Annotated in this window: 55 protein-coding genes and 2 tRNA genes (1 of these 57 only partly in view); 43 read left to right on the top strand and 14 right to left on the bottom strand. The window is 64.0% G+C overall.

All coding sequences use genetic code 11. From position 1 onward, the window contains the following. On the top strand, positions 1 to 6 hold the 3' end of the coding sequence (locus H6A16_RS08040) for a flavodoxin family protein (RefSeq protein WP_204617970.1). The gene continues 531 nt to the left of window position 1, outside the view; 6 of the gene's 537 nt are visible here — the last part of the coding sequence; its start codon lies off the left edge, out of view; it ends in the stop codon at positions 4 to 6. Between the two features lie 61 nt (positions 7 to 67). On the opposite strand, the gene H6A16_RS08035 is transcribed toward H6A16_RS08040, so the two are convergent. Beyond that, positions 68 to 619, bottom strand: coding sequence for a flavodoxin domain-containing protein (locus tag H6A16_RS08035; RefSeq protein ID WP_204617968.1), 552 nt, complete (start codon positions 617 to 619; stop codon positions 68 to 70). A 108-nt stretch (positions 620 to 727) separates the two neighbouring features. Further along, positions 728 to 1,609, bottom strand: coding sequence for a LysR substrate-binding domain-containing protein (locus tag H6A16_RS08030; RefSeq protein ID WP_204617967.1), 882 nt, complete (start codon positions 1,607 to 1,609; stop codon positions 728 to 730). Between the two features lie 117 nt (positions 1,610 to 1,726). On the opposite strand from H6A16_RS08030, the gene H6A16_RS08025 reads away from it, so the two are divergent. The 5 genes from H6A16_RS08025 (at position 1,727) to H6A16_RS08005 (ending at position 5,419) form a co-directional block, all read left to right on the top strand. Beyond that, positions 1,727 to 2,089 (top strand): cyclophilin-like fold protein, encoded by a 363-nt coding sequence (locus H6A16_RS08025; RefSeq protein ID WP_204617964.1) that lies wholly within the window; start codon positions 1,727 to 1,729, stop codon positions 2,087 to 2,089. Between the two features lie 29 nt (positions 2,090 to 2,118). Continuing rightward, positions 2,119 to 3,135 (top strand): aldo/keto reductase, encoded by a 1,017-nt coding sequence (locus H6A16_RS08020; RefSeq protein WP_204617962.1) that lies wholly within the window; start codon positions 2,119 to 2,121, stop codon positions 3,133 to 3,135. Between the two features lie 96 nt (positions 3,136 to 3,231). Further along, positions 3,232 to 3,942, top strand: coding sequence for a carboxymuconolactone decarboxylase family protein (locus H6A16_RS08015; RefSeq protein WP_204617960.1), 711 nt, complete (start codon positions 3,232 to 3,234; stop codon positions 3,940 to 3,942). 19 nt (positions 3,943 to 3,961) lie between these two features. Next, positions 3,962 to 4,927, top strand: a complete 966-nt coding sequence (locus tag H6A16_RS08010) for an AEC family transporter (RefSeq protein ID WP_204617958.1) — start codon at positions 3,962 to 3,964, stop codon at positions 4,925 to 4,927. 72 nt (positions 4,928 to 4,999) lie between these two features. Then, positions 5,000 to 5,419: a cupin domain-containing protein gene (locus H6A16_RS08005; protein ID WP_204617956.1), complete on the top strand. Its 420-nt coding sequence runs from the start codon at positions 5,000 to 5,002 to the stop codon at positions 5,417 to 5,419. A gap of 103 nt (positions 5,420 to 5,522) precedes the next feature. Here H6A16_RS08005 and H6A16_RS08000 read toward each other — a convergent pair whose 3' ends face one another. Further along, the gene (locus H6A16_RS08000; protein WP_204617953.1) at positions 5,523 to 6,656 is read right to left on the bottom strand and encodes a PDDEXK nuclease domain-containing protein; all 1,134 of its coding nucleotides are present in this window, start codon (positions 6,654 to 6,656) and stop codon (positions 5,523 to 5,525) included. 159 nt (positions 6,657 to 6,815) lie between these two features. Here H6A16_RS08000 and H6A16_RS07995 point away from each other — a divergent pair, with 159 nt between their 5' ends. The 8 genes from H6A16_RS07995 (at position 6,816) to H6A16_RS07960 (ending at position 14,767) form a co-directional block, all read left to right on the top strand. Then, a complete protein-coding gene (locus H6A16_RS07995) occupies positions 6,816 to 7,100 on the top strand; it encodes a cysteine-rich small domain-containing protein (RefSeq protein WP_204560903.1) in 285 nt (94 codons plus the stop codon). Positions 7,101 to 7,218: 118 nt separating this feature from the next. Then, the gene (locus tag H6A16_RS07990; protein ID WP_239458287.1) at positions 7,219 to 7,746 is read left to right on the top strand and encodes a MarR family winged helix-turn-helix transcriptional regulator; all 528 of its coding nucleotides are present in this window, start codon (positions 7,219 to 7,221) and stop codon (positions 7,744 to 7,746) included. Positions 7,747 to 7,749: 3 nt separating this feature from the next. Continuing rightward, positions 7,750 to 9,156, top strand: a complete 1,407-nt coding sequence (locus H6A16_RS07985) for a DHA2 family efflux MFS transporter permease subunit (protein ID WP_204617951.1) — start codon at positions 7,750 to 7,752, stop codon at positions 9,154 to 9,156. 215 nt (positions 9,157 to 9,371) lie between these two features. Then, the gene (locus H6A16_RS07980; protein ID WP_204617948.1) at positions 9,372 to 11,780 is read left to right on the top strand and encodes an Ig-like domain-containing protein; all 2,409 of its coding nucleotides are present in this window, start codon (positions 9,372 to 9,374) and stop codon (positions 11,778 to 11,780) included. A gap of 201 nt (positions 11,781 to 11,981) precedes the next feature. Then, a complete protein-coding gene (locus tag H6A16_RS07975) occupies positions 11,982 to 12,251 on the top strand; it encodes a hypothetical protein (protein ID WP_204617946.1) in 270 nt (89 codons plus the stop codon). Further along, on the top strand, positions 12,244 to 12,918 hold the full coding sequence (locus tag H6A16_RS07970) for an amino acid ABC transporter permease (RefSeq protein WP_204617944.1): 675 nt from the start codon (positions 12,244 to 12,246) through the stop codon (positions 12,916 to 12,918). The genes H6A16_RS07975 and H6A16_RS07970 overlap by 8 nt, the downstream gene beginning before the upstream one ends. A gap of 3 nt (positions 12,919 to 12,921) precedes the next feature. Continuing rightward, on the top strand, positions 12,922 to 13,671 hold the full coding sequence (locus H6A16_RS07965) for an amino acid ABC transporter ATP-binding protein (RefSeq protein ID WP_239458286.1): 750 nt from the start codon (positions 12,922 to 12,924) through the stop codon (positions 13,669 to 13,671). A 262-nt stretch (positions 13,672 to 13,933) separates the two neighbouring features. Then, positions 13,934 to 14,767, top strand: coding sequence for a transporter substrate-binding domain-containing protein (locus tag H6A16_RS07960; RefSeq protein WP_204617941.1), 834 nt, complete (start codon positions 13,934 to 13,936; stop codon positions 14,765 to 14,767). Positions 14,768 to 14,853: 86 nt separating this feature from the next. On the opposite strand, the gene H6A16_RS07955 is transcribed toward H6A16_RS07960, so the two are convergent. The 3 genes from H6A16_RS07955 to H6A16_RS07945 all read right to left on the bottom strand — a co-directional run bounded on the left by H6A16_RS07955 (position 14,854) and on the right by H6A16_RS07945 (position 16,888). After that, a complete protein-coding gene (locus H6A16_RS07955; RefSeq protein WP_204617939.1) occupies positions 14,854 to 15,762 on the bottom strand; it encodes an anti-sigma-I factor RsgI family protein in 909 nt (302 codons plus the stop codon). Beyond that, positions 15,759 to 16,247, bottom strand: a complete 489-nt coding sequence (locus tag H6A16_RS07950) for an RNA polymerase sigma factor (RefSeq protein WP_204617937.1) — start codon at positions 16,245 to 16,247, stop codon at positions 15,759 to 15,761. The genes H6A16_RS07955 and H6A16_RS07950 overlap by 4 nt, the downstream gene beginning before the upstream one ends. Positions 16,248 to 16,459: 212 nt before the next feature. Then, a complete protein-coding gene (locus tag H6A16_RS07945) occupies positions 16,460 to 16,888 on the bottom strand; it encodes a hypothetical protein (protein WP_204617935.1) in 429 nt (142 codons plus the stop codon). Positions 16,889 to 17,145: 257 nt separating this feature from the next. On the opposite strand from H6A16_RS07945, the gene H6A16_RS07940 reads away from it, so the two are divergent. From H6A16_RS07940 to clpB, 3 genes are all read left to right on the top strand, one after another. Continuing rightward, a complete protein-coding gene (locus tag H6A16_RS07940) occupies positions 17,146 to 18,135 on the top strand; it encodes an alpha/beta hydrolase (protein ID WP_204617933.1) in 990 nt (329 codons plus the stop codon). 201 nt (positions 18,136 to 18,336) lie between these two features. Continuing rightward, on the top strand, positions 18,337 to 18,684 hold the full coding sequence (locus H6A16_RS07935) for a cyclophilin-like fold protein (RefSeq protein ID WP_204617931.1): 348 nt from the start codon (positions 18,337 to 18,339) through the stop codon (positions 18,682 to 18,684). A gap of 200 nt (positions 18,685 to 18,884) precedes the next feature. Further along, positions 18,885 to 21,509 carry an ATP-dependent chaperone ClpB gene (gene clpB, locus H6A16_RS07930; protein ID WP_204617929.1) on the top strand — a complete coding sequence of 875 codons (2,625 nt, stop codon included), beginning with the start codon at positions 18,885 to 18,887 and terminating at the stop codon, positions 21,507 to 21,509. Positions 21,510 to 21,702: 193 nt separating this feature from the next. Here clpB and H6A16_RS11015 read toward each other — a convergent pair whose 3' ends face one another. Continuing rightward, positions 21,703 to 22,461: a MurR/RpiR family transcriptional regulator gene (locus H6A16_RS11015; RefSeq protein ID WP_204617927.1), complete on the bottom strand. Its 759-nt coding sequence runs from the start codon at positions 22,459 to 22,461 to the stop codon at positions 21,703 to 21,705. Positions 22,462 to 22,771: 310 nt separating this feature from the next. Between H6A16_RS11015 and H6A16_RS07920 the strand changes: the two genes are divergently transcribed. Together H6A16_RS07920 and H6A16_RS07915 are read left to right on the top strand one after the other, a co-directional pair. Beyond that, complete coding sequence (locus H6A16_RS07920) at positions 22,772 to 24,097, top strand: 6-phospho-alpha-glucosidase (protein WP_204617925.1); 1,326 nt, start codon at positions 22,772 to 22,774, stop codon at positions 24,095 to 24,097. A gap of 62 nt (positions 24,098 to 24,159) precedes the next feature. After that, positions 24,160 to 25,725: a PTS transporter subunit EIIC gene (locus H6A16_RS07915; protein WP_204617923.1), complete on the top strand. Its 1,566-nt coding sequence runs from the start codon at positions 24,160 to 24,162 to the stop codon at positions 25,723 to 25,725. A 436-nt stretch (positions 25,726 to 26,161) separates the two neighbouring features. On the opposite strand, the gene H6A16_RS07910 is transcribed toward H6A16_RS07915, so the two are convergent. Then, on the bottom strand, positions 26,162 to 27,289 hold the full coding sequence (locus H6A16_RS07910) for an ATP-binding protein (RefSeq protein WP_239458285.1): 1,128 nt from the start codon (positions 27,287 to 27,289) through the stop codon (positions 26,162 to 26,164). A 161-nt stretch (positions 27,290 to 27,450) separates the two neighbouring features. On the opposite strand from H6A16_RS07910, the gene H6A16_RS07905 reads away from it, so the two are divergent. Together H6A16_RS07905 and H6A16_RS07900 are read left to right on the top strand one after the other, a co-directional pair. Further along, positions 27,451 to 27,621, top strand: coding sequence for a hypothetical protein (locus H6A16_RS07905; RefSeq protein ID WP_204617921.1), 171 nt, complete (start codon positions 27,451 to 27,453; stop codon positions 27,619 to 27,621). Between the two features lie 95 nt (positions 27,622 to 27,716). Beyond that, positions 27,717 to 28,133 (top strand): hypothetical protein, encoded by a 417-nt coding sequence (locus H6A16_RS07900; RefSeq protein ID WP_204617919.1) that lies wholly within the window; start codon positions 27,717 to 27,719, stop codon positions 28,131 to 28,133. A 153-nt stretch (positions 28,134 to 28,286) separates the two neighbouring features. On the opposite strand, the gene H6A16_RS07895 is transcribed toward H6A16_RS07900, so the two are convergent. The 5 genes from H6A16_RS07895 to H6A16_RS07875 form a co-directional block, all read right to left on the bottom strand. Further along, the gene (locus tag H6A16_RS07895; protein WP_204617917.1) at positions 28,287 to 30,167 is read right to left on the bottom strand and encodes an S-layer homology domain-containing protein; all 1,881 of its coding nucleotides are present in this window, start codon (positions 30,165 to 30,167) and stop codon (positions 28,287 to 28,289) included. 321 nt (positions 30,168 to 30,488) lie between these two features. Further along, positions 30,489 to 30,564: transfer RNA gene (locus H6A16_RS07890), tRNA-Arg, on the bottom strand. A 388-nt stretch (positions 30,565 to 30,952) separates the two neighbouring features. Beyond that, positions 30,953 to 31,276, bottom strand: a complete 324-nt coding sequence (locus H6A16_RS07885) for a hypothetical protein (RefSeq protein WP_204617915.1) — start codon at positions 31,274 to 31,276, stop codon at positions 30,953 to 30,955. A gap of 112 nt (positions 31,277 to 31,388) precedes the next feature. Further along, the gene (locus tag H6A16_RS07880) at positions 31,389 to 32,459 is read right to left on the bottom strand and encodes an FAD:protein FMN transferase (protein ID WP_342589738.1); all 1,071 of its coding nucleotides are present in this window, start codon (positions 32,457 to 32,459) and stop codon (positions 31,389 to 31,391) included. Next, positions 32,452 to 32,991 carry a Gx transporter family protein gene (locus tag H6A16_RS07875; protein ID WP_204617913.1) on the bottom strand — a complete coding sequence of 180 codons (540 nt, stop codon included), beginning with the start codon at positions 32,989 to 32,991 and terminating at the stop codon, positions 32,452 to 32,454. Before H6A16_RS07875 ends, H6A16_RS07880 begins: the two co-directional genes overlap by 8 nt. Before the next feature lie 91 nt (positions 32,992 to 33,082). On the opposite strand from H6A16_RS07875, the gene H6A16_RS07870 reads away from it, so the two are divergent. The 13 genes from H6A16_RS07870 to H6A16_RS07810 all read left to right on the top strand — a co-directional run bounded on the left by H6A16_RS07870 (position 33,083) and on the right by H6A16_RS07810 (position 47,556). Continuing rightward, positions 33,083 to 34,099, top strand: a complete 1,017-nt coding sequence (locus H6A16_RS07870) for a substrate-binding domain-containing protein (RefSeq protein WP_204617911.1) — start codon at positions 33,083 to 33,085, stop codon at positions 34,097 to 34,099. Positions 34,100 to 34,924: 825 nt separating this feature from the next. Beyond that, the gene (locus tag H6A16_RS07865) at positions 34,925 to 37,432 is read left to right on the top strand and encodes a phosphoketolase family protein (RefSeq protein WP_204617909.1); all 2,508 of its coding nucleotides are present in this window, start codon (positions 34,925 to 34,927) and stop codon (positions 37,430 to 37,432) included. A 563-nt stretch (positions 37,433 to 37,995) separates the two neighbouring features. Beyond that, a complete protein-coding gene (gene hisG / locus H6A16_RS07860) occupies positions 37,996 to 39,708 on the top strand; it encodes an ATP phosphoribosyltransferase (RefSeq protein WP_204617907.1) in 1,713 nt (570 codons plus the stop codon). Between the two features lie 166 nt (positions 39,709 to 39,874). Next, positions 39,875 to 41,287, top strand: coding sequence for a histidinol dehydrogenase (hisD, locus tag H6A16_RS07855; RefSeq protein ID WP_204617904.1), 1,413 nt, complete (start codon positions 39,875 to 39,877; stop codon positions 41,285 to 41,287). 88 nt (positions 41,288 to 41,375) lie between these two features. Continuing rightward, positions 41,376 to 42,467, top strand: a complete 1,092-nt coding sequence (gene hisC / locus H6A16_RS07850; protein ID WP_204617902.1) for a histidinol-phosphate transaminase — start codon at positions 41,376 to 41,378, stop codon at positions 42,465 to 42,467. Between the two features lie 16 nt (positions 42,468 to 42,483). Further along, positions 42,484 to 43,071 (top strand): imidazoleglycerol-phosphate dehydratase HisB, encoded by a 588-nt coding sequence (gene hisB, locus H6A16_RS07845; RefSeq protein WP_204617899.1) that lies wholly within the window; start codon positions 42,484 to 42,486, stop codon positions 43,069 to 43,071. A gap of 114 nt (positions 43,072 to 43,185) precedes the next feature. Next, positions 43,186 to 43,929: a glutamine amidotransferase-related protein gene (locus H6A16_RS07840; protein ID WP_204617896.1), complete on the top strand. Its 744-nt coding sequence runs from the start codon at positions 43,186 to 43,188 to the stop codon at positions 43,927 to 43,929. Then, positions 43,926 to 44,672, top strand: a complete 747-nt coding sequence (locus H6A16_RS07835) for a HisA/HisF-related TIM barrel protein (protein WP_204617894.1) — start codon at positions 43,926 to 43,928, stop codon at positions 44,670 to 44,672. Before H6A16_RS07840 ends, H6A16_RS07835 begins: the two co-directional genes overlap by 4 nt. Beyond that, positions 44,666 to 45,448 carry an imidazole glycerol phosphate synthase subunit HisF gene (hisF, locus tag H6A16_RS07830; protein WP_239458284.1) on the top strand — a complete coding sequence of 261 codons (783 nt, stop codon included), beginning with the start codon at positions 44,666 to 44,668 and terminating at the stop codon, positions 45,446 to 45,448. The genes H6A16_RS07835 and hisF overlap by 7 nt, the downstream gene beginning before the upstream one ends. Before the next feature lie 236 nt (positions 45,449 to 45,684). After that, positions 45,685 to 46,005, top strand: a complete 321-nt coding sequence (gene hisI, locus H6A16_RS07825) for a phosphoribosyl-AMP cyclohydrolase (RefSeq protein ID WP_204617891.1) — start codon at positions 45,685 to 45,687, stop codon at positions 46,003 to 46,005. A gap of 39 nt (positions 46,006 to 46,044) precedes the next feature. Then, a complete protein-coding gene (gene hisE / locus H6A16_RS07820; RefSeq protein ID WP_204617889.1) occupies positions 46,045 to 46,362 on the top strand; it encodes a phosphoribosyl-ATP diphosphatase in 318 nt (105 codons plus the stop codon). Positions 46,363 to 46,505: 143 nt separating this feature from the next. Beyond that, on the top strand, positions 46,506 to 47,144 hold the full coding sequence (locus H6A16_RS07815; protein ID WP_204617887.1) for a helix-turn-helix transcriptional regulator: 639 nt from the start codon (positions 46,506 to 46,508) through the stop codon (positions 47,142 to 47,144). Positions 47,145 to 47,196: 52 nt separating this feature from the next. Then, positions 47,197 to 47,556, top strand: a complete 360-nt coding sequence (locus H6A16_RS07810) for an arsenate reductase family protein (RefSeq protein ID WP_204617885.1) — start codon at positions 47,197 to 47,199, stop codon at positions 47,554 to 47,556. Positions 47,557 to 47,860: 304 nt separating this feature from the next. Here H6A16_RS07810 and H6A16_RS07805 read toward each other — a convergent pair whose 3' ends face one another. Continuing rightward, on the bottom strand, positions 47,861 to 48,289 hold the full coding sequence (locus tag H6A16_RS07805) for a hypothetical protein (protein ID WP_204617883.1): 429 nt from the start codon (positions 48,287 to 48,289) through the stop codon (positions 47,861 to 47,863). A gap of 243 nt (positions 48,290 to 48,532) precedes the next feature. Here H6A16_RS07805 and larB point away from each other — a divergent pair, with 243 nt between their 5' ends. The 9 genes from larB (at position 48,533) to H6A16_RS07760 (ending at position 56,370) form a co-directional block, all read left to right on the top strand. Next, positions 48,533 to 49,297 carry a nickel pincer cofactor biosynthesis protein LarB gene (larB, locus tag H6A16_RS07800; RefSeq protein ID WP_204617881.1) on the top strand — a complete coding sequence of 255 codons (765 nt, stop codon included), beginning with the start codon at positions 48,533 to 48,535 and terminating at the stop codon, positions 49,295 to 49,297. 4 nt (positions 49,298 to 49,301) lie between these two features. Then, positions 49,302 to 50,732 (top strand): LarC family nickel insertion protein, encoded by a 1,431-nt coding sequence (locus tag H6A16_RS07795; protein WP_239458283.1) that lies wholly within the window; start codon positions 49,302 to 49,304, stop codon positions 50,730 to 50,732. Positions 50,733 to 50,828: 96 nt separating this feature from the next. Beyond that, positions 50,829 to 51,197, top strand: coding sequence for a hypothetical protein (locus H6A16_RS07790; protein WP_204617879.1), 369 nt, complete (start codon positions 50,829 to 50,831; stop codon positions 51,195 to 51,197). A gap of 60 nt (positions 51,198 to 51,257) precedes the next feature. Beyond that, on the top strand, positions 51,258 to 51,827 hold the full coding sequence (gene yfcE / locus H6A16_RS07785) for a phosphodiesterase (RefSeq protein WP_204617877.1): 570 nt from the start codon (positions 51,258 to 51,260) through the stop codon (positions 51,825 to 51,827). A 3-nt stretch (positions 51,828 to 51,830) separates the two neighbouring features. Further along, a complete protein-coding gene (gene mazG, locus H6A16_RS07780; protein WP_204617875.1) occupies positions 51,831 to 52,742 on the top strand; it encodes a nucleoside triphosphate pyrophosphohydrolase in 912 nt (303 codons plus the stop codon). A 149-nt stretch (positions 52,743 to 52,891) separates the two neighbouring features. Continuing rightward, entirely contained in the window at positions 52,892 to 54,181 is a 1,290-nt protein-coding gene (gene eno / locus H6A16_RS07775; protein WP_204617873.1) for a phosphopyruvate hydratase, read from the top strand. Positions 54,182 to 54,727: 546 nt separating this feature from the next. Next, complete coding sequence (locus H6A16_RS07770) at positions 54,728 to 55,294, top strand: hypothetical protein (protein ID WP_342589737.1); 567 nt, start codon at positions 54,728 to 54,730, stop codon at positions 55,292 to 55,294. Positions 55,295 to 55,303: 9 nt separating this feature from the next. Further along, positions 55,304 to 56,269 carry a hypothetical protein gene (locus tag H6A16_RS07765; protein WP_204617869.1) on the top strand — a complete coding sequence of 322 codons (966 nt, stop codon included), beginning with the start codon at positions 55,304 to 55,306 and terminating at the stop codon, positions 56,267 to 56,269. 16 nt (positions 56,270 to 56,285) lie between these two features. Further along, a tRNA-Leu gene (locus H6A16_RS07760) sits at positions 56,286 to 56,370 on the top strand. Positions 56,371 to 56,463: the final 93 nt, after the last annotated feature.

Here is a 56,463-nt window from a genome sequence, read left to right as displayed (position 1 = left end):
CTGTAGCAGGGAGCGACAAGTTGGGGCCGGGTTCAATCTTGTCGTTTCGACGTTAAGGCAGTCCGCCCTAGTCGATCCATCTGCGTGCGCGCAGTTCGTCAAGTAGCGGCTCCAGGTAGCTGCGGTCGCAGGCGTCGAAGCCGCGCCGCATTCCTTCAAGTGCCGCGGAATCGCGCTTCGAGCCCTTGCGAGCAGCGCTTTCGAGCATGCGGAAGTACACGCGCATGGCAATCTTGTCGAGTGCATTCAGCTGGTCGAAGAAGAACCTGCCACGGCAATAGCACCATGGAAGATCGGGGTATTGCTCTGCGGGAAACGAGCGGCGAAACGCCTCTTCGTGCTCGGCTGCGGGCCAGTCCTTGCTAGGCATGGGCGTTGCACCGACGGCTATGACCGCATAGTGCTTTTCGGGGTGTTTCGCCATGTACGCCTTGAACTCCTTGGAGCCCTTGAGGGAGGCGGCGTGGAACCAGCCGCTGAGGATGACGAGATCGGCCTCGTGGGCGGCCTCGTCGATGTTTTCCACCGGAGCGATCGCGCACGTGAGTGATTCGGCCAGCCATTGCGCATACATTCTGGCCGAACCGGTCTGTGAGCGAAAGACGACGACAGCACTCATGGGTCTCCTTTCCTGCGCTTAGTGTACCGGGGCAGCCTTCGATGCGCGGAAAGGCTTACAGAGCTCTGATGCGACAAGTTGGGGCCGGGTTCAATCTTGCCGGCTCAGTTAGGCTTGGAGCTGTTCCAGGAAGAGCTGGACGGCGCGCGAGCGCGGGGCGTTGCGTTTCCAGACGACGTCGATGATCGAGACCGCGGGCGGATAGAGCAGGCGGAACTCCAAGCCCGTGTTGCCTCCTGTTGCGGTAAGGCCTTCGAGCGAGATCATCCTGCCGGCGCCCTCCTGCACGAGCATCGCTGCGTTGAAGGAGAGGTTATATGTCGCGATGACGTCAAGTTCGCCTCCGTGCTCGCCGAACCACATGCCTAGGGGGCCGATCGGCCCCTCATCGCTCCACGAGCGCTCGGGCATGATGAGCGGGGCGTCGGCGAGGTCGGCGGGACCGATGAGCTCCTGTGCCGCCAGCGGGTCGTTCTCCCTCATGATGACGCCCCAGGCATCGGTGGGCTGCAGGCGCAGGTGTTCGTACCGGTCGTTGTCGGGATGCGACATGAGGACCACAAGGTCGTCGAGCCCGTGTTCGAGCCGCTCGACCAGATCGGTCGCGATGGCGCTGTGCAGATGGAAGCGCACGTGGGGATGGCGCCCGCGAAACCGGGCGACCTGTCGGGCGATTTGCCGCATGGCAACGCTCTCGCCGGCGCCGATGTGTATATCGCCCGCAACGATGCCTTCGTCGTGCGAGAAGTCGGCAGCGGTCTGGTCGGCGAGCCCAACGATCTCCTGGGCGCGCCGCCGCAGATAAAGCCCCTGTTCGGTGGGAGTGACGCTGCGGCTATGGCGCTCGAACAGCTCGCAGCCCAGCTCGCGCTCAAGCTGGGCGATCTGCCGCGACAAAGCGGGTTGGGTCACGTGCAGCGCTTCGGCGGCGCGCGACATGGTTCCGTATTCGCAAACGGCGAGGTAGTAGCGTAAGGCGCGAAGCTCCACAGCCTCCTCCAAAGCATTATAAAACCTTATATCACGATATACAGTATAAGTAATTGTATTCCTCTTCTCGCGGGCAGAAACTAAAGCTAGGCAATTACGGGGGAGGAGGAACGGCGCATGCGGCCCATCGTGATGCATTTTGGCGATGTGGCGATTTCCGCCCAGCTCAACGATAGCGCGGCTGCCCATGCGCTCTTCACGCGGCTGCCTATGGTCATCCCCATGAGCGCCTCGTCTGTTGGCATCTGCGGGGCCGCTCCGCTCGAGCTGCCTGTCGATTTCGCCCGCATTCATCGTGGCTGGACAAACGGCGACGTCAACTACAACCCCGCCAGTGGCTGGCTCGCAGTGTTTTTCGACGACGAGGAGAACTCACAGCGCTACGGCGATCAGTTCACCATCGGGCATATCGAGAGCTCGCTTACCCAGCTTCGCGCGCTTGCCGGCAGTTACGACGTTGTCATAGAGGCGGGGCGGTAGAGACGAGCTCGCGCAAAGGAGGAAACGCCATGCAGTACACGACGCTTGGCCATTCCGGCATCAAGATCTCGAAGCTCTGTTTGGGCGGTATGAGCTTCGGCAGGCCGTCGCCCGACTTCCACCAGTGGACCATCGGGCCCGACGACACGCGCGCGGTCATCAAACGCGCGCTCGACTTGGGCATCAACTTCATCGACACGGCGAATTGCTATGCGTTCGGTACGAGCGAGGAGTACATCGGTGCCGCCCTGCGCGACCTGGGTGTCGCTCGCGATCAGGTGGTGCTCGCCAGCAAGGTGTACTTCAACGAGGGCAAGCTCTCGCGCGAGGCCATCAACCGCGAGATTGACGGCACACTCAAGCGCCTGGGGACCGACTACCTCGACCTCTACATCATCCATCGCTTCGATTATGGCACGCCGATCGAGGAGACCATGGAGGCCCTCGATGGCCTTGTGCGCACTGGCAAGGTCCGTGCCCTCGGCGCGAGCGAAATGTACGCCTACCAGCTGCACAACATGCAGGTCGTGGCGCAGCAGAACGGCTGGACGCCGTTCACGAGCATGCAGTGCCACTACAACCTGCTCTACCGCGAGGATGAGCGCGAGATGATTCCCGTGTGTCGCCAGTTCGATATGGCGCTCACGCCGTATTCGCCGATGGCGTCCGGCCACCTGTGCCGGCCCACTTGGGATTCCGAGTCCTGCCGCTCTACGACCGACGCCACGATGCGCAACAAGTACGATGCGGCGCGCGACAACGACATGCGGATTGTGGGCCGCGTGGCCGAGGTCGCCGAGCGCCACGGCGTGCCGATGGCGCAGATCGCGCTTGCCTGGCACTGGGCCCGCGGTGTGGAGTCGCCCATCGTGGGCTGCTCGCGCCTCGAGCGCGTGGACGATGCCGTGGCGGCGCTCGACGTGGAGCTGGCGGCCGACGAGGTCGCCTACTTGGAGGAGCCCTACGTCGCCCACGAGCTCGTAGGACCCCTTGCCCGCCCGGGCGAGAAGGCCCTCGCCGGCACGACCGATCCCAACGTGAAGTAGCGACAAGATGGTGCCAGGTACAAACTTGTCGCTTCTGGCTGACAAGATTTGCAAGTTTGGGGACAGGCCCCAAACTTTCACGGAAGGAGTTTGAAGATGAAAGAGTTTGAGAAGACCGATCCGGAGTTCGCTGAGCGCTTTGCGTACTTCGCGGGCGAGCAGGTGCCGACCGACCCCGCGGCTGAGCTTCCGATGCGCGAGCGCTACCTGGCGATCCTCGCCGCCTTGCTGGGCTGCCAAGGCGTCGACGAGTTCCGCGTGATGGCGTCCGAGGCGCTCGACGCCGGCGTGACGCCCGTCGAGCTTAAGGAGGTCGTCTATCAAGCGACCGCGTACCTGGGCATCGGTCGCGTGCGCCCGTTTATCGCTGCGGCAAACGAGGTCCTGACCTCCCGCGGCGTCGAGCTGCCCCTGCCCGGGCAGCAGACGACTACGCTCGAGACGCGCCAAGCGGCGGGTAATCGGAAGCAGATCGAGTACTTCGGCGAGGGCATGCGCGAGAGCTGGGCGAACGGCCCGGCGGAGCGCGAGCACATCAACCGCTGGCTCGCTGCCAACTGCTTCGGTGACTACTACACCCGCAGCGGCCTTTCTGACCTCGATCGCGAGATGATCACCTTCTGCTACATCGCGGCCCAGGGCGGCTGCGAGCCGCAAGCCACGGCGCATGCCGGCGCGAACCTCAACTTGGGTCGCGACCGCGATTTCCTGTACCGCGTGGTCTCGCAGATGCTGCCCTACATCGGCTACCCGCGCAGTCTGAACGCCCTGACCTGCATCGATAACGCCGCGGCGGCGCGCGCGTAGGCAGGAAGGGACGGTCGCCGTGGTCGATATCGCAAGCGTGCTGGGCAGCATGTTCTCGCTTATCATCGTCACGATCTTGGGCTACATCGCCGCGCAGGCGGGCTACCTTACCGCCGACATCCGCCCCAAGATCTCGAATCTCATCTTCAACATCACCCTGCCGTGCACCGTGTTGGCCTCGGTGGGGGAGGTCGACCCGTCAACGGGCGGCGACGCCATCACCTGGTCGATCATCCTCGGCGTGGCGATATTCTTCGTGATGCTCGTTGCCGCGGCCGTCGCCGTGGCGGTGCTGCGCGTGCCGGCGGAGCATCGCGGCCTCTACCTGTTCCAAGGCGTGCTCACCAACACGGGCTTCATCGGCTTCGCGGTGCTCGATTCCGTTTTCGGCGGTGCGTCGGTGTTCCTGGGGTCGATCTTCATCGCGATCTCGAACGTGTTTCTGTACAGCCTCGGCATCGCCGCGTTGACGAGCGGCGCTACGGGCGATGCCGCGGCGCGCCGCACCCCGTTGGCAGAAACCGCGCGCACCGTTCTCAAGAACATGCTCAACGTGCCGCTCGTCGTGAGTCTCATCGCGATGGTCGTGTTCTTCGCGAACATCCCCGTTCCGATGCCCATCATGCAGGCGGCGAATATGACCGGCGGCATCACCGCGCCGCTCGCGATGATGCTCGTGGGTCTCTCCATCGCCGATGCCGACCTGAGAAGCGTGCTTACCGAGGGGCGCCTGTGGGGTTTCACGCTCATTCGCTTCCTCATTGCGCCGCTCATCGCCTATCTCGTGCTCGCGCCTATCGTGCCGAGCGACCTCGCCCTCGGCGTCTTCATCGTGCTGCTCGCCATGCCGACCGGCTCGATGGCCGGTCCTATCGCGGCGACCTACGGACAGAACGGCGATATCCCGGCGCGCGGGACCATCGTGTCGACGCTCGCGTCGTTTGCCATCGTGCCCATCCTCATGCTGGTCATGACGATGGCATAGCACGAATCAGCTAATAAACCATGCGAGCTGGGACTCCAGTGCCGCCGGCTCGCCAAGCCAAAGGAGGAAACCATGGCAACCAACGACTTCACCCCCATGTTCGGCATGGGCAACCCCAACGACGCCTATGCGCAGTACTTCATCGGCAACTCGTATCTCAACCCGCTGACCAATCCGGCGGAGGCCGGCATCGGCATGTCCAACGTCACCTTCGAGCCCGGCTGCCGCAACAACTGGCACATCCACCACGCCAGCAAGGGCGGCGGCCAGATCCTCGTCTGCACCGACGGTCGCGGCTGGTACCAGGAGTGGGGAAAGGACCCGCAGGAGCTTACGCCCGGCACTGTCGTGGTGATTCCCGCCGGCGTCAAGCACTGGCATGGCGCCGCGTGCGACTCGTGGTTCAGCCACATCGCCTTTGAGGCGCCCGGCGAGGACACCTCCAACGAGTGGCTCGAGCCGGTCGACGACAGTCAGTACCCGCAAGCGTAGCGGCGCGGCGCGCTTGAGCCCGAACTGGGTTTTCGCCAACGTGCTGTTGGGGCGCCGAGCTTCTTCTCGCAGAGGCTGAGGCTCGGCGGCTTTTGCGCCTTGCTTAGGTGTCTCCTTCCAGCAACGCTTTGAGGGCATCGATTGGGGGCAGGGCATCCAGAAGCTCGTGCGACATGTCCTTGGAGGTTTTGTATGTGGCGACGCCCATCGGCATGGTGTAGTCCCGGATCATATAGTCGACGAACGCAGTATTCATATCTTTGCAGAGCACGAGGCCGATTGAAGGGTTTTCGTGCTCGCGACGTTCAAAGTCGTCAAGTACCCTCAGGTATCCGGAAAGTTGCCCGAGGTAGGCTGTTTTAAACGGGCCGTTTTTGAGCTCGACCGCTACGAGACAATTGAGGTCGCGATTGAAAAACAGCAAGTCGACGTATTGGCCAACGCCAAACGCGTCGAGGTGGAATTGGTTGCCCACGAACGAGAAGCCCTTGCCGAACGTCATGATGAATTGCTTGATGTTTTGAACGATGCCCTGCTCCAATACGCGCTCGTCGACATCCTCGGTGTCGCGTACGCCCAGTTCCTCAACGTTGATGAAGTCAAGCAGATATTCGTCTTTGAAGGTGGCGATGGCGCGGAGCGCCTGTTGGCTTTTGGACAGGGCTGAAAGAAAGTTGTTGGGCGCCGCGCCTTGGCGGTGGAAATCATCCGCTCTGATAGAGCGCTTGAGGGCGGTCACGCTCAGGTGTTCGGCAGCGCATTTGTGAACGTAAAACAAGCGCTCTTCAAGGGTCTTTGCGTGCGTGATGATCCAACGGTGGTGGGTAAACCCGATTGAAAAGAAGTCATCGAAAGAGCATCCGCTTGAATTCGGAAGTTGCAAATTCCAGATTATGGGAGTCCGCTCGTTTGGTAATTCGGAATTCGCAAGTTCCAAATTGGGAGTGGGGATGAGGTAGGGGCTCCATTCTCGGTAGAAGGTTCGCATAAGCCTTAGATTTCTTCCAGAAAAACCGCGGAGACCGGGTAGATCTTTCTGGAGCATTTCGCTGATGGTGTCAATGGCACCACTGCCCCACGCTTGTATTTCGCTTTGATGAGACAGGTAGCCCCCGACGGCAAAGTAGAGCTGTAGCTGCTGAGCATTGACGCTCTTGGCTGCAGCATATTGCGCTTGGAGAATTGCGCCCTTGATGGCCTCGACTGCTTCTCGATAGTTCATACCGTCACGTACCATTGCAGCCTCCTACCGCTGTTGCCTGCAGGTCTTCCGTTGAATAGAAGCCTATCATCGCGCGTGGACAAAAACGTTTGAGTGCTCACATCGCATCTTGCCGGGCTATCTGCTTTGGTACGATGTCGGCAATGGTGGATCATTCGAACCTGCGAGGTACGTATGGGGCGTCAGGGCGGCGAGCACTACAAGTTCTTCAACCACACGGCATGCGAGTTCTACCCCTGCCACGATATGCCGGCAGAAGACCTCAACTGCCTGTTCTGCTATTGCCCGCTGTACTGCCTGGGCCCCGATTGCGGCGGCAACTTCCGCTACGTGGGCGAGGCGGGCGACATCAAGGATTGCTCCGCCTGCACCGTGCCGCATCGCCGGGAGAACTACGATTACATCATGCGCCAGTTCGAGCGCGTGAAGGATATCGCCGCCCGTAGCACAGGCGATTGACCCGCCTCATATCCTCAAGATGTCCCTTGAAATACGAAAGCACGTGCCTATAATTACTCAAGGTAATTATCAATGGCAACTAAAATCGAGCACAGAGCAGATCGCAGGGGGCATCGCCATGAAAGAGCGTTCATTCAAGGTCCTTATGGATACGCTGCGCCGCGCGCGCCGCATCGACGGCTTGATGCCAGACTTGCCGCCCGATCTCACCAACGGCAGGACCCGCGTGCTCGACACCCTTTATGAGCTGGGAGGATGCGCCGAGGAAGACCCCGCCTGCCGCCGTGCGGTCCGCGTGAGCGACATCGCCGAGGACATGGGCACCACGCGTCCGAGCATCACGCGCGCGGTGTGCGACCTTGAGCGAAACGGGTATCTGCGCAAAATTCCCAGCCCTACGGACGGACGCGAGGTGCTGGTCGAGCTCACCGAGCACGGTCTTGCCACGCACCGCATCTGGTACGAAGAGGTCTACGAGCACACCGCGCAGCTGCTGGGCGACGCGGGCGTGACGGAAGGCGATATCGAGGTGACGGTGCGCACGGTCATGCGCTTGCTCGAGGTGACGGCGGCGGCGGACCTTACGAACTGGCAGAACGAACGCCTCGCCCGGCGCGCGGCGGAAGCCGGAATCGCGGGTGAGTAGAGCGTGGAGAGCAAACAAAAGCTAACGCCGCGCGTCGTTGCATCGGTGATTGCGGCGGGCATCATGTCATTTTCCGGCGTGGTGGTGGAAAGCTCCATGAACGTGACGTTCCCCACGCTCATGGGCGAGTTCGGCATCAGCACGGCGGTGGTGCAGTGGATCACCACGGGCTACCTGCTCGTGCTGTCCATCATCATCCCGACGTCATCGTACCTGCGGCGCCGTTTCACCATGCGCACGCTGTTCATCGTGGGCGCCTCGTGCTTCTTGGCAGGCACGCTGGCGGCGGCGCTCGCCCCGGCCTTCCCGGTGCTTCTTGCCGGTCGCCTGGTGCAGGGCGTGGGCACGGGCGTGGCGCTGCCCCTCATGTTCAATATCATTTTGGAGCAGGTGCCCCGCAAAAGCATGGGCCTCATGATCGGCATCGCCAACTTCATCACCTCGACGGCGCCTGCCATCGGGCCGTCGCTCGGCGGTTTCCTCGTGGGTGCGGCGGGATGGCGCGCGGTGTTCTGGGCGCTCGTGCCGCTCGTTCTCGTGTCGTTCGTTATGGGGGCCGCGTGCATTCGGCAGGAGGCGAGGCCCGAGCCCTCGTCGCTCGACATCTGCGGCCTTATCGTGCTTGCCATCGGCTTTGCCTGCTTTATCTTCGCGGCCAATAGCGCTTCCTCGGCCGGATGGACGAGTCCTCTCGTGCTCGGGCTGTTCGCCGTGGCCGCCGTTGCGATCGCGCTGTTCTGCAAACGGTCGCTTTCCCAGCCCGATGCCCTGTTGAACGTGCGCGTGCTGCGCGACCCGGTGTTCGCCCTCTCGGCGCTCGGGATTCTGCTCGCGCAGTTCTGCACGCTCGGACTGGCGTTTCTCATTCCCAACTTCGCCCAGCTCTCGCTTGGAATCGGTGCGTTTACCGCGGGGTGCCTGCTTGTGCCGGGGGCGCTCGCGGGTGCCGTGCAGGCGCCGCTGTCGGGCATCATCTACGATCGGCTCGGCGCAGGGGTCTCGATCATCACGGGCTGCGTGGTCACGCTCGCATCTACGTTGCTGTTTTTCTGGCTTGCGCCAACGCTCACCGAGCCGCTCATCATCTGCCTCTTCGTGCTGTACTCGCTGGGCAAAGGCGCAAATTTGCCCAGCAACATGACGAACGGTCTCGCGCATCTGGCTTCCGGCCAAAACGCCGACGGCAACGCCATCATCAACACGATGCAGCAGCTGGCGGGCGCAATCGGCACGGTGTTCGTGTCGACTGTCGTGGCGAGCGCCCAGGCTGCCGACCCCTCGCACATGGCGGCAGCCACGGCGACGGGAACCCAGCAAGCGTTTCTGCTGGTCGTTGCCTTTGCGGCAGCCGAGGCCGTGTGCACGGCCATCATCTTCGGCGTGTTCAAAAATCGCAAACGGGCGGTATAGCTCGTCGGGAACGCGGCGCCGCTGCGTTCCCGACGCGTGGTTTGGGGCGCGCTGCCATCAAATACAGCGATTGGCATGCCGGCTGCCGACGGAAGCCCTGCGTTCAGCGAATCGTGCTGGACGCAGGGCTTTTTTGCGCAACGGCGCGGCAATAAGAGCAATAGCCTGCCGACCGATGAATCGACGCCACAAACGCACGGGAGGAGGGTTGAGCCATGAAGAGGATGCCCGTTGCGAACTTCCCCGCCATGCTGCTGACTATTGCGCTGATTGCGGTGAGTCCGATTCCCTCCCTTGCATATGCCGACGACGCGCCCGAAGCGGCGGTCGTCGAGCTTGAGTCCGCTGCGGCGGATGAGGAGGCGGCTGCTACCGAAGAAACCCTGCCGCCGGATGCGGAAGATGAGGCCGCGCCCGCCGACGATACGACCGATGCCGTGAGCGCTGTGGATGTCGACGGGTCCGGTTGGATCGTCGGGCCGTTGGGCGACCTCGTACCCCAGGCAAGTGTGCTGCCGGTTGAGGAGGCCCGGACGACGGAGCTCGTGGAAGGCCAGGCCGTGACTTTTGTGGGCCAGCTCGCCTATCCGGCTGCGGAAGGCGACGATTCGACCGATCCCGTCAGTGCCAACCTGTTGTTCCCCGCGGGCGATGCCGCCGTTGGCGACACCGTGGCCATCGTGTTCTATGCGGAAGGCGATGAGCCGGTGACGCTGAGCGCCACCGTAGTCGCCGGCGCGGACGGATCCCCGGCGGGTGCTCTGGTGGAAGTGCGCTGGGACGGCGCGCGCCTCACGCTGAGCGGCGTGCCGACGGGAACGGCTAACGGGCGCTACGAGGTCATCGGTGCGGTTGCCTCCGAACCCGCGGAGCCGGCGGAACAGGAGCTTGAGGAAGAGCCTGGTCCGGAGCCCCGCGAGGGTGACGAAGCCGAGCCGGGGAAGACCCCCGAAGAGAATCCCGAGGAGCAGTTCGAAGAGGAGCAGCCTGAAGAGGAGCCCGGTGCGGATCTCGACGCCAAGCTCGAGGAGGAGCTCGCCGCGGCAATGGCTGAGCTGGAAGAGCTGCGCGCGCAACTGGACGAGACGATCGTTCTCGACGAGGATGAGCTGGCAGACGCGCCTGATGCGACGGTCTATCTACCGGCGGACGACGCTGCGACGCTCGCGTCCGAGCTGGATGCGCTCGCGGCAAGGCTCGAGGCCGAAGACCTCACGCTCGACGGCATTTCTGCCGCACGCAGCGAGGTCAAAGACCTGCATGAGAAGCTCGCCGCTGCCATCAAGATGGTGCATGTCGACCGCACGGCCCTGAGTGACGCTGCGGCGGCGGACAAGGCCCTCGCAGAAACCGCCGCCTCGAAGGACGGCCGTGATGTAAAGCACGGCTCCGCCTGGACAGCCCCCGAACATCACGATGCGCTCAAGGCAGCCCTCGCCGAGGCGAAGACAATGCTCGACGCAAAGGATGCCAGCCAGAACGCCGTCGACACCACGGCGGATGCGCTTGCCATAGCCCGCACTGCGTTCGAGGACACCGTGAAAGTCGCCCAGGTTTCCCGCGCTGACCTTGAGAAAGCACGCGCCGCAGCTGCTGATGCGGACAACGGCGTGACCATCGCCGAGGACATCTTCGACGTCGCTCCCGGCGCCCGGTGGGCAACAACGGAACAGGGCGACGCGTTCAACGCCGCGCGCGCTGCGGCCAAAACCGTCGCAACCGCAGAGCTGACATCGCTCACGCAAAACGACGTCGATGCCGCGACGGACTCCCTCGCCAAGGCGACAGAGACGTTCTCCCAGGCCATCGCTACCAAGCCCAAGATCGAGCATTTCACGATCGCGCTTCCCGATGATCCCTTTGGCGATGACGTTGCCTACGCGTCTCCGGGCAACCCGCTGAATCTAAAGCCCGTGTTCGATCCTGCCGCCTCCGCAGTTGCGGTGACGTGGAGCTCGTCGAATTCCAAGGTCGCACGCGTCGACGCTAATGGCACGGTGACCGCAGTTTCCGACGGCGTCGTGACCATCACGGCCACCACGCGCGCGTTCCCGGGCGTGGCGGAAAGCGTGACCGCAACGCGTCGCATCGCGGTGTTCGGTACCGGAGCGGCCTGGGATTACCAGAACACGAGCGCCGGCGTCACGGTGGAGGGCGTCCCCTCGGGCGTTACCGTGGAATGCCTGGTGCTTACCGGCGCACGCGAGAATCCCGTTACGAGCCTGGGCAAAGGCGACCGCGCGGTCCTCGGTGTCGCCATCGCGCTCGTGACGCCGCTTGACGACACGGTCATGGGCATGACCTTCGACGGCATGCGCGCGCGCATCGGCATCCGCACGCACGACTATGATGGCCAGACGGTCGAGGTCGTCCTGTACGGTGACGATGGTCGCACCTACACGTACGAGACCGTCGCTGGCGGCGGCGAGGTATACCTGACGATTCCCACCGGAGGATACTTCGAGGTCATCGCCCCCATTGTCAGCGCCGATGGCATGCCCGCGCACGAGCAGCTTCCCCAAACGGGCGATAGCTCGCTGATCGTAATCGCCGCAGTGGGAGGAGCCGGGGTCATCGCGGTTATCGCCGGCGTGGTGCTTGCCCTCAAGAAGCGCCGCTCATGAAAGTTAGGGGACAGGTCCCAAGCTTTCACGCCACATGCCGGGAGCCCCTCCGATCGCGAAAGACTGGAGGGGCTCTTTCTGCATGAAAGTTTGGGGCCTGTCCCCTTTCTTTCATGCTTGCAAGGTATATCTAGCTATAGGATATAGGTCTTTTACATGGGTATCGCGACGATCTACCATAGGCTTCGAAAGGAGATTGCTATGGGTGATTTGAGCGAAGACCTCGAACGCTGTCTTTGCGATTGCGCCTGTGACGAGGCGCGTGCCGCGAAGGCGCGCTGCTCGTGCGAGGAGGGCCGCGTTCGCGAGACCAAGCGCGTGCTGCTCGGCGAGCGCCAGCGCCTGCTTGACGAGATGCATGCCAGCCAGCGCGGCATCGACGCCATCGACCACATGCTCCATCGCGTGAGCTGCGAATGCGTTTCGCGCGAGGCATCCGCCTGCGATGGGAAGGGGGATGCCCATGAGTGACCGCGTCGCGGAGATTCTGCTCGACTCGTTTTCGAAGATCCTGATTCCGGGTCTGACCGCAACGATACCGCTGGCGCTCATCTCGTTCGCCATCGCGCTCGTGATCGCTATCGCGGTGGCGCTCGTTCAGTACGCGAAGGTTCCCGTGCTCACGCAGATTGCGCGCTTCTACATCTGGATCGTCCGCGGTACGCCGCTGCTGGTCCAGCTCTACGTGGTGTTCTATGGTCTGCCCGATTTCGGCATCGTGCTCGACCCGTTCCCGACCGCCATCATCGTGTTCTCCATCAACACGGGCGCCTATTCGGCCGAGACCATCCGCGGTGCGCTCGAGTCGGTACCGGCGGGACAGCTCGAGGCGGGCTATTGCGTGGGTATGAGCTACATGCAGATCATGCGCCGCATTTTGCTGCCGCAGGCGTTGCGTGCCGCCTTCCCGCCGCTTTCCAACGAGCTCATCGCGCTCGTGAAGGACACCTCGCTCGCCGCGAACATCACCGTGCTCGAGATGCTCATGGCAACGCAGCAGATCGTGTCGCGCACGTACGAGGCGCTGCCGCTGTACCTGGAGGTTGCAGCTATCTATCTGCTGTTTTCCACGGTACTCACCTGGCTGCAGGGTATCGGCGAGAAGCGGCTCGCGTCGTTTGGCATGGAGAGGGGATAGCCGATGGCAGATGAGATGCTGCGCCTTGAGGGCGTGCGCAAGACGTTCGGCGGCGCCGAGGTGCTGCACGGCATCGACCTGACCGTGCGCCGCGGCGAGGTCGTGGCCATTTTGGGCCCGTCGGGCTCCGGCAAGACGACGCTGCTGCGCTGCGCGAACTTCCTTGAGCGCGCGGATGCGGGCGTGCTTGAGCTTGGCGGCGAGCGCTACGACCTTGCACGGGCGACCAAGCGCGAGATGGCGGCGGTTCGTCGCAGGACCGCTTTCGTGTTCCAGAACTACAACCTGTTTCGCAACCGGACGGTGCTGGGCAATGTGACGGAAGGGTTGGTCGTGGCGCGCAAGATGCCGAAAGCGCAGGCTGAGGATATCGCCCGCCGCTGCCTGGCGCGCGTCGGCATGGCGGATCGCGCCGACGCTTACCCGGCGCAGCTTTCCGGTGGTCAGCAGCAGCGCGTGGCGATCGCCCGCGCTATGGCGACCGATCCGGAGATCATCTACTTCGACGAGCCCACAAGCGCACTCGATCCCGAGCTGACCGTCGAGGTGCTGGGTTCCATGCGCCAGCTGGCAGAAGACGGCATGACCATGCTCGTGGTCACGCACGAGATGTCTTTCGCGAAAAACGTCGCCGATCGCGTGGTCTTTATGGAAGACGGCGCCGTGGTGGCTTCGGCTCCGGCACACGAGTTCTTCGACCATCCCGCTAACGATCGCGTTCGCACCTTCCTGAACACCATCGCCGATCGGTGAGGGCGAGCCCGCGGGCGCAACGGGCCGAGTACGGGCGGCTGCGCCCGCCGCTTGCCAAAAAGTCGGGGCTTTGGACGGGTTTTTAGCGCCGGGTCCAGACAAGCAGGCGTTCTACCTTGGTAAACATGCAGGTAGAAAAGGCGTGAATGTCGCCCAGGGCGCAAAAAACCGTCCAAAGCCCCGACTTTTTGCAGATCCGCCGGGCTTGGCGCGCACGGTGACCTCCAGCACAGGGACAACCATTCCAGAAAGGACTGAAACTATGATGAACAAGCAGATTTCCCGTCGCGGATTCCTGACGGCGGTTGCGGGTGCGGCCGCGCTGGGGCTGACGGGCTGCGGCGGCGCAGGCGACGCGACGGCGGGCAGTGCGTCGGAAGCGGGCGATGACCTGCTCGCCCAGATCCAGGACCGCGGCAGCATGGTGTTCGCCACCGAGGGCACGTGGAGCCCGTGGACCTTCCATAACGAGGCCGGCGACCTCACCGGCTACGACATCGAGGTCGCCCGCGCCATCGCGGCAGAGCTCGGCGTCGAGGCGGAGTTCGCTGAGGGCGAGTGGGACGGCCTGCTCGCGGGCATCGACTCGGGCCGCTACGACACCATGGCCAACGGCGTGTCGGTCACTGAGGAGCGCGAGGAGAAGTACGACTTCACCGAGCCGTATGCGTACAACCGTATCGTGGTGATCACAACCGCCGATTCCGACATTGCCAGAATGGACGACCTTGCGGGCAAGACCACGGCGAACACGCTGGGCTCCAGCTATGCCATCTTGGCTGAAAGCCATGGCGCCACAAACACGGGCGTGGACGATTTTAACCAGACCATCCAGTTGCTCGAGAGCGGTCGTATCGACGCGACGCTCAACGACGAGGTCGTGTTCTACGACTACATGAACCAACATCCAGAGGCGAATCTCAAGATTGCGGCCGAGAACGACGAGCCCACGCACGTCGCTTTCCCGCTGCGCAAAGAGGCCGCTACGGCGAGCCTGCTCACGGCCATGAACGACGCCATCGTCACCCTGCGCGAGAACGGCACGCTTCCCGAGCTCTCGAACGAGTTCTTCGGCATCGACATCACCGAGGCGTAAGTGTGCGGACTCGGCTCCCGCTTAATGTCCCAAAACATCTCCGTCCTGAAAAAGGACAGACGCGGGCGCAGGCGGCGCGGCGACTGCTACTCGTGGTGGCGGCCGCCGTGCTGTCCGTTCTGGGCGCGGCGGTGACCTGACTCCGCGCCTTCCTGCGTCGCGGTGCCGCTGCTTGTCGATACCGCACCCTCTCCGTGATGCCCGGCCTCACGTTGCTCGTGGCCAGAGACGCTGACGTCATTTTCGCCCGCCATATCGAGTAGCTCGCGCATGGTCATGTTTGCCGCTTCATCCACCGTGATGTCGACGCCCGCGTCGGCGAGTTGCTGCCACACGCGGTACTTGCCGATGCCGACGCCGGCGCTCGAGGCCGCGTGATGCTCCTCCTCGCTTGCATGCGAGCAGTGCACCTGGCCGGCTCCCGAGGCGTCGAGGCAGCGCGTGCCCACGGTCTCCAGCGTCGCTGCTTCCGCCTCGTCGTCGCAGATCACGGTCATCTGCACGACGGCGCCCGTGGCGAGATAGTCCTGCAGATGCTCCTCCAGCGCGTCCATGGCATCCTCGTAGACCATGCCGTCGACGTCCGCCTTCTCGAGCAGCTCGGCGCCGTCGTCGTTGTAGGAACGCGTGCTCGCCACGCGGTCGAAGCGGTTGATGCCCAGCTCTATGGAGGGGTTCACGTCGATGGCCACGTAGGCGTAGGGCTGCCATGCCCACGCAACGCCGCCGACGCCGAGCGCCACAAGAACGAGGCAGGCGGCAAGGGCTGCGACGAGCGGCGTGCGGCGATGCCTGCGCGCGGTGCGGCGAGAGGTCTTGCCGTCGACGACGGAAAGCGATGGCTCCTCGGCGTGGGGGAGGCTGTCCGCCGGTCCATTCGCTGCCCCCGCCTGCCGCTCCTCCTCAATCCGCGCGAGCGTGCGCTCGGCGAGGCCGGCGGGCATATGCTCCTGGTCGAAGGCCTCATGCATCCGCTGCTCAAGCTTGTCGGTCATTGCAGGGCCTCCCTCAGCTGCTTCTTGCCGCGCGAGATCCACGAGTACACGGTGCCCTCCGGCATGCCGGTCATCTGAGAGATTTCACGTGCGGTGTAGCCCTCGTAAAGAGCCAGGTACAGTTGCGTTTTCGGCGGGTCGCCCAATGCATCCATGGCGTCGAGAATCGCGTGCAGACCGAGTGTCGCCTGGTCGCTCCCGGCGCCGAGCTCTCCCTCGCGCCCCGCATCGGCGAGTTCCTCGACCGATTCGTTTCGCCTGCGCGCGCTTTTGAGAACATCCTTGCAGGCGTTGATGGCGACGCGCAGCAGCCATGCCTTTTTGTGCGCATAACTATTGAACGGAGCGTCGTGCAGGGCATATTTGAGAAAGACGTCCTGGAAGACATCTTCTGCATCTGCTTCCGCGAGGTAGAGCAGGCATGCGCGCCAGACGGCGTCGCCGTATGCGCTGATTGCCTGCTCGATGTCGCTGGCTGGGCGCATGTGCCGCTCCTTTCCTGTTGCGCTCGCAGGATGCGTCTTTCTGGCTGCAGCTTTGGGCTGCGCAGGCCGGGCATTCGGTACTATTCGACCGGATTGAGGCTTCCGCAGAAGGCAAAACTGTCCTGATAGTACTATGTGACCGCGTTGCGCGTCCCGGAGGCGATCACTCCACCCGCTTGGCGGCGCCTGCCGCAGTATGGGACGCGTGCGATCTAGCAGTGACCGCGCCCGCCACCGTGATGGCGGCCGCCGTGGCGACCGTGATGCCCGCCGCCTGCACCGGTTCCGTAGTTGTCGCAGACCCCGTCGCCGTCGGCGTCGACGTATCCGTCTCCGTTGCCGCGCCCTGCGCCGGTTCCGTAGTTGTCGCAAATGCCGTCGCCGTCGGCATCGATGTACCCCGCGCCATTGCCTGCGCCGGATTCGTAGTTGTCGCAGATGCCGTCGCCGTTCACGTCAACGAAGCTCGCACAGCCGCGCGACCCGATGTCGGTCGTCTGGCTGAGCTCCGCCTGTAGGCTCTCGCGCCCATAACCGTTGCCATTGCCTGCGGCCAATGCGGGAACGGCTCCGATGAGCGTCGCTCCCAGCGCCACGGCTCCCAATGTTGCCAAAACGGTGAGTTTCGTATGCTTCTGCATGTTCTGCCGTCCTTTCCGATCGATGCGTGCGCCGTTGTTCTGTGCTCGAGCTGCCGGCTGCCCTTCACCATAAACACGAACGGGAGGGGCATATCCTTGCGACAAGTTGGGGCCAGGTACAAACTTGTCGGTTTATGTTTCCTGGGCAGTATCTATACGATATTTGCATGAAAAGGCATTAAACATAGGTATTTGAAATGGCATTGATGCGCTCTGACAATAGAGGTGGGAAATATGGCCGTCAGAAAGGGGCGCATATGCACAACGTAGAACTCACGTTTACGCAGGAATGGGACAAGACATTTCCGAAGTCGGAGCTCGTTGAACACAACAAGGTGACGTTCCATAACCGCTACGGCATCACGCTGGCGGCAGATCTCTACAAGCCGAAGGACGCGCCGGCAGACGCGAAGCTCGCCGCTATCGCTGTGTGCGGGCCCTTCGGCGCCGTGAAGGAGCAGTGCGCCGGCCTATACGCCCAGACCATGGCCGAGCGAGGTTTCCTCGCCATCGCCTTCGACCCGTCGTTCACCGGCGAGTCGGGCGGGGAGCCGCGCTACATGGCGTCGCCCGACATCAACACCGAGGATTTCCTTGCAGCCGTGGACTACCTCTCCTGCCGCGACGATGTCGACCCCGAGCGCGTGGGCATCATCGGCATCTGCGGCTGGGGCGGCCTGTCGATCAATGCCGCGGCGCTCGATCCGCGCATCAAGGCGACGGCCGCGGTCACGATGTACGACATGGCGCGCATCAGCGCGAAGGGCTATTTCGACGAGGCCGATAGCGCGGAGGCCCGCCAGGCCCAGCGCCGCGCTCTCGCCGATCAGCGGACGCACGATTACGCGGCGGGCATCTATGATCGCGCCGGCGGCGTCGTCGACCCGCTGCCCGAGGACGCGCCATGGTACGTCCGCGATTACCACGACTACTACAAGACGCCGCGCGGCTACCATCCTCGCTCGCTCAACTCCAACGAGGGCTGGAACGTCATCGGCACGCAAAGCTTCCTGAACCAGCCGATCCTCGCCTACGCGGACGAGATCGAGACCGCCGTCATGGTGCTCCATGGCGACGCCGCGCACTCCTGCTACATGGGCAAGGATGCGTTCGCTCAGCTCAAGGGCGATAACAAGGAGCTCGTGCTCGTGCCGGGCGCCGTGCACACCGACCTCTACGACGGCGGCAGCAAGAACGCCATCCCGTGGGACAAGCTCCAGGCGTTCTTTGCGAAGCACCTGGTCTAGGCGATGAGACGCCATCGGGCCGTCTCGTCGGCGCTCGTCCGCGGGACTCTCGCCGTGATGCTCGCTCTCGTTGTATCCGGTCTGGTCGGATGCCGCGATTCGGGGGCGCCGTTGATGGAAGGCCCGCCGGATGCGGTGGGTGCCGTTGCATGCGGGAGCATGGTGGACGTTGGGGTGAACGCCGGTACGAAAGGAGAAGCCGTGCAGATTACGGAGACGGTCAACGGCGCGCCATTCGCGGCGACGCTCGCAGACAGCGCGGCGTCGTCGAGGCTCGCCGAGATGCTCGCAGACGGGCCGCTGACGGTCGGCTTGGACGATTACGCAGGGTTCGAGAAAGTTGGCGACTTGGGGTTCACGCTTCCTGCGGAGAACGAGCGCATCACGACTGCTCCCGGCGATATCGTTCTGTACCAGGGCGACCAGATCGTGTGCTTCTATGGTGAGAACGCGTGGAGCTACACGCGCTTGGCCCGGGTGGATGACCTCGCGGGTTGGGAGGAGGCTCTCGGGCCGGGCGCTGTGGAACTCACGCTTGCGCTCCCATAGCAACCAAAAGCGACAAGATGGGGCCGGGTTCAAACTTGTCGCCGACAAGTTTGTACCTGGCCCCATCTTGTCGCGCTTAGAAAATCTTATATATGGAGACTTAGATTTCGGTATAGCTGCAGCAAAAATCGGTAACAATACCTCTCGAACAGACGAATGCCGCCCCGTAGGGCGGCAGCACCCCAGGAGAGGTGAGGTATATGAGAATCGACAAGCTGGCAGTGACGTCGCGCGAGGCCCTGCAGACGGCCATGGGCATCGCCAGCGACGCGCAGGCGGGCGCGGTGGAGCCCATCCACCTGCTCTCCGCCCTGCTTACGGGCGGAGAGCGCAACATCTCCGTCATCATCGAGCGCATCGGTGCAGATCCGGCGCAGCTTGCGCGCGCCACGGCAGAGGCCATCGAGCGCCAGCCGAAGGTTTCGGGCGATGGCGCCGAGATGGGCCTGTCGCGCGACCTCGTGCGTACGCTTGAGCGCGCCGAGAAGCGCGCCACCAAGATGCAGGATAACTTCGTGGTGACCGAGCATCTGCTCATGGCGCTGGCCGAAGACAAGGGCGCCGCGGGCCAGGTCCTCAAGGCGGCTGGCGTTACGCCCGAGCGCATCGAGGAGGTCTACCAGGAGCTCCGCGGCGACGACCGCGTCAAGACCGCCGAGGACAAGACGCAGTTCGAGGCGCTCGAGCAGTATGGCCGCAACATCTGCGACCTTGCGCGCGCCGGCAAGCTCGACCCAGTCATCGGCCGTACCGACGAGATCCGCCGTACCATCCAGGTGCTGTCCCGCCGCACCAAGAACAACCCCGTGCTCATCGGTGAGCCCGGTGTGGGCAAGACCGCCATCGTCGAGGGCATCGCCCAGCGTATCGTGGCCGGTGACGTACCCTCCACGCTGAAGGACCGCGACCTCATCGAGCTCGACATGAGCGCCCTTGTGGCCGGTGCCAAGTACCGTGGTGAGTTCGAGGACCGCCTGAAGGCCGTGCTGAAGGAAGTCGAGAAGTCCGACGGCCGCGTCATCCTGTTCATCGACGAGCTGCACACCATCGTTGGCGCAGGCGCCACCGAGGGCTCCATGGACGCCGGCAACATCCTGAAGCCGGCGCTTGCCCGCGGCGACCTGCACGCCATCGGCGCCACCACGCTCGACGAGTACCGCAAGTACATCGAGAAGGACGCCGCCCTGGCCCGTCGTTTCCAGACGGTCATGGTGGGCGAGCCCTCCGTTGAGGACACCATCTCGATCCTGCGTGGCCTGAAGGAGAAGTACGAGATCTACCACGGTGTGCACATCACCGACGGCGCGCTCGTGGCGGCAGCGGACCTGTCCGACCGCTACATCGCCGACCGCTTCCTGCCCGACAAGGCCATCGACCTGGTGGACGAGGCCGCGTCCCGCCTGCGTATGGAGCTCGACTCCATGCCGGTGGAGATCGACCAGACCCAGCGTAAGCTCACCCAGATGCAGATCGAGGAGCAGGCGCTCATGAAGGAGACCGACGACGCCTCCGCCGAGCGCCTGGAGACCCTGCGCCAGGAGATCGCCGAGGTCCAGGAGAAGCTGAACGTGCAGAAGGCCGGCTGGCTCAACCAGAAGAACGCCATCGACCGCGTGCAGGATCTGAAGGCCCAGCTCGACCAGGCCAAGAGCGAGGAGGAGCGCGCCACGCGCGACGGCGACCTCGCTCGCGCCTCGGAGCTGCGCTTCTCGATCATCCCCGGACTCGAGCAGCAGGTGCGCGACGGCGAGGCCGAGATCGAGGCCCAGAAGACCGAGGGTGGCCTGCAGGAGCAGGTGACCTCCGACGAGATCGCCGAAGTCGTCTCCGCGTGGACCGGCGTGCCGGTGTCCAAGATGATGCAGGGCGAGATCGAGAAGCTCCGCGACCTGGAGGGCGAGCTGCACAAGCGCGTCATCGGCCAGGACGAGGCCGTGCGCGCCGTCGCCGCGGCCGTGCGCCGCAGCCGTGCCGGCTTGGCGGATCCCGACAAGCCCATCGGCAGCTTCTTCTTCCTGGGTCCCACCGGCGTGGGCAAGACCGAGCTCGCCAAGGCGCTCGCCACGTGCCTGTTCGACGACGAGCGCGCGCTCGTGCGCATCGACATGTCCGAGTACATGGAGAAGTTCAGCGTCCAGCGCCTGATCGGCGCGCCTCCGGGATACGTGGGCTACGACGAGGGCGGCCAGCTCACCGAGGCCGTGCGCCGTCGTCCGTACAGCGTCATCCTGCTCGACGAGATGGAGAAGGCGCACCCCGATGTGTTCAACATCCTGCTGCAGGTGCTCGACGACGGCCGTCTGACCGACGGTCAGGGCCGCGTGGTGAGCTTCAAGAACACGATCATCATCATGACGTCGAACGTGGGCTCGAACGCCATCGCGGAGCTCTCCGGCAAGGACGACGAGGCCATGAAGCGCGAGGTCGACGAGGCCATGCGTGCCACGTTCAGGCCCGAGTTCCTGAACCGTATCGACGACATCGTCGTGTTCCATCCGCTCGGCATGGCCCAGATCGAGAAGATCGTCGACATCCAGCTCGCCGACGTCCGCGCGCGCCTGGCCAAGGAACGCATGACGCTCGATATCGCGCCGGCGGCCAAGCAGATGCTCGCTGTGGGCGGTCTCGACCCGGTCTTCGGCGCCCGTCCGCTGAAGCGCCTCATCCAGACGGAGGTCGTGGACACCATTGCCGAGGCCATCATCGATGGCCGCGTGCGCGAGGGCGACCAGATCACGGTCGACGTCGATGCCGACGGCAAGTTCTTCGTGGCGCAGGACGCCACGGGCCCGGCCCCGACCTACGAGGTGCCGGACGGCGAGTAGCGTCGCAGGCAGACAGCTTGCCTAACACGATAGGCCGGCGGCCCTGGAACAATCCGGGGCCGCCGGCCTTTTGCGCTGCCGAAGAGACGATGACGGCAACATGGCGGACGAACCTACGGGTTTGGACCGTTTGGCGGGGCGCATACAGTCCAAACCCATAGGTTCGACGTGGCGGGTAACCACGCTGCCTGTCTCAGGACTCCATCTCCGCCTGCTGCGTGCGTTCGAAGAAGCGCTCGAAGATCATCTCGAACACGTAGTGGAACATCAGGCGGCTGTCGAGGTCCATGTTGCCGAAACGGACCTGCTTCTCGACGGTAAACAGCGGGATATCGGCGAGCTTGGACAGCGAGTTCTTAGAGATACCCGTCATGGTGACGATCTTGCTGCCACGGCTCTTGGCGATGGAGGTCGCGTCGATCGACACCTCGGTCTCGCCGCTGATCGACACGCTGAACACGAGGTCGTCGGGGCCGAGCAGCTCCGCGTAGTGGCGCATGACATGGCGCTCGCTGAGCGTATCGGTGTTTTTGCCCATGATCTTGAGCTTCTCAGCCATCTCGAGGCAGGGGTATTTCGAAAACCCTGAGCAGAAGAACACGATGTGCCCTGCGTGCTCGATGGCGTCGACGACCTTGTTGATCGTGATGTCGTGCACGAGGTCCTTGGTCTGGATGATCTGCAGGTCGAGCGGGATGGTCTCGATGGTGTAGCGGTTGCGTTCGAGCGAGAGCAGGTACGAATGCTTGAGCTCGGTGAAGCCTGTAAACCCGAGTTTATGCGCCAGGCGCACGATGGTGTTGGGCGCAACGTAGAAATGCGCCGCGATGCCCTTCGAGGTCGCCTGCTCGATGTCGCCGCGCAGCGAGACGATGTAGCGCAAGATCTTGCCCTCGAGATCGTTGAGGTTCTTCTCTCCCGACTTAACGTGGTTGTAGAACGAGTCCTGCACGGTCGCGACACCTTTCTACTTGCTACACGAACAAGCAAATATCCCATGATTCCGCATGGGGCCGCAGCAGGGTGTCCGTAAGCGGTCATATCTTGTTCGTTAACGGCGCAATACCCCATGTGTTGCGCGACACAGATGTGTGTTGCGGCGCAAAACGCGTGTCGCACGCCCGTTTGCGCAGCTCAGACGCTCATGCCGACATCCGTGCATGCACAATGGAGACACCGAAGGGGGACGAAGAACGGCAGCCGCGGAGTCGCACCGTTCCCGCTTGGGACGCACTGCAACCCTTGTGAGGGGAGAAGTTCTCATGAAAGACAAGCTCAATATCGTTCTCATCGGCGGCGGCTCGACGTGGTGCCCCGGCATCCTCAAGGCCCTCACCAAGCATCTCGATATCTTCCCGCTGAATCGCGTGTGCCTCTACGACATCGACGCGGAGCGCCAGGAGCCCATCGGCGAGTTCGGCAAGATCCTGTTTGCCGAGGAGGCGCCCGAGGTCGAGTTCATCTACACCACCGACAAGGACGTCGCCTACACCGACATCGACTTCGCCCTGTGCCAGATTCGCACCGGCGGCTACGAGATGCGTAGCAAGGACGAGAAGATCCCGCTGTCCATGGGCATCATCGGCCAGGAGACGGTCGGCCCCGGCGGCATGGCCTACGGCATGCGCTCCATGCGCGACATGGTCGAGATCGTGAACGATGTTCGCGAGCGCAGCCCGGAGGCGTGGATCATCAACTACACCAACCCGGCCGCTATCGTGGCCTATGGCCTCGATCGTATCTTCCCCGACGAGAAGCGTGTCCTCAACATCTGCGATCAGCCGGTCAACCTGCTGCGCTCCTACGGCCGCCTGCTTGATCGCGACATGACCAACGTCGAGCCCGTGTACTTCGGCCTCAACCACTTCGGCTGGTTTACGCACCTTTACGACGAGGAGGGCAACGACCTCGTGCCGCTCGTCAAGGAGTACACCGAGAAGAACGGCTTCCTTCCCGTCGACGCCGAGCAGCGCGACCAGTCGTGGCTCGACACCTACGCCATGGTCAAGGACATGCTCGAGGACTTCCCCGAGTACCTGCCCAACACCTATCTGCAGTACTACCTGTATCCGGAGTACAAGCTGGCGCACCTCGATCCCAACTACACCCGCTCCGACGAGGTCATGAACGGCCGCGAGAAGCGCGTGTTCACCGAGTGCCGCCGTGTTGCCGAGGCCGGAACCGCCAAGGGTTCCTCGGTCGTGCAGAACGACGCGCATGGCGACATGATCGTCGAGGTGTCCTCCGCTATCTACCGCAACACCCGCAAGACGTTCATCGTGATGGTCCGCAACGACGGCATCATCGAGGGCATGCCCGACGATGCCATGGTCGAGGTCGCTGCGAGCGTTGGCAAGAACGGTCCCGACCCGTATGCCGTGGGCAAGATCGGTACCTTCTATCGCGGCCTCATGGAGAACCAGTACGCTTATGAGCGCCTGACCGTTGAGGCGTGGATGGAGGGCTCCTACGAGAAGGCCCTGCAGGCACTGACCCTCAATCGTCTGGTGGGCGATGCCAAGAAGGCCCGCAAGATTCTCGACGCGCTCATCGAGGCCAACAAGGACTACTGGCCCGAGCTGCACTAGACGATGCCGACGACGGAGGTGCGGCACGTTACGCCGCACCTCCGGATAGAGGGGATTTGACCATGACAAAAGACGAACTGCTGGCTAAGTTCCAGCGCTTGGGCAAAGTCCTGATGACGCCCGTGCTCATCCTTCCCATCGCGGGCATCCTCCAGGGATTCGGCAATGCGTTCACGAGCCCGATGCTGCTTGAGTACGCGCCGTGGCTGGGGACTCCCGTGCTCGCCATCTTCTTCGCCATTCTCAAGGCCGCCGCGGGCGTGGTGATGAGCAACATTCCGCTGATCTTTGCCGTGTGCCTGGCGTATGGCTTTGCCAAGGGCGAGAAGGCGACGGCGGCACTCTGCGGTCTGATCGGCTACATGACGCTCAACGCCGTGATGGGCACGTTCCTGACGGCCATCGGCACGATCGATCTCGAGAACCTGGCTACCGGCCAGAGCACCATCTTGGGTACGGTTACGCTCGACACCGGCGTTATCGGCGGCCTGGTCGTGGGCGCGCTCGTGGCGTACCTGCATAATCGCTTCTACAAGATCGAGCTCCCGGCGGCGCTGTCCATCTTCAACGGTGTGCGCTTCATTCCCGCGGTGACGCTCGTGGGCTGCAGCGTTCTCGCCATCGTGCTGGCGCTTGTGTTCCCGGTTATCCAGACCGGCCTGGGTGCGCTGTCCGACTTCATCCGCGCCACCGGCGTGTTCGGCTCGTTCGTATACGGCGCCGGCGAGCGCTTGCTGCTGCCCTTCGGCCTGCATCACTTCGTGTACCTGCCGTTCTTCTTCACGTCGCTCGGCGGCACGCAGGTTATCGATGGCGAGACCGTCTCCGGTGCCGTCAACATCTACAGCGCCATCCTGGGCTCGGCGGCGACGCCCTTTGACATCAACGTGAGCCGCTTCGTCATGAACGGCAAGGTCATCTTCGCGATGTTCGGCCTGCCCGGCGCCGCGCTCGCGTTCTACCGCACCGCGCTGCCCGAGAACAAGAAGAAGACCTTCGCGCTGATGATTGCGCTCGTCATCCCGTGTGTGCTCTCCGGTATCACCGAGCCGCTCGAGTACTCGTTCCTGTTCATCGCGCCGGTGCTCTACCTCGTGCATGCGATCATGGCCGGCCTGGCGTATGCCTTCACGTTCCTTCTGGACTTCAACGTTGCTGGCTCCGCGACGTTCGGCGGACCGCTGCTGTCGCTGATCTTCAACGGCATCCTGGGCGCTGATAAGGGTTCCGGTTGGCAGTGGATCCTGCTTCTTGGCCCGATTTGGTTCATCACCTACTTCGGCGTCTTCAGCGTGCTCATCAAGAAGATGGACCTGAAGACCCCCGGTCGCGAGCTTCCCGAGGCCGGCGCCGAGGGCGAGGCCGCCAAGAAGGCTCCCGTGAGCAACCTGATCCCGCTGATCATCGAGGCCGTGGGTGGTGCCGACAACATCAAGAGCGCCGAGGCATGCTTCACCCGTCTGCGCCTGCAGCTGAACGATTGCAGCAAGGTTGCCGACGACAAGGTCTTTACCGATGAGCTCGAGGCGCGCGGCATCGTGCATGTGGCCGGAGGCGTGCAGATCGTGTACGGTCAGATGGCTTCGAACTACGCCACACAGATGCGAGAAACGCTCGGTATGGAGTAGGGCGAGATGGCCAGATAGCCAGATAGCCGATACGGCAAAGGGAAGACAGCTCCCGAGCCTTATGGATAACGGCGGTGCGCAGCAGGGGGCGCGCCGCCGTTTTTCGTGTCGGATTGTGTCCGTGGGTTTGGTCCAATTGCCGGCGTCTAAGCGGACCAAACCCACGGACACAATCCGACACGCAGGAGCTCTTTGGCTTCCACATGGTAGAGTGGGCGGGAAGTGAGGATGCTCGACAGGAGGCTTAACCATCGACGGCTGCGTGCTCGGGGGCGACCAGATCACGGTCGATGTGGACGCCGACGGCACGTTCTACGTGGCGTCCGACGCCACGGGGCCTGTCCCGACCTACGAGATTCCCGAATAGCGGGAAAGGGGCAGGCACTATTTTCCCAAGGGCGGCGGCTCCGGAGCGATCCGGGGTCACCGCACTCTGCTATGCCTCGCCGATGAGCTCGTCTGTGTGTTCGACTAGGTATTCACGCATGTAGGGGATGGCGAAGGCGACCCTGCCGTAGCCGGCTTTCTCGATGACGGCGGCGTCGATGAGGCGCTTGCGATACGAGCTCGTGTCTTTGGTGGAAAGCCCCATAAGGCGGGAGACCTCGCCCGTCTGCGCGGGCTGTTCGGGGCAACGCGCCATGGCGACGAGGTATTCGATTTGCTTCTGCGGTAGCCGGCGGAGCGCGGGCTCGATGACCATGGTGTCGAAATTGGCACGCGCGATCTCCGCGCCGCGGCGCGCATCTTGTGCGTCAATGGTGTCTGAGCCGCGGCGTTCCGATGCCTGCCACGTGTAGTAGCCGACCAGTTGAATCATAAACGGATAGCCTGCAGCAGCCTTGGTGAGCAGGGGCGTCGCTTCGTGCACGAGCTCCTTGCCGGCTCGTCGCACGGTGTCCTCTAGGGATGCTCCGACCTCATAATCGGAGAGCTTGGCGAGTTCGATGTGCTTTGCACGCTGCAGGAACGTGAGCGTGTCGGCGCCAACCGCCTCGTCAACGGACGTTGGCAGACCTGCGAATGCGAAAGCGACGTTGGCTCCCTGGCGAATGAGCAGCTGTATCTCGTTGCCAAGCTCCCGTAGCTCGTCGAGGGGGGCATCCTGTATTTCGTCAAGCGTGACGAGCAGGCCGCCATGTTTCGAGGCGTTGAACATGGCTTCTCCGAGCTGGGTCGGCGATCTAGAGAGTTCTGCTGAGCCGATGCTGACGCCAAGGATCGTTGGCGTTATTGAGAGCGATGCCAGTTCGGTGCGAGTGAGGGCCGCATGGATGCGTTTGCAAAAGCCAGGGTTGGAGGCAACGTCGACAACATGGAAGCCATGCTCACGGGCAATGTCCCCCATCGCATTGAGCAGAACGGTCTTCCCGACGCCGCGCATTCCAGAAATGCGCGCAAGCCGGTCGGGAGACCCGGGCCCGTTTTCGAGCGCATCGCTGAAGTCGTCGAGAATCGAATCACGCCCGATAAGCTCGGGAGGATTCATGCCGGCAGTTGGCTTGAAAGGGTTTTTGCGTTTGGGTGCCACGGTGCTGCCAATCTTGAATGCGAATTCTAACAAGTTGAGCAAATTCTAACAAAGTGAGCAAATTCTAACAAGGTGAGCACGCGCCGAGTCGATATCTGCCGAGCACGATGGCGGGAGCATGGGGCAGGCACTCCCTGATGCCTACGTGGTAGAGTGGGCGGGGAAGCGAGGGTATTCGACAGGAGGCTTAACGTATGGCTGAGGAGACCAAGCGCGTCCAGCAGGATGAGCGCACGCGAAAGGTGGCGAACACCTCGTGCGACCCGTTTATTCGCGCGGAGAACGAGGACGATGACGGCTACGACCCCTATTCCGACCGACGCCCTGAGCCCGAGCCGCTTTTTGAGCGTGATCCGTGGGGCTGACCTGCGCACACGCTGGTACAATAGTTCGGATATGTTGACGTGGGAGCATCGGACAAACCGGCGCCCGGCAAGTTTGAATGAAGAGGGGGATATTCATGTCTTCTCTGGCTAAGATCGTAAAGATCGTTGCTATCTTGATGATGCTTCTCGGCCTTCTGGCCATCGGCATGGGCATTTACATGTTCGTGGCGGGTGCGAGCGTCGAGGTCGACGGCGTGGCGACGGGCGAGGCCGCCGCTCATGCCGGCGGTGTCATCATGGTCGTCTTCGGCCTGTTCTACCTGGTGAGTGGCTTTATCGGTGCCCGCGGTGCCAATAATCCCGCGAAGCTCACGCCGTTCATCGTGATCTGCCTCATCATCGCGCTGCTGAACATCGCGGAGATCGCTCTGGGCATGCAGGGCGGCGATCGCAGCACGCTGGTGTACAACGCTGTTTACGTTGTCGTCGCTCTGGCCGGTGCCATCTGCGGTATCCGCGCCAAGCAGGACGCGAAGAACCGACTGCTGTAGTTCCACATAACAGAGCCAACGCAAGGCCGGGGCAACGCAAGCGCGCTGCCCCGGCTTTTTGCAAGTTTGGGGACAGGTCCCAAACTTTCACCAGCGGACGTGAACACGCCGGGTGTCCCCTTTGGGTGCCCGGAGCGTTTTTATAAGGTATGCCTACTTCGTCCAGCGCATGACGATTGCCGCTGCTTGCGCACGCGTCAGGTCTGATCCGGGAGCGAGCATGCCTGTGTCGCTGTAGCCGGTGATGAGGCCCTCGCCAACGGCCCACTTCATGGCTTCGCGTGCCCAAGGTGAGACGGAGCTTCCGTCAGGGAAGTCCGCGAGCTTTCCCGTGCCCATGGGCTCGCCGGCGCGACGCCACAGAACGACCGCCATCTGTTCGCGAGAAATGCTGTCGGTTGGGCCGAACTTATCGGTTCCCTCATATCCCGAGAAAGCGCCCGTGAAAACACTCCAAGCGACAGCTTCTGCATACCATTCTCCTGCCGAGCAGTCAGAGAATTGCGCTACGAGCGACGAATCGACATCGGGGTTGCCTGCCAAGTTGTAGAGGATGGTCGCCACTTGCGCACGGTTCAGCGTGTCTTCTGGTCCGAAGGTCGGCACCGGTGCGCCAGAGTAGCCTTTCATGGTGCCACCTTCGACTGCCCAATCCACTGCCTCGTGATACCATGCCCCGGCGTCCACGTCGATAAAGCTGTGTGTCGGGCAGCTCGAGCCGCCATCGCAATCGCAGGAGCTATCGGCATTCGTGAACTTAGCGAACACCGTAACATCGCTCTCGGGCATCACGAACGTCCAGCGGTTAGCGCCGTCGGATGTAGGAGAGACTTCGCTTCCATCCGGCAGTTTGATAATTAGCCATGCTATCGATTGGTCCTCGCCGGGCGTCAGCGTGACCGCGACCGTTTCGCCTGCTGCAGCGGTATTTCCGCCTGCGACGTACACCGAGCCGTTAGGGGATACCGTCGAGATTGCATGCTCGGCCGTTTGGTCGTCTCGCGACCCCACTTCTTTGTAGTCGAGAACAGCGGCGAATACGGGAGAGCTCGTGTTGCTGAAATCAACTGTCTCGATCGACTCCCTGTCGAGCTGGCCGGTTTCTACGTCCGGGCAAGCCATGTAGTAATGCTGCTCGCCCTCATAGGTCACCCTGCACCAAAAGTGCATGTTGTCCCAGTTTTCGGTGTCGTAATAGCAATTGTGAACATCGCTAAATCCGCCGATGCGCTCGGCAATGAGACACAGCACCGCGGGAGAGGTCATGGATTGCCAGTGCATCGACTCGAAGAATGGGACTGGTTGCTGGGTTACTAGGTTTAGGAGGTGCCGGTCGTCGTTCAGTAGGTAGTCAAACTCTTCCCGCAGGCCGTCGGAGATGCTCTGCATTTGATCGAGGGGATTCATGCCTGGATTGGTGTACCTATCAATGGTGTCGTCAATCCATTTATCGAGCACTTGGTTATAGTCGACAAAGTTTACCGTGAACGTCGCCGCAAGCGTCCTATTGGTTACATGGCCTGAGTCGGTCCTGGTGAGTTCATAAAGTTCGAGCGTTTGAGGGCCTGTCGCATCCGTTTCAATTGAGCAGCCGACGACATAACCTCCGGGGACGCGTAGGCAATTGTATGACTGCCCTTGATCTTCCACGTCATCGAACGATCCGGGCTGCAAGGCGTACGAATACTCCATCTTGCTTTGGGAAAACGAAATGTCGAAGTCCGCGCTCGGATTATTCGTGCGGACATACATATATCTCGCAACTTCTCCGTTGTTGTACCAGGTGTTTCCAAAGCCGTCGAGGTAGTACACCTGATAGTCATATTGGGGCTCAGAGGCCGTAAGGCCGATTCCATCTGCTGCCAATTTGGTAGGTGTGCCCACTGCAGTCGGTGCTGCGGGCTCGAGGCTGCCCTCATTGACGATTGGGGTGGCCAATGCGATCGCTGGTAGAGCGGGAATGGCGAGCAGTGCGGACGCAATAAGTGTGATGGCTCGACTTCGCGGCGCGAGACTGTTCAATCGTAGCTGCATGGCATCTTCCTTCCTCTCGCTTCCCGCTCGATTCTGCCTCTACGTTCAAGGCGGTTCGGGAGATACGGAGGGGCTGCATCTCCCTCGTTGTTCTCATTCTGCAGGTGGGACGAGAAGGGAAGTTGCGCAACATGGCATGAGTCGGCAGGCGTTCTAGACTGCTTGCAATCCATGGGGCAATGGCCGAAGAATAAACCCGCTACGCTGAAGTCGAAAACGACACCCGCGGGAAAATGGTGGCGCGGGTGTCGACGGCCCGAATCCGCCGATTGGACTCACAAACCAGAAACGGCGCCGCTTGTGCGACGCCGTCATGCTCACTGGTGCCCCCGGGCGGATTCGAACCGTCGACACCCGCTTTAGGAGAGCGGTGCTCTATCCCCTGAGCTACGGAGGCAAGTAACGAGCATTCTAGCAGAACGGGAGAGCCAGCGCTCGCGGACGTGCGATTGCAGAAAAGAATCGTGTTGATGAGCCGCCGCGTCGAACGCGAAAGGCCCGGGCGGGGGATCTCCCTCGCCCGGGCCCGGTCTCGCGTCTTCGGCATCCCGTCGGATGCAGGCTGGCTCTGCTACCTCAGCTCGAGGACGTCCTCGCGCACAGCGTTCATGATTAAACGGCGGGAAGTCGTCTTGCATGTACCGTAGTAAAGCGCCCGCCGCGGCTCAACGGGTGCGGCGCGAATGCTCGCCTCCGCCGCGCGAATGACTTCTCGGGCGGTTCGAATCCCACCGCGAGCGGATACTACGGGCGTTCCGGTCGGACGGACTCCTGCCGGGCGCGCGTCACGGCCTCGCCGCCACGCCGCTGCGCTTCGCCACGAACCAGCGCCCGCCTTCCCACCAGATCACCTTGGGTGCGCGGCAGATGCAGACGGTCCACTTCAGGCAGAGGTTGCCGAAGACCTCCCGCCCAAAACTGCGCACGCTGTAGACGCTCTCGATATTCCAGGACCTGCCGTCGGGCCACCAGATGCGCACCGGGTGCTTGCCCCGGTCGGTTGGGGAGAGCGACTCCGTTGCCATGTCGACGCGGACGTAGATGCGGTCGTTTTCGGAAGGGATGCCGCAGCGTCCCGCCAACGATGCACGTCTTGGATACCCGGTCACGATGTCCTCCTCGTATCGATCATATGTTCGTACTGAGGGCATCGTAGGGCGCCGCGTGGACATATCTTCGACCGCACCCCTTGGTTTGGGCGGTCAGCTTGCCACCAAGCGCCTACGCTTCGAAGTCCGTGAGTTCCTGCCAGCGGGAGCTTTCCGCAGTGCCGCCATCTTGCAGCAAAAAGTACGCCGCCGTGTCGTCGTGCGCGTCGGCGATCTCGCGCCCGCGCGCGCTGCCCGCCACGAACAGCGTGGTGGAGAGGGCGTCGGCCGTGGTCGAAGAGGGGCAAACGACCGTATCGCTCACCGTGTCGGTTGCCACGGGCATGCCGGTGCGCGGGTCCAGGATGTGCCAATAGGTCACGCCGTCCAGCTCGAAGGTGCGCTCGTATAGGCCGCTTGTCACCACGGACCCCTCGCCGTCAAGGCGCGCCGTGCCCACGATGGTGTTCCCGCCCGGGTCGTTGGGGTCGCGCACGCCGATAGCCCAGGGGCTGCCGTCGGGCTTCGTGCCGAACAGGGCGATGTTGCCACCGAGGGAGATCATGGCCGCGGTGGCGTCTGTCTGCGTGCGCAGCAGCTCGACTAGGCGGTCGGCGACGTAGCCCTTGGCGATGCCGCCCAAGTCGAGCTTCGCTTCGGGGTCATCCAGCTGCACGGTCGCGCGCTCGGTGTCCACGTGCACGCCGCGCCAGTTCACGTGCGGCAGGGCGGCGGCGATCTCGTCATCTGAGGGTCGGATGCCCTCGTCGAAATCCCACAGGTACGATACGGCACCGATGCTGATATCGAACAGGCCGTCTGCCTGCTCGCAGTAGGCGAGCGCCTGCGCGATGACATCGGCGGTGTCGGGGTCGACCTCCACCGGCGCGCCTGCCGCCGCATTGATGCGCGCGATGTCGCTCGCCTCGTCGTATGCGTTGAGCAGGGCGTCGTAGCGCGCGCACTCCTCGCTCAGAAGGGCGAGTGCATTTGGGTCGCCGTAGACGGTAAAGCTGCAATAGGTGTCGAAGGCGAAGGTCGATCCGTTGACAGGGTCGATGTCGCTGCGCGCGCCGCCTGCGCTGCTGCCCGTGCCCGCCGTGCAGCCCGCAAGGGCGGCCGCGCATCCCACGGCGAGCGAGAGGCAGCATCCGAGTGCCTGTCGCCTGCTCAACGTCGGTTTCATGCCGATGCTCTTAGCCACGGGATGCTCCTTCGGGAATCGCCGCCAACACGCCGCGCAAGATCAAACCGATGATGGCTCCGCAGATCACGCCCGAGATGCCCAGGACCGGCGCCACGGCGAGGGCGGTTCGCGTCGAGAGCACAAGTGCCACGACCAGGAGCTGGCCGGCATTGTGCGCCACGCCTCCCAGCACCGATACGCCGACCACCGAAAGCGGGGTCCAGCGGACGGCGGCGGTCATGATCGCCCACGACACGACGCCTCCGGCAAGGCTGAACATGAGCACCTGGGGATTGGAGAACAGAAGCGCCGAGCACAGGATCTTGGCGAGCATGAGGTAGAACGCCGGGCGTGCGCCCATGCGCTCGAGGGCGAACAGCACCACGGCGTTGCCAAGGCCCAGCTTGACGCCCGGTATACCCACCGGCAGCGGCACGAGCATCTCGAGGTAGCCGGCGCAAAGCGCCAGGGCAGTCAGCAGCCCATAACATGCCGCTCGCTGGCCCGGCGTCATCGGGGGTTGTAGTTTTCCATCGTTTCGTTCCATCATGCTGGTTATTATAGAGAACACTCGGTGGTATAAGAACCAATGCACGATTGCCCGGGTTACAACCTGTACGATCTGAAGGAGCGCAGCTGCCGTGGCCAACAAGGTGACACTCAAGCAGATCGCGCGCGAGGTGGGTCTTTCCCCCGCCTCGGTGTCGCTGGTGCTCAACAACCGACCCTGCCGCATCTCCGAGGAGAATCGCCGCCGCATCAAGGAGGTCGCGGCGCGCGAGCACTATATTCCCAACCAGATCGCGCGCAGTCTGGTGACGCAGCAGTCCAAGACGCTCGGCCTTATCGTGCCCAACATCGAGAGCCGCTTCTTCTCGTCGCTCGCCAAGAATCTCGAGCAACGGTGCCGCGCGGCGGGCTACGCCCTGTTCATCACCAACTCGGACGGCTTGCCCGAAAACGATATCGACCTGTTGAATCTGCTGGTCACCCGCGGCGTCGACGGCATGTTCCTGGTCGTGGGCGACGAGGTGCCCGACAACCAGGCCCTCTACGATGAGCTTGTGAACCTGCCCGTGCCCTACGTGATGGTCGACCGCGTGGTCGACGAGCTGTCATGCGACAAGGTGCTGTTCGATCACGAACTCGGCGGCTACATGGCGACGCGCTACCTGCTGCAGATGGGCCATCGGCGCATCGCCTGCATGGTCAACGCCGCCAAGACCATCACGGGCCGCAAGCGCCTGAGCGGCTATCTGCGCGCCCTGCGCGAGTCGGGCTTCGAACCCGATATGTCGCTCGTCTTCGAGACCGAGTACTACATCTCGAGCGCATACGAGGCGGCTGCGGGCGTGCTGCAAAGCGACGCGACGGCGGTGTTCGCCAGTTCCGACAACATCGCGCTCGGCCTGCTCAAGCGCGTGCACGAGAGCGGGCGCCGCGTGCCGCGCGACTACTCGCTTGTGAGCTACGACAACAGCGCGGCCGATGCGCTGTTCGAGCCCACGCTCACCTCCATCGAGCAGAATGTCGGCGAGCTTTCGCACCACGCCGTGGGTCTCATGACGCGACGCTTGGATAACCCGTCGTCCGATCCGATCGAGCGGGTGCTCAAGCCCCATCTTGTTATTAAAGAGAGCGTGGCGCCGCTGCGATAGGGCGGGATTTAAAGGGCCTCTCGCGTCAGAACTCCCGAAATTAGCAAGAAGGTCGACGTATGAACCCCGTTTTCAGCGAATCTTTCGCGGATGGGGGAGTAGTCTGCCTTCGGTGCGTAATCGGCAACGTTTCTACCTGCGGAAACCAGATTGCCGTTCCGCGCATTTCGAGGCCCTGCCTGCCAAGCGGGATGGGATTCGCTGAAAACGGGCTTCATACCTGTTCGGCTTATCGACTTCAGGGCGCCTTGCGCGCGGAGCTGTCTGTCCGCTTTGGCTTCTTCGAGGTGAACGGTAGTAAACAAGAGATAAACGGTTGGCAATATGGAGGAATTGCGACGGCGCATTCTGACAGCACGGCAAGATTCGGCTCAATTGGCAAAAACCCATCTTCTACCTCGGATTCTTTGAATAATCAGGCGGCTTCGAGACTGGGCTTCCCCTTCGCAAAACACCTGATAAACAGGGGCGTTTTTCGAGACGGTGCGACTACGCCCGAACAGAGGGGCCAAAACGGACCGTTTTCGCTGCTCTGCCACGGAAGACGCCGGCGCTCTTGATGGAACCTTTACGAAACAAGGCGGAAAAACTTCGAAACGATAAAACGTTTTACCACTTATACTGTCCTTGGATGTGCTGGACAGGCGGAATCTGGCCGGGTCCGCGGGTGGTAAACCCCGCGAGCCGCGCGCGCGGATGCGGAACCCCTGCCTGCGTTCGCGCGCCGGCCGGTTCCGCCCGTCCACACCGCACGTCCTCATCAACAAGGTTGCGTACCGTAACCGTCGGGCATACCGCTCGGCGTGATGGAAAAAGGAGGAGCACATGTCCAACCCCGTGATCGGAACTCCGTGGAAGAAGCTCAACGCTCCGGTGAGCACTGACGCCCTTTCCGGTGTAGAGAAGTACTGGCGCTGCGCCAACTACCTCTCCGTCGGTCAGATCTACCTGCGTTCCAACCCCCTCATGAAGAAGGACTGGGTTGACGAGAAGACCGGCGAGACCCGCGACTTCGGCCGCAAGGACGTCAAGCACCGTCTCGTTGGCCACTGGGGCACCACGCCGGGCATCAACTTCCTGTTCGGCCACGTGAACCGCCTCATCGCCGATCACCAGCAGAACGCCGTGTTCCTCATGGGCCCTGGTCACGGTGGCCCTGCCGGCACCGCGCAGTCCCTGCTCGACGGCACCTACCGCGAGATCCGTCCCGACATCACCGATGACGAGGCCGGTCTGCAGAAGTTCTTCCGCCAGTTCTCCTACCCCGGCGGCATCCCGAGCCACTTCGCTCCCGAGACCCCCGGCTCCATCCACGAGGGCGGCGAGCTGGGCTACACCCTGTCCCACGCCTTCGGCGCCGTCATGGACAACCCGAGCCTGCTCGCGGTCGCCGTGGTGGGCGACGGCGAGGCCGAGACGGCCGCTCTGGCCACCTCTTGGCAGTCCAACAAGCTCGTGAACCCCAAGACCGACGGTATCGTGCTGCCGATCCTGCACCTCAACGGCTACAAGATCGCCAACCCGACCATCCTCGCCCGCATCTCCGATGAGGAGCTCACCAAGTTCTTCGAGGGCATGGGCTACAAGCCGCACTTCTTCATGGCCGGCTTCGACAACGAGCCGCACATGTCCATCCACGCGCGCTTCGCCAACCTGCTCGAGGATGTCTTCAACGAGATCTGCGACATCAAGACCCGCGCCGAAACCGGCGTCGAGACCCGTCCGGTCTACCCGATGATCATCTTCCGCACCCCCAAGGGCTGGACGTGCCCCAAGCACATCGACGGCAAGAAGACCGAGGACTCCTGGCGTGCCCACCAGGTGCCGCTGGCGAGCGCCAACGACACCCACGAGCACTTCCGCGTGCTGCGCGCCTGGCTGCGCTCCTACATGCCCGAGGAGCTCTTCACCCCGGAGGGGCAGATCCGTCCCGAGGTGACCGCCTTCATGCCCAAGGGCGACCTGCGCATCGGCGCCAACCCCAACGCCAACGGCGGCAAGATCCGCGAGGACCTCGTGCTTCCCGACATCCACGCCCATGAGGTGCCGGTTGCCGAGAAGGGCCACGGCTGGGGCTCCACCGAGGCCGCGCGCGTCTTCGGCGCCTACACCGCCGACGTCCTGGCTGCCAACGACGACTTCCGCATCTTCGGCCCCGACGAGACCGCTTCCAACCGCCTGCAGGATGCCTACAAGGTGACCAAGAAGCAGTGGGAGGCCGGTTACCACGCCGACGCCGACAACGACGAGCTGCTGTCCACCTCCGGTAAGGTTATCGAGCAGCTCTCCGAGCACCAGTGCGAGGGCTTCCTCGAGGCCTACCTGCTCACCGGCCGTCACGGCGTGTGGAGCACCTACGAGTCCTTCGTGCACGTGGTCGACTCCATGGTCAACCAGCACTGCAAGTGGCTCGAGGCGACCGTTCGCGAGATTCCGTGGCGCGAGCCCATCGCCGGCCTGAACATCCTGCTGACGAGCCACGTGTGGCGTCAGGACCACAACGGCTTCTCTCACCAGGACCCCGGCTTCATCGACCTGCTGCTCAACAAGGCCAACGACACCCACGTCGTGAACGCCTACTATCCGTGCGACGCCAACATGGCCCTCGCCGTGGCCGAGCGCGTGTACCAGTCCACCAACTGCGTGAACGCCATCTTCTGCGGCAAGCAGCCCGCGCCGACCTTCATCACCGTCGACGACGCCAAGGCTGAGCTCGAGGAGGGCCTGGCCGTGTGGGATTGGGCCTGCACCGCTGACAGCCTCGAGGACGCCGACCTCGTGATCGCCACCTGCGGCGACGTGCCGACTATGGAGGCCCTGGCCGCGACCGATCTGCTCAAGCAGCTCGGCATCAAGGTCTGGTTCGTGAACGTCGTCGACCTGCTGAAGATCCAGAGCCTCGCCGACAACGACCAGGCTATCTCCGACGAGCGCTTCGTCGAGTTCTTCGGCGATGGCGACAAGCCGGTCCTCTTCTGCTTCCACGCTTACGAGGGCACCATCCACCGCATCCTGTGGGATCGCCCGGGTGTCAAGTCCTTCCGCGTGCATGGCTACGAGGAGAAGGGCTCCACGACCACCCCGTTCGACATGCTGCGCCTCAACAACATGGACCGTTGGGCCCTGGGCGCCGACGCCCTGCGTCTGGTCGACGCCGACAAGTTCGCCGACCAGATCCAGAAGTGGGAGGACTTCCGCATCGAGGCGTTCCACTTTGCCGTGGACGAGGGCTTCGATCACCCCGACTTCACCAACTGGGTGTGGCCCGATGCTGCCGCCGCGACCGAGGGTGAGCTCTCCGCGACCCAGATGACCGCTGGCGACAACGAGTAACGAACGCTGATTGCATGTCTCCTTTGGGGACGTAGCTGAGAGGCTAACGCGGCGCCGCCGAGGGCGAAAGCCCCCGGCGGCGCCGCTGTGTTTATCCGAATTGAGGTCGAGCTGCTTGGTGCGCACCGCCGAGATTGCCCCAATATGGCTGGAATCGGCTTCTCGTGCAAAGTTAGTTCAGATATGCGTAAGCGCAGCAGACTAGTAGGATTATCGTTTTGGCTGTTTTGCGCGTTATGGCTGTCTTAAAACCGCCTGTGAGGGCCTCTCGCAGCGATTTCGATGCACAATGAGCCCGTTTGCACGTAGAACGGCGCGCTTCTAGCAACATACCTGGCGGATAGGTAACGCATATCTGAACTAACTTGAACAAAAGAACCCCCTCTGCACCTGTGCATCCGCTTTCAGCACCTCAGCTCGGGTCGATCGCGCTACCAGCCCCTGTCATGATTCGGTAACGCATCGGCCTCAAGGGCCTGCGCGCACTTTTGTATGCTAAAGTAGCTACGCCGGCGGGATGCCGGCGGTTTTGTATAGGCTGCAGTCGAGGGACGGTGCACGCGATGACGGCAACGCCGTGGGGTTTCAGGGATATTCTTCCGGAAGAGGCGCAGGCGCGCGAGGATATCGCGCTCGCGGTGAAGGGCTGTCTCAAGGTCCATGGGTACCTGCCGGTCGAGACGCCGCTGCTCGAGGACAAAGCTGCGCTCGAGCAGGGCGGCAGGCTGGCCGATACCCCCTTCAAGCTGTTCGATGACGATGGCCGGTTCCTGGTGGTCCGCCCTGACAACACCCTGCCCATCGTCCGTCTCGTATCCACGCGCATGAGCGCGGACGACCTGCCGCTGCGCCTTCGCTACGAGGCGCCGGTGGTCCGTGCCGCCTCGCGCAACACGGGCGCGTCGCGGCAGTTCACCCAGCTCGGCTACGAGCTGATCGGCGAGGGCGGCGCGGCGGGCGATGCCGAGATCGTCTCGCTTGCCGCCGAGGCTGCGTGCGCGCTCGAACTGCCCGCATGGCGCGTGGTGTGCGGCAGCGTCCGTCCCTTCAAGGACGTGCTCGCGTGCGTATCCGACCCTGCGCTTGCGCACGAGGTCGTTGCGCTCGTGCACGCGAACGATTTCGTCGACCTTGACGACCTCGTCGCCGAAAGCGCGGAGGCCCCGGCGGTGCGCCGCGCCCTGTGCGAGCTGCCGCGTCTCTGCGGCGGCGCGGAGGTGCTCGACCGCGTGGACGAGCTTCTGACGGCAGCGGGCGTGGACGGTCAAGCGACGGACGAGCTGCGCGCCCTGTACGATGCGCTTGCACGCGAGGCGCCGCAGGCGGCGGAGCGCCTCTCCTTCGATTTCTCCATCATGAATTCCTTCGATTACTACACGGGCCTCGTATTCAAGGTGTACGCAGCCGGGATGCCCGATTCGGTAGGCTCGGGCGGCCGCTACGACTCGGTGCTCGATGATGCGCTCGCGGGCGCGCCCCGCGTGCCGGCGGCGGGCTTCGCGTTCTCGCTTGAGCGCCTGGAGGCGGCGCGTTCCGATGCATCGCAGGCGGTCAAGAGTCCTGCGCACATGGCGGCCGGCGACTGCGCCGTGGCTCGCGATGCCACGGCGCCCCTGCGCATTGCCGTGCCCAAGGGTTCTCTCAACAAAGACACCCTGCGTGTGCTCGAAGCCGCGGGACTCGATGTTTCCGCCCTACGCGACCCGGGCAGGCACCTGATCTTCCGGGCGAACGACACGCTTGAGGGTGCGGGCTCGATCGGCGCGGTCGAGTACATCATCGTCCGCCCCACCGACGCCCCGGCGTTCGTGGCTTGCGGCGGTGCCGACTGCGGTATCTGCGGACGCGATTCGCTCATCGAGGCCGATCTCAACCTGCTGCAGCTTGTCGACCTGAAGTTCGGCGCCTGCCGCTTTATCGAGGCTGAGCCTGCCTGGCGGGCAGGCGAGGCGGAGGCCGCCTATGCCCGCCGCGGCAGCCTGCGCGTGGCCACCAAGTACCCGCGCATCGCAAGCGCCTGGTACGAGAGCCGCGGCGTCAACGCGGATATCGTGTCGCTGCACGGCAACATCGAGCTCGGCCCCATCGTGGGCATGACCGACCGCATCGTGGACATCACGGCAACGGGCACGACCTTGCGCGAAAACGACCTGGTCATCACCGGCGAGGTCATGGAGTGCACGGCGCGCTTCTTCGTGAATCCGGGGCGCGCTCGCCTGGATGCCCGCGTGCGTTCGCTCGCCGAGCGGCTGGCGGCGGTGGTGGCTGGCGCATAGGGTCATCAGGCACAGGCGCCTCGATTGTTGCCGCAAGGTAACGCGTTGAGGCGCAAACTTTATCATGCTAAAGTTATCCCAAGCGGACAAGTTCGGGCGCGCGGCGTTGTGCTGTGCGCCCTTTCGCGCTCGATACGGCGCATATCAGGTAAAGGAGACGAACGACATGAGGACCATCGAGCTTGCACCCGGTGAGCAGCTGAGTGCCTCCATGCTCACGCGCGAGGGCGTGCTGCCGGCGGATATCACGGCGGCGGCGCAGCAGATTATCGACACGGTGCGTGCCGAGGGCGACGAGGCCCTGCGCCGCTACAGCCGCGAGTTCGACGGTGTTGAACTCGAGAGCTTCCGTCTGCCGCAGGAGCAGATCGACGCCGCGCTCGAGGGGCTCGACCCCGCGTTTCTGGCGTCGCTCGAGAAGGCTGCCGCCCAGATTCGCGACTTCCACGAGCGTGAGGTCCAGCAGTCGTGGTTCACGACGCGCGCAGACGGCACCATGCTCGGCGTCAAGGTGACGCCGGTCGCCGCAGCGGGCATCTACGTGCCCGGCGGCCGCGCACAGTACCCCTCGACCGTCCTCATGAACGCCGTTCCCGCCAAGGTGGCGGGCGTCGAGCGCGTGGTCATGGTCACGCCTCCGCAGCGCACCGCCGAGCCCGGCGCGTGCCCCATCTCGCCCTACACGCTCGCTGCGGCCAAGGTCGGTGGCGTCGACGAGATCTACACCATCGGTGGCGCGCAGGCGGTGGCCGCGCTCGCGTACGGCACGGCGTCCATCCCGCGGGTCGAGAAGATCACCGGCCCCGGCAACGCGTACGTCGCCGCGGCAAAGCGCCTGGTTTCGGGCGATGTCGGCATCGATATGGTCGCCGGCCCCTCCGAGGTCTGCGTGCTCGCGGATGCCACGGCAAAGCCCGCTGTGGTCGCGGCCGACCTCATGGCGCAGGCGGAGCACGATCCGCTGGCCGCCTGCTATCTCGTGACCTGCGATGCGGCCTTTGCCGCCGAGGTCGAGCGCGCGCTCGGCGAGCTGCTGCCGGCAAGCCCGCGCGAGGACATCACGCGCACCTCGCTCGACGACCAGGGCACCGTCGTGATCGCCCCCGATATGCCGACCGCGGTGGCGGCGGTCAACACCATCGCGCCCGAGCACCTCGAGCTGCACTGCGACAACGCGCTCGGCCTGCTCGGTTCCATCCGCAATGCCGGCGCCATCTTCGTGGGCGCTTGGAGCTCCGAGCCGCTGGGCGATTACGTAGCGGGCCCCAACCACACGCTGCCCACCGGCGGCACCGCGGCGTTCTCCAACCCGCTGTCGGTCGACGACTTCGTCAAGAAGTCCTCGGTGATCTGCTACACGCCCGAGGGGCTTTTGGCCGATGCGCCCGCCACGCAGCGCCTGGCGCAGGCGGAGGGCCTGTGGGCGCATGCCCTGTCGGCCGGCCTGCGCCGCCGCGCGCTGGAGCTCGGCGATGCGTCGGTGGACATCGCCGCCCTGCGCGAGGCCGACCTGACGGCAGTCGCCTGGCCCGAGGACGACGCGCAGACCGTGGTGCGGGGCGCAAAGCAGGACAGCTAAAGAACCCCGGGGCGCAGGCACGCGAGACCACAATGGAGTCGGGCACCCGCCCAACGTCGCCGAGCGCAATCACCAAGGAGGAACATACATGGCAGAGCTTTCCGAGCGCATGCGCGCCCTCGTCCAGCCGCATCTGGCCGGCATCGAGCCGTACGACCCGAACTTCACGCCCACGCGCATCAACCTCTCGGCCAACGAGAATACCTACCCGCTGCCCGAGGGCGTGCGCGAGGCGATCGACGCTGCGCTCGCGGAAACGCCGCTCAACCGCTATCCCGATCCGATGTCGAACGAGCTGCGTGCGGAGCTCGCGGCGCGCCACGGCGTCGACCCGGCCTGCATCTGCGTGGGCAACGGCGGCGATGAGCTTCTGTTCAACTTCCTGCTTGCCTTTGGCGGCGAGGGCCGCACGCTGCTCAACTGCCCGCCGTGCTTCTCCGAGTACGAGTTTTTCGCCTCGCTGACCAAGACGGGCGTGCGCAACGTCTGGCGCGACCGCAAGACGTTCGCCATCGACGAGAAGCGCATGCTCGATGCCGCGCGCGACGCCGATGTGGTCATCGTCACATCGCCGAACAATCCCACCGGCGACGTCGCGCAGCCCGGATTCATCGCCCAGCTGTGCCGCGTCTGCCCGGGCCTCGTGATGGTCGACGAGGCTTACATCGAGTTCGCCGACGCCGGCACCTCGGTGCAGAACCTGCTCGCAGCATGCCCGAATCTGGTCATCCTGCACACGCTGTCCAAGGCGTTCGGCGAGGCCGGAATCCGCTGCGGGTACGTGATCGCGGCGCCCGACATCATCGACGTTTTCGGCGCCGTGCGCCAGATTTACTCCGTCAACGTGCTCACCCAGGCTGCAGCGCTCGCCGCGGTTCGCGTGCGCGACGCCTTTGCGCCCGTGGTGGAGCGGATTCGCAGCGAGCGCGAGCGCGTGGCCATGGCGCTCGAGGCATACGACTGGGTCGATGTGTGGCCCAGCCAGGGCAACTTCCTGCTCATGCACGTGCGCGAGGCGAGCTCGATCCGCGAGCAGCTGCGCGACGATTACTCTATTCTGGTAAGGGATTTCTCCGCAGCTCCCGGTCTCAACGACTGCCTGCGCATCACCATCGGCACGCCGGAGGAGAACGACGCGCTGCTCGAGGCGCTGGCCGAGCTGCTCGACGACGACGCCTAGACCCAAAGGAGGCATCATGGCGCGTACCGCTGAAGTCACCCGCAAGACGGGTGAGACCGACATCACCGTACGGCTCGATCTGGACGGAACGGGCGACTGCAATATCGAAACGGGTGTGCCGTTCTTCGACCACATGCTCAATGCGTTCGGACGCCACGGTCTGTTCGATCTGACGGTGCGCGCCACGGGCGATACCGAGGTCGACGACCATCACACCGTGGAGGACACGGGCATCGTGCTCGGCCAGGCGTTCGCCCAAGCGCTGGGCGACAAGGCCGGCATCAGGCGCTTCTCCGACGTCGCCGTGCCCATGGACGAGACGCTCGTCATGGCAGCGGTGGACATCTCGGGCCGCGGCCAGGCGTACTGCGAGCTGCCCGTGCCCACCCAGCGGGTCGGCACGTTCGACACCGAGCTCGCGGTGGAGTTCTTCTACGCCTTCGCGCGAGACGCGCGCTGTTCGCTGCATGTGCGCGAGATCGTGGGCGGCAACAGCCACCACATCATCGAGGCGGCGTTCAAAGCGGTCGGCCGCTGCATGCGCTACGCCTGCGAGCTCGACCCGCGCGTGCAGGGCATCCCGTCCACCAAGGGCAGCCTCTAGCATGACAGTTAGGACGGTTCCCACTGTCATGTTTTCCGTAATTCCCCGTCCCGGTCGGGATGGGCATCGCCCTGCGGTGGCAGGGCCTGTTCTGATGGTCTGACAGGAGGGTACATGTCGACAATCGCCGTTATCGACTACCACAAGGGCAACCTGTCCAGCGTTGCGCGCGGTCTGGCCCGTGCGGGCGCCGAGGCCCTGGTGACCGATGACCCGGACGCCATCCGCACGGCCGACGGAATCGTGCTGCCCGGCGTGGGTTCCTACTACGACGCCATCACCTTCATGCATGAGAGGGGGCAGGATGCCGCTGTAATCGAGGCGCTCGCAGGCGGGGAAGGCGTTCCGTTTTTGGGTATCTGCCTGGGCCTGCAGCTGCTGTTCGAGCGCGGCGACGAGGGCGTGCCGACGGATGCGCCCACGCTGCCCGCGTGCGATGACGCCGGCTCGAACCTGGCGCCCGGCTCGGTGTTCGCCACCGCGGACGGGCGTTGGGTGCGCGGCCTGGGGTTGCTTCCCGGTTCGTGCACCGTGCTTCCTTCGCGACGGCTGAAGATCCCGCACGTGGGATGGGACCAGGTGCATCTCACGCCCGAGGGTGCTGCATGCCCGCTGCTCGACGGGTTCGACGAGGGGGCGAACCTCTATTTCACCCATTCGTACGCACTCGATGAGGACGTGGATGCCGACGACATCGCCGCGCGCACGTTCTACGCCCGCAGCTTCGGGTCGATAGTGTGGCACGGCAACATCTACGGCTGCCAGTTCCATCCCGAGAAGTCCTCGGCCCACGGCCATCAGATTCTCGAGAACTTCGTGCGCATCGTGGACGCGCATGCTAAGGAGGTGTCCGCATGATCGTTTTTCCCGCAATCGACCTGATCGGCGGCAAGGTCGTGCGCCTCGAGCGCGGCGAGCGCTCGCGCTGCAAGGTGTATTCGGACGATCCCGTGGCGGTCGCCCGCTCGTTTGTCGAGCAGGGTGCCACCTGGCTGCACGTGGTCGACCTCTCCGCCGCTCTGGAGGAGGATGACGAGGCGCGCGCCGCCAACACGGCCGCCATCCGCGATATCTGCCAGGTCGAGGGGCTCTCCATCGATGTCGGCGGCGGCGTGCGCTCGCTCGCGCGCATCGATGAGCTCGCGGGCTTCGGCGCCAAGCGGATCGCGCTCGGCACCGTGCTTGTGACCGAGCCGGGCTTCGCCGAGGTGGCGGCCCGCGCCTTCGGCAACCTGCTCGTGGCCGATGTCGCCGCGCGCGACGGCCAGGTGAAGATCAACGGCTGGCGCGACGGCATCGCCCGCGGCGTGGAGGATGTCGTGGGCCAGCTCACCGAGCTCGGCTTCAAGCATCTGGTGTTTACGGACATCGCGCGCGACGGCATGCAGACCGGCATCGACGTCGACGCGTACCGTCACGTCGCGGCGTGCGCGGGCTTTCCCGTGGTGGCTTCGGGCGGCGTGTCGACGCTCGACGACATCCGCGCGCTCGCCGCCGCGGGCGACACCGTGATTGAGGGCTGCATCATCGGTCGCGCCCTGTACGAGGGCAACTTCACCCTGGCCGAGGCGCTCGCCGCCGCAAAGGAGGCATCATGCTGACCAAGCGCGTGATTCCCTGTCTGGACGTTAAGGACGGCCGTGTGGTGAAGGGCGTCAACTTCGTGCAGCTGCGCGACGCTGGCGACCCCATCGAGCTCGCGGCGGCCTACGACCGCGAGGGCGCCGACGAGGTGGTGTTTCTGGACATCACCGCCACGAGCGACAACCGCGCCACGACTATCGACATGGCCTCGCGTGCCGCCGAGGAGCTTTCCATTCCCTATACGGTGGGCGGCGGGTTCCGCGACCTCGCGGGCATGAGGACCATGGTCGCCGCGGGAGCGGACAAGGTGTCCATCAATTCCGCCGCCGTGCGCGATCCGTCGCTCATATCGACTGCCGCCGCTGCCTTTGGCAGCCAGGCTGTGGTCGTGGCCATCGATGCCAAGCGCGTGGGCGAGCTCGGCGCGCCGGGGGCCGATAAATGGGAAGTCTACCTGGCGGGCGGTCGCACGCCGACCGGCATCGACGCCGTCGCGTGGGCCGAGGAGGCCGCGCGCCGCGGCGCCGGCGAGATCTTGCTCACGAGCATGGATCGCGATGGCACCAAGGAGGGCTTCGACCTGGCGCTCACCCGTGCGGTGGCGCGCGCCGTGCCGATTCCGGTTATCGCTAGCGGTGGCGTGGGTACGCTCGAGCACTTTGCTGAGGGCATCATCGAGGGCGAGGCCGACGCCGTCTTGGCTGCCAGCGTGTTCCATTTCGGCACCTACAGCATCCGCCAGGTGAAGGAATACATGGCCGCGCAGGGCATCCCCATGCGCCTCGACTTCTAGTCTCGCTGTGTCCACTTTCAGGACGGAGATGTTTTCGGACACCGGGCGCCGCGGGCTGGCCTCTGTGGGGACGTAGCCGGGAGGCGCCACGCCGGGGACCCCGGACGGCGTCCTCGCCGTGGTGGCCGGCGTGGCGCCTCCCGGCTACGTCCCCACAGAGGCCAGCCCGCGGCGCCCGGTGTCCGAAAACATCTCCGTCCTGAAAGTGGACACGGTACGCTTCGAAAGGATCGGATATGGATATCAGCGAGCTCAAGTTCGACGCGCAGGGGCTTATCCCGTGCGTCGTGCAGCAATACGATACCGGCGAGGTTCTGATGGTCGCGTGGATGAACGCCGAGTCGGTGCGTCTCACGCTCGAGACCGGCACCACCTGGTTTTGGAGCCGCAGCCGGCAGGAGCTGTGGAACAAGGGGGCGACGAGCGGCAACATGCAACAGCTTCGCGAGCTGCGCGTCGACTGCGATGCCGATACGCTGCTCGCGCTGGTCGATTCGCCCGGCCCCGCCTGCCATACCGGCAACCGAACCTGCTTTTTCCGCAGCTTGAGCGCCTAGACCCCGCTCGCTGACGGCTTCGAAAGAAAGGAACCGCTCATGGGTGTTCGCACCGCTAACGTTCAGGATGGCAACATCGGCGAGACGCTGACCGGGCTTGCGGAGGTGATCCACGGCCGCGCTGACGCGTCGCCGGAGGTGTCCTATACCGCCAAGCTTCTGCAGGGCGAGGCGGACAGCCTGCTCAAGAAGCTCGCCGAGGAGGCGAGCGAGGTCATCATGGCCTGCAAGGACGACGATCACGACCACATCCGCTATGAGGCTGCCGACCTTGTGTACCACCTGATGGTCACGCTCGAGCGCTATGGCATCACGCTCGAAGAGCTCGCCGGCGAGCTCGATGCACGCCATCGGTAGGGAAGAGCTTGCGAGATTTGCGTTGCACGACGGGTGCGACCTGCGCAAACGCGTCGATAATCATCAGCTTGCACGACAGACCGAGCGCTGCGTTTTGGGCATACTCCAACTAGGAAATCGCCGATCTGACGGAGGTGTTCGCCATGATGCCGCAGGGATTTGAATGGTTCATCGTCGCTTGGTATTACGGAACGAGCGTGATCGCACCGATCGTTTTGTTCGTGCTTGCTGTGCTCGTTGCCGTTAAGTATCTGCGCAGCGGGAAGAACCAGCCGCCTGCGCCGCAGCCGGCACCCACCCTCGCCTCCTCAGTCGAGGCCGATGCCAACCGCGAGAAGCTGACGCGCGATTTGGAACGCGCGCGCCTGGAAGTCGACCTCGCCGACGCCGGTCTCACGCGCCGCGAGCGCACCGTGCTGCTGGCCACCTGCGAAGGCATGACGCTCGCTGCGCTGGCGGACGACCTGGGAGTCTCGCGCTCCACGGTGGGCACCTACAGCACGCGCGCCTACGAGAAGCTCGGCGTGTCCACGCGCGAGGAGGCGCAGGCGTGGCTGCACAGCCGCTCCTTTGCGCACGGGCTGGCGGATCGTGGGCTGACCGAAGCCGAGGTCGAGACGGCCCTGCTGGCGGCCGATGGCGCAACGACCTCCGATATCGCGCAGCGGCTCGTGCTGAGCGAAGCCGCCGTGAACAGCCGCCTGCAGCAGATCTACGGCAAACTGGGCATCCACGGGCGCTCCGAGCTTGCGGCCCTGCGCGAGGCGAGCGTATCGCGCTAGGCCGGCCGGGGTAGGATGGAGTCAGCAACGCCCGCATGCGGAGGAGGAGCCGATGTCTATCCTGTTTGCCGAGTATCCCAAGTGCAGCACCTGCAAGAAGGCCAAGAAGTGGCTGGACGACCACGGCGTGGCATACGATGACCGCCACATCGTGGAGGATAACCCCACGGCGGAGGAGCTCTCCGCATGGCAGCAGAAATCCGGCCTGCCGGTACGCCGCTTCTTCAACACGAGCGGCATGAAATATCGCGAGCTGGGCGTCAAAGCCAAGCTCGACGCGGGAATGTCCGACGAGGAGGCTTTTGCTCTGCTGGCAACCGACGGCATGCTGGTCAAGCGTCCGATCGTGGTGGCCGACGACGGCGTGCTCGTGGGTTTCAAGGAGGCTGCGTGGGAGGAAGCGCTGCTTTAGGGCGCGCGAACATCTGATTTCCTGCGAGGCGGGAGGCTGCACGAGGCAGCTTTCCGCCTTTTATCGTGCTGTTCGGTCGAAGAGCGAAGGTATGAAGTCCGTTTTCAGCGAATCTTTCCTGACGGGCCGAGTATCGAGGACCCGGCTCTCAACCGGCAAGACTTTTACCTGCGAAAACGCTAACACCTATTCGCGCAAAACAGGGGCATGCTCGCTGGGTTCGAATAGATTCGCTGAAAACGGGGTTCATAACTCGAGAGGCCGCGGTCTTGCTGCATAAAGACGGACGGCCCGGCGCCGATGGCTACAAAACCCCGAGGCTCATGAGCTGATAGATGTAGATCGCCACCAACGCGATGTTGGCGACGATGCACAGGACGCCCAGGATCCTTCCTGCGCGGATGGCGGCAGGGTAGGGCGCGTGCTTGCTGGCTGCGAGCTGTGCGAGCGCAAACGCGATGATGCCCGCAAGAACGCTCAGAATCCAGCTGACGAAGACGGCGAGGATGACGCCGATCACGCCGACTCCCGCCGAGCAGATGGAGAGCATGGAGCTGATGGAATCGTTTGCGCTGACGGTCTGGTCTGCGTCGACATTGCCGAGCTCGGAGGGGACCTCGGGCTCCGTCGACGCGGCAGCGTTGCTGTCCTCGGCGGTGACCGCCGGCTCCGCGACGGCGGAGGGCTCGATGCTATCGTCCGTGTTCTCGGTGACGATATCGGTATCGGACATATGTCATCCTCCTGTGGGCCAAAGAGGCGCGTGCGGCGTGCCCCCTCTTGGGGCGGACGGGTCGGGTATCGCTGGGTTAAGGTATGGTTTGCATGCCGCTATCCTAAGCGGAGCCGGTGCCTGCATGCAGCCACCTGCGGCCCCTGTCGGTTTGACACGCGAAACCACGACCTCAAACTGGTTTCATATGATAGCGTCTAGAGCGGCTGGAAATATCACCGCCGCGTCAAAGGGAGGAACACCATGGATGCATCAGACCTTGAGGCGCTTGCACGCGCCGTTGCCATGGGCACGATGACGCCCGAGCAGCTGGTCGAGCGTGTTCACCTGGAATCTGTGGCGGACTTGGGTTATGCCCAGGTCGATACGGGGCGCGGCATGCGAACCGGCGTGTCCGAGGTCATCTACGGCGCGGGCAAGACGGCATCCCAGATTGCGGGCATCGTCCGCGCGATGCTCGATGCCGGCCAGCAGCGGGTGCTCATCACGAGGCTCGATGCCGATAAGGCGCATGAGCTCGAGCGCTTGGGATGCGATGTTACCTACTACGGCGATGCCCGAGCGGGCGTGGTGGGCGAGCTGCCCGAGCCCGATGGCAACGGAACGATCTTGGTGATCACGGCGGGGACGTCCGATCAGCCCGTGGCCGAGGAGGCGGCACTGACGGCGCGCTTTCTGGGCAATCGCGTCGAGTGCGTGAGCGATGCTGGCGTCGCGGGCATCCACCGGCTGCTGCGTCACGGCGAGCAGATCGCGCGCGCCCAGGTGATCATCGCCATCGCGGGCATGGAGGGGGCGCTGGCGAGCGTTGTGGGCGGACTTGCCGCTTGCCCGGTGATCGCGGTTCCCACGAGCGTGGGATACGGGGCCAACATGGGAGGTCTCGCCACACTGCTCGCCATGGTCAACAGCTGCGCGAGCGGAGTATCTGTGGTGAACGTGGACAACGGATTCGGGGCTGCCTACCAGGCGTCTCTCATCAATCATCTTCCGGGCAAGGAGGCGTAAGGCCATGGAGCGTAGCCAGCGAGAAGTAGCGGAATCGCTTGCGATGGGGTGCGGCTGTGCACTCTATCTGGACTGCCAGAGCGGTATTGCCGGCGATATGCTTGTCGGCACCCTGCTCGACCTTGGTGCCGATGAGGTCGCCATGCGCCGGGCGCTGGCAAGCTTGCCAGTCGAGGGCTTCGAGATCGCGGTGACCCGGGTGAAGAAGGCGGGAATCGACTGCTGCGACTTCGCTGTGCTGCTCGATCGCGAGCACGAGAACCACGATCATGATATGGCGTACCTGCACGGCACGGGGCATGCTGCTCACGAGCACGAGCACGAGCACGAGCACGAGCACGAGCACGAGCACGAGCACGAGCACGAGCACGAGCACGAGCACGAGCACGGCCACCGTCATGGCTACGAGGGGCATCACCACCATCACCATGAGCATCGCGGTCCGGCGGACATCGCCCGCATCATCGATGCTGCCGATATGACCGCCGGAGCTCGCGCGTTGGCGCACCGGACGTTCGACATCCTCGCCGCGGCGGAGGCCAAGGCGCATGCCGTGCCCATCGATCAGGTGCATTTCCACGAGGTGGGGGCCGTCGATTCCATCGTCGACATCGTGGCGGCGAGCGTGCTACTCGACAGCCTGGGCGTCTCCCGCGTTATCGTTCCGGTGCTGGTCGACGGCCACGGTACCGTGCGCTGTCAGCATGGCATCATCCCCGTTCCCGCACCCGCGACGCTCAATATCTGTATCGCGTCCGGCCTGCCGCTCCAGCAGGTCGATGTCGAGGGCGAGCTCGTGACGCCCACCGGCGCTGCGCTCGTTGCCGCGCTGGATCCGCAGGCAGAACTGCCTGCGCGCTATGTTGTGCGCCAGGTGGGCATGGGTGTCGGCAAGCGCTCATACGAGCGCCCCTCGCTCCTTCGCGCGCTGCTCATCCAGGAGGTCGCCGGTGCCGAGGCTCCCGCTTCCGAGTGCGCACGGCAGGTGTCGGATGCAACGCCGGAGCAGATCGTCAAGCTCGAATGCGACATCGACGACAGCACGCCCGAGGTGCTCGCCTACGCCGCCGACCGCCTGCGCGAAGCGGGCGCGCGCGAGGTCCACTGGCTGCCCATCTACACGAAGAAGGGCCGTCCCGCCTTCCAGCTGCAGGTCATCGCCGTGCTCGAGGATGTCGAGCGCCTGGAGCTCATCATCTTCCGCGAGACCTCGACGATCGGCATCCGCCGCGTGAACATGGACCGCACTGTGCTCGAGCGCTCATTCGAGCGCGTGCAAACGCCTTGGGGAGCCGTGTCCGTCAAGCGCGCGGTTCTTCCCGATGGCAGCGAGCGCATCGCGCCTGAGCTCGACGATTGCGCAGCCCTGGCGCGCCGCGAGGGAATCCCGCTGCAGCAGGTGATGGACGCCGCGCGACTCGCATCTCGCGCTTAGCAGCGCTGCCGCCCGGCCGTTGAGGCGCGGGGTACAATGCAAGGCGTGCACACTGCGCGCATCGCCGTCGCGCGTCCCGAAAGGAAGGCGGTCACGTTGTCCGTTATGCAAAGGGCGCTCAAGGTTCTGAGCTTTCTCGCTATCGTCGGCGCGGTCGACCTGAGTATCACCGCTCGCGTGCTCTACACCTCGGGCCATCCGTTCGAGCCGCTTCAGCTGCTCTGCCTTGCGCTCACCGTCATCTTCTCGCTGCTGTTGGGCATCTTCGGCCTGCGTACGGGCGGAGACCGGCTCAAGGTTTCCAAGCTCTTCTTGATCATCGTGCTCGCGGTATGGGCAAATCTCGGCAGCGTGCTGCTGCTCATCCTCACCGGCGACGTCATCGTGTCCGTGATCGTAAACGCGCTCATCGTCGCCGCTTTTGCCTATGTGGCGCATCGCGTGAGCCACGACCCCATCGCTTAGTTTTTCGGCGTAGCCACAGCGCCATCCGATCCCGCGGCCCCATAACGAAAGGATTTCCTCATGAAGTTCCTCATCGCATCCGATATACACGGTTCTGCCTACTGGACCGAGCGCCTTATCGAGGCCATCGACCGCGAGCAGCCCGACCGCGTCCTGCTGCTGGGCGACCTGCTCTACCACGGGCCGCGCAACGACCTGCCGCGCGACTACGCCCCCAAGCGCGTCATCCCGCAGCTGAACGAGCTTGCTGCCAGTGGGTGCGTCGTGGCGGTGCGCGGCAACTGCGAGGCCGAGGTCGACCAGATGGTCCTCACGTTCCCCTGCATGGCCGATAGCGCCGTCGTGCTCGACGAGGGCGGCCGCCAGCTGTTCTGCACCCACGGGCACGTGTTCGGCGCGGGTTTCCACAACAGCGTCGACAACCTGCCGCCGCTGCCCGAGAGGTCGGCCATCGTGTACGGCCACACGCACGTGAAGGTGAACGAGGCGGTGCCGGGCCATCCGGGCATCTGGGCGTTCAACCCCGGCAGCGTGTCCATCCCCAAGGACGGCAGCCACAGCTATGGCATCTACGACAGTTCGCTGCCCATGGAGGACGCGTTTCGCCATGTGGTGATGGAGGAGGAGTAGCGCATGGCCGACCAAAAGAAAACCGCCAAGCTGGACGAATCCTGCCGCGATATGTCGACTCTCTGCGATGCGCGGGAGGAGCTGCAGTCGCTCGTGAACACCATCTGGCGCCTGCGCCAGCCCGATGGCTGCCCGTGGGATCGCAAGCAGACACACGCGAGCATTGCCAAGAACATGATCGAGGAGGCCTACGAGGCCGTCGATTGCATCGAAGATGACGACGTGGCGCACCTGCGCGAGGAGCTCGGCGACGTGCTGATGCAGGTGGTGCTGCATGCGCAGATCGCGGCCGATGCAGCCGAGTTCACGCTGGCCGATGTGGCGCGCGAGATCGACGAGAAGCTCATCCGCCGCCATCCCCATGTGTTCGGCGAGCACGCGTCGGCGTCGAGTGCCGATGAGGTGCTCGACATCTGGGACCAGGTGAAGCTTGCCGAAAAGGAGACGCGCGACGCCGAGGCCGCCGCCGCGAGCGAGCGGCCCGCCGGGCTGCTCGACGGTGTACCGCGCTCCCTCCCGGCGCTCATGCAGGCTCAGAAGGTATCGCGCAAGGCGGCAGCCGTGGGCTTCGAGTGGGATACCGTCGAGGACGTGTGGGACAAGGTCGCCGAGGAGCGCGCTGAGTTCGATGCCGAGCCCGTGGGGTCCGCGGCGCGCGAGGCCGAGTTCGGCGACATCCTGTTCGCGCTCGTCAACGTGGCGCGCAAGGAGGGTATTGATGCCGAGAGCGCTCTGCGCGCGAGTACGGCAAAGTTCCGAAGCCGCTGGGGCGCCATGGAGGACGTGGCCTACGAGCGCGGCGTCGCCCTGGAGGGCCTCTCAACCGGAGAGCTCAACGAGCTGTGGGACGCCGTCAAGCTGAAGGAGGGCTCCGCCGCCGATGAAGGGGCAAGCCCTGACGCCGTGCGCGCCTAGGAGCCGCGCTCTTTTGGTTGGCGATAGCTAACTTTTTTGCAATCGCGGTGTGATTTCGGGAAAATCGGGCATAATGGCTAAAGTTTGCTTAGGGTAACCTGAACCCGGGCAGAAGATATCCAGCTGATTATCAGCGGAAAGGACGTAACATGAGTGAGATTCTGGACGTCTATGGTCGCGAGGTTCTCGATTCCCGCGGCAATCCCACTGTTGAGGTCGAGGTCGTGCTCGACGATGGGTCGTTTGGCCGCGCCATGGTTCCCTCCGGCGCCTCGACCGGTGCCTTTGAGGCCGTTGAGCTGCGCGATGGCGATAAGGGCCGCTACCTGGGCAAGGGCGTGACCAAGGCTGTCGACCATGTGAACAAGGAGCTCGCCGACGCGGTCATCGGTATGGAGGCGTTCGATCAGCGCGCTATCGATGCCGCCCTCAAGGAGGCCGATGGCACTCCCAACAAGGGCAATCTGGGTGCCAACGCCATCCTGGGAGTGTCGCTGGCGGTCGCTCGCGCGGCGGCGCAGTCCACCGGCCTGGAGCTCTACCAGTATCTGGGCGGTGTGAACGGTCACACCCTGCCCACACCGATGATGAACATCCTGAACGGCGGCGTGCACGCCGACAACAACGTGGACTTCCAGGAGTTCATGATCATGCCCGTGGGCGCCCCGACCTTCACCGAGGGTCTGCGCTGGTGCGCCGAGGTGTACCACACGCTCAAGAACGTGCTCAAGGAGTCCGGTCACAGCACGGGCGTGGGCGACGAGGGCGGCTTTGCGCCCGACCTCAAGACCAACGCCGAGCCGTTCGAGTACATCACCCGCGCCGTCGAGGCCGCAGGCTACAAGCCGGGCGTCGACTTCATGTACGCCATGGACCCTGCCACCACGGAGCTCTACGATGCCGCCCGCGGTGTCTACGTGCTGGCTGGCGAGGGACGCGAGCTCACGACCGACGAGATGATCGACTACTGGGAGGCGCTCGTCGAGAAGTACCCCATCATCTCCATCGAGGACGGCCTTGCCGAGGAGGATTGGGATGGCTGGGTCAAGCTCACCAAGCGCATCGGCAACAAGGTGCAGCTCGTGGGCGACGACCTGTTCGTGACCAACACCGAGCGCCTTAAGAAGGGCGTCGAGATGGGCGCGGCGAACGCCATCCTGGTCAAGGTCAACCAGATCGGCACGCTGACGGAGTCGCTCGAGGCCATCGAGATGGCCAAGCGCGCCGGCTACGCGTGCGTGGTGTCCCACCGTTCCGGTGAGACCGAGGACTCCACGATCGCCGACCTTGCCGTTGCCACCAATTCCGGCCAGATCAAGACGGGCGCGCCGTGCCGCTCTGACCGCATCGCCAAGTACAACCAGCTCATCCGCATCGAGGACGAGCTGTACACGAGTGCTCAGTACGCGGGCAAGGACGCGTTCTACAACATTCGCTAGAGCGGGCCGTCTCCAAATGTGAGCCGAGCGGGACCGTCGCCCAGGTGGCGACGGTCCCGCTCTCGCATTTGGTTGAGCATGCCGACCTCGCGCAAACCCTGCACAACTGACCTCGGGGCGCGTGGTATAACTTTATGGGCAAGCGCACATGCACTCTAATCACACAAGGCGTCTATGAACGACTACCGCAACAGATCTATACCTCTCGCCTCGGCCGACCGCGGGCGCGCTTCGTCCCGCCGTTCGTCGGCGCCGGGCTATACGGCTGCACCTGGGACGCTCGCGACATCGTCCGCGGGGTCGGGTGGTCCCGGCTACCGTTCGGCATCCGGTGCACGCGTCTCCGAGGTGCACAATCGCGGAGGTCGGCGCATGGATGCGCGCTCCTCATCCCGTCGAGACGGATCGCGGCCGTCGGAGCGTTCCGGCGCAACGCGAGGCGCGCGCTACCGCGCGGGCGGATCCAAGGGGAATCAGGCAACGCGTGAGGCCGCTCGCGCCGCCGCGCGCTCGCCGCGCCGTTCCTCGAGCTTCATGAAGTATGCGGTGGACAACCGCGTCGTCCAGGCCGTGTACGGATTCGTGACAGGCAATACCAAGCCGCTCTTCATCGCGCTGGTCGTGCTGGCGGTTGTCATCGGGCTGTACTTTCCCATCCGCAACCTCTATGTGGCGTATCGCACGCAGGATATCCTGAGCCGTCAGGTCGATCTGCGCGAGGCGTATAACGAAGGCCTGCAGGAGGATGTCAATCGCTATCTTTCGCAGGAGGGCATCGAGGAGGCTGCTCGCTCTGAGCTCGATATGGTGCTTCCGGGCGAGACGCGCATCGAGGTGACCGGGCAGGACGATGTCGACGCTGCCGGCTCCGAGGATGCAGACAAACAGGATTCCGAGGGCGCGGACGCCGAAGGCAAGGAGGGGGAGACCCCTGTCGGAGAGGGCGATTCTGCTGCGGCGTCCAAGGACAACGTTCCCTCCACGGCGCTCGAGGCCGAGCAGGCTGAGCTCGCCGCCGCGCAGGAGGCACCGTGGTACATCCACATGCTCGACTCGCTGTTCTTCTTCGATGGCGTCGAGGGGCAGCCGAAGCTTCCGGACTCAACTGAATAGGAGGGCGCAATGCGCGTGGCGGCAATCGATTTGGGTACGGTCTCGTCGCGTTTGCTGCTGGCAAGCGTCGAGGGCGGGGCGATCGTCCAATCGAGCAAGGTGACCGAGATCACCGACTTGGGGCAGGGCGTCGACGCGACGGGCCGCCTGAGCGAGGCGGCGATCGGACGCGTGCTCGCGGCCTGCGCGGGATTCGTCCGGCGCATTGACGACTTTGCTCCGGATGCCGTGTGCACCACGTTGACGAGTGCTGCGCGCGACGCGGAGAACGGTGCGACGCTCATCGAGGGGCTCGAGCAACTGGGGCTGCGTCCTCAGGTCATCCCCGGCGAGGTTGAGGCGCGCTTGACGTTCTATGGTGTCGCGCACGATTTTCCCGGCCAGCGCATCGCCGTTGCCGACTCCGGCGGCGGATCCACGGAGCTCGTGGTGGGGCGCTACTCGCCGGGCGAGCCGCTTTCCCTGGAGCACCTGCGATCGCTGAATCTCGGGTGCCGACGCATTACCGACCGATTCCTGGCGGACAATCCGCCAGCGGCGGACCAGATGGAACAGGCTTCTGCATGGGCGGCGGACCTGCTGTCGTCGTATTGGCAGGATGCCGGCCAGTGCCCTGACCGCCTTGTTGCCGTGGGCGGAACGGTGACCACGCTTGTCGCCATGGCGAACGAGCTCGCGGCGTACGACCCCGCGTTCGTGCACCTGCACGAACTGACGGTCGCCGACGTCGAGAAGTGCATCGCGCTCATGGCGCCGCGAACGGTGGATCAGATCGCCCAGCTGCCCGGAATCCAGGCAAAGCGCGCTCCGGTCATGCTTGGCGGCGCGCTCATCATCCGCGAGATTCTGCGCACGGGGGGTTACAACGCGCTGATCGTAAGCGAGAACAGCCTGCTTGTGGGCATGGCGGCAACGCTGCGCGAGGTGCTCGACGGCCAGGACCCCGTTATCGGTTGGACACCTGTTCTCTCGTGATACACTTCTCCCACACGGGGGCATGGCGGAATTGGCATACGCAGAAGACTTAAAATCTTCGGCCGCAAGGATTGTGGGTTCGAGTCCCACTGCCCCTACCAGGTTATGACGGGTCCCGGCTGCGGGGCCCTTCGGTTTTTGGGCGCCTTGCCGGGACTCGAACCGCGAGGTCGCGAGGCTGAGCAAACGCGCAA

Origin of the sequence: Collinsella tanakaei, from assembly GCF_016900375.1 — a bacterium.
In the GTDB taxonomy this organism is placed as follows: Bacteria; Actinomycetota; Coriobacteriia; order Coriobacteriales; family Coriobacteriaceae; genus Collinsella.
Note: the sequence above shows the minus strand (reverse complement) of the source record. Positions and strands in the feature narration are given on the sequence as shown.

Bases quoted from the DNA above. Each gene is read 5' to 3' on its own strand.
- H6A16_RS08025 (WP_204617964.1), top strand. From the start codon at position 1,727: ATGCGGCCCATCGTGATGCATTTTGGCGATGTGGCGATTTCCGCCCAG.
- H6A16_RS07765 (WP_204617869.1), top strand. From the start codon at position 55,304: ATGCGCGTGGCGGCAATCGATTTGGGTACGGTCTCGTCGCGTTTGCTG.
- H6A16_RS07875 (WP_204617913.1), bottom strand. From the start codon at position 32,991: ATGATGGAACGAAACGATGGAAAACTACAACCCCCGATGACGCCGGGC.
- H6A16_RS08020 (WP_204617962.1), top strand. From the start codon at position 2,119: ATGCAGTACACGACGCTTGGCCATTCCGGCATCAAGATCTCGAAGCTC.
- H6A16_RS07975 (WP_204617946.1), top strand. From the start codon at position 11,982: ATGGGTGATTTGAGCGAAGACCTCGAACGCTGTCTTTGCGATTGCGCC.
- hisB (WP_204617899.1), top strand. From the start codon at position 42,484: ATGGCGCGTACCGCTGAAGTCACCCGCAAGACGGGTGAGACCGACATC.
- H6A16_RS07950 (WP_204617937.1), bottom strand. From the start codon at position 16,247: ATGCGCCCAGCCAGCGACATCGAGCAGGCAATCAGCGCATACGGCGAC.
- hisI (WP_204617891.1), top strand. From the start codon at position 45,685: ATGGATATCAGCGAGCTCAAGTTCGACGCGCAGGGGCTTATCCCGTGC.
- H6A16_RS07895 (WP_204617917.1), bottom strand. From the start codon at position 30,167: ATGCAGCTACGATTGAACAGTCTCGCGCCGCGAAGTCGAGCCATCACA.
- hisE (WP_204617889.1), top strand. From the start codon at position 46,045: ATGGGTGTTCGCACCGCTAACGTTCAGGATGGCAACATCGGCGAGACG.
- eno (WP_204617873.1), top strand. From the start codon at position 52,892: ATGAGTGAGATTCTGGACGTCTATGGTCGCGAGGTTCTCGATTCCCGC.
- H6A16_RS07940 (WP_204617933.1), top strand. From the start codon at position 17,146: ATGCACAACGTAGAACTCACGTTTACGCAGGAATGGGACAAGACATTT.
- H6A16_RS07905 (WP_204617921.1), top strand. From the start codon at position 27,451: ATGGCTGAGGAGACCAAGCGCGTCCAGCAGGATGAGCGCACGCGAAAG.
- H6A16_RS07960 (WP_204617941.1), top strand. From the start codon at position 13,934: ATGATGAACAAGCAGATTTCCCGTCGCGGATTCCTGACGGCGGTTGCG.
- H6A16_RS08015 (WP_204617960.1), top strand. From the start codon at position 3,232: ATGAAAGAGTTTGAGAAGACCGATCCGGAGTTCGCTGAGCGCTTTGCG.
- yfcE (WP_204617877.1), top strand. From the start codon at position 51,258: ATGAAGTTCCTCATCGCATCCGATATACACGGTTCTGCCTACTGGACC.
- H6A16_RS07990 (WP_239458287.1), top strand. From the start codon at position 7,219: ATGAAAGAGCGTTCATTCAAGGTCCTTATGGATACGCTGCGCCGCGCG.
- larB (WP_204617881.1), top strand. From the start codon at position 48,533: ATGGATGCATCAGACCTTGAGGCGCTTGCACGCGCCGTTGCCATGGGC.
- H6A16_RS07980 (WP_204617948.1), top strand. From the start codon at position 9,372: ATGAAGAGGATGCCCGTTGCGAACTTCCCCGCCATGCTGCTGACTATT.
- H6A16_RS07810 (WP_204617885.1), top strand. From the start codon at position 47,197: ATGTCTATCCTGTTTGCCGAGTATCCCAAGTGCAGCACCTGCAAGAAG.
- hisD (WP_204617904.1), top strand. From the start codon at position 39,875: ATGAGGACCATCGAGCTTGCACCCGGTGAGCAGCTGAGTGCCTCCATG.
- H6A16_RS07955 (WP_204617939.1), bottom strand. From the start codon at position 15,762: ATGACCGACAAGCTTGAGCAGCGGATGCATGAGGCCTTCGACCAGGAG.
- hisF (WP_239458284.1), top strand. From the start codon at position 44,666: ATGCTGACCAAGCGCGTGATTCCCTGTCTGGACGTTAAGGACGGCCGT.
- mazG (WP_204617875.1), top strand. From the start codon at position 51,831: ATGGCCGACCAAAAGAAAACCGCCAAGCTGGACGAATCCTGCCGCGAT.
- H6A16_RS07995 (WP_204560903.1), top strand. From the start codon at position 6,816: ATGGGGCGTCAGGGCGGCGAGCACTACAAGTTCTTCAACCACACGGCA.
- H6A16_RS07835 (WP_204617894.1), top strand. From the start codon at position 43,926: ATGATCGTTTTTCCCGCAATCGACCTGATCGGCGGCAAGGTCGTGCGC.
- H6A16_RS08035 (WP_204617968.1), bottom strand. From the start codon at position 619: ATGAGTGCTGTCGTCGTCTTTCGCTCACAGACCGGTTCGGCCAGAATG.
- H6A16_RS07915 (WP_204617923.1), top strand. From the start codon at position 24,160: ATGACAAAAGACGAACTGCTGGCTAAGTTCCAGCGCTTGGGCAAAGTC.
- H6A16_RS07805 (WP_204617883.1), bottom strand. From the start codon at position 48,289: ATGTCCGATACCGATATCGTCACCGAGAACACGGACGATAGCATCGAG.
- H6A16_RS07840 (WP_204617896.1), top strand. From the start codon at position 43,186: ATGTCGACAATCGCCGTTATCGACTACCACAAGGGCAACCTGTCCAGC.
- H6A16_RS07970 (WP_204617944.1), top strand. From the start codon at position 12,244: ATGAGTGACCGCGTCGCGGAGATTCTGCTCGACTCGTTTTCGAAGATC.
- H6A16_RS08005 (WP_204617956.1), top strand. From the start codon at position 5,000: ATGGCAACCAACGACTTCACCCCCATGTTCGGCATGGGCAACCCCAAC.
- H6A16_RS07815 (WP_204617887.1), top strand. From the start codon at position 46,506: ATGATGCCGCAGGGATTTGAATGGTTCATCGTCGCTTGGTATTACGGA.
- H6A16_RS07795 (WP_239458283.1), top strand. From the start codon at position 49,302: ATGGAGCGTAGCCAGCGAGAAGTAGCGGAATCGCTTGCGATGGGGTGC.
- H6A16_RS07920 (WP_204617925.1), top strand. From the start codon at position 22,772: ATGAAAGACAAGCTCAATATCGTTCTCATCGGCGGCGGCTCGACGTGG.
- H6A16_RS07865 (WP_204617909.1), top strand. From the start codon at position 34,925: ATGTCCAACCCCGTGATCGGAACTCCGTGGAAGAAGCTCAACGCTCCG.
- H6A16_RS07900 (WP_204617919.1), top strand. From the start codon at position 27,717: ATGTCTTCTCTGGCTAAGATCGTAAAGATCGTTGCTATCTTGATGATG.
- H6A16_RS07945 (WP_204617935.1), bottom strand. From the start codon at position 16,888: ATGCAGAAGCATACGAAACTCACCGTTTTGGCAACATTGGGAGCCGTG.
- H6A16_RS07965 (WP_239458286.1), top strand. From the start codon at position 12,922: ATGGCAGATGAGATGCTGCGCCTTGAGGGCGTGCGCAAGACGTTCGGC.
- clpB (WP_204617929.1), top strand. From the start codon at position 18,885: ATGAGAATCGACAAGCTGGCAGTGACGTCGCGCGAGGCCCTGCAGACG.
- hisC (WP_204617902.1), top strand. From the start codon at position 41,376: ATGGCAGAGCTTTCCGAGCGCATGCGCGCCCTCGTCCAGCCGCATCTG.
- hisG (WP_204617907.1), top strand. From the start codon at position 37,996: ATGACGGCAACGCCGTGGGGTTTCAGGGATATTCTTCCGGAAGAGGCG.
- H6A16_RS08000 (WP_204617953.1), bottom strand. From the start codon at position 6,656: ATGGTACGTGACGGTATGAACTATCGAGAAGCAGTCGAGGCCATCAAG.